The organism is Streptomyces sp. MUM 2J, from assembly GCF_022414535.1.
Taxonomy (GTDB): Bacteria; Actinomycetota; Actinomycetes; order Streptomycetales; family Streptomycetaceae; genus Streptomyces.
This window is the reverse complement of the sequence record NZ_JADWYM010000002.1, coordinates 283,746-334,303: the sequence shown is the minus strand read 5'-3', so window position 1 is coordinate 334,303 and position 50,558 is coordinate 283,746. Positions and strand designations below refer to the sequence as shown.

The window sequence follows — 50,558 nt, the reverse complement described above, 5'->3', positions numbered from 1 at the left end:
GATCCCGGAGTCCCGGCAGGCCCGGGCCACGCGGACAGCGATTTCGCCACGGTTGGCGATGAGCACCCTGCGCATGTCAGGACGCCTGCCGGGCCGGTGCCGGGACCTCGCTCCGCCGTGCCGCCGCGTGCTCGGGCCCGGCGTGGCCGAAGCGTTCGGCGCCCGTCTGCAGCGGGCCCAGGGAGCCGTCGAAGAAGACCAACGGCTCCTGGCCGTGCTGGGGCACGCCCAGTTCCACCACCTCACCGACGAGGATGTCGTGGTCGCCGGCACCGTGGATGTCGACGGTGGTGCAGGTGAGGAAGGCGAGTGCCTCGCTGAGCACCGGCAGGCCGTCGGCGGTGAAGTGGTGCGGGAGACCGTCGAACACGTCGGGCCGCCGCTCGGCGAAGTGCCGGGCCAGCGGCTGCTGCCGCGCGGACAGGAAGTTCACGGTGAAGCCGCCGCTCTCCTGGAGCAGGGAGTGCAGCCGTGACTGCTTGTGCAGGCAGAACAGCACGAGCGGGGGCTCCAGCGAGACCGAGGTGAAGGAGTTGACGGTCGTGCCGTCGGCGCGGCCGTCCGGCCCGGTGGTGATCACCGTGACCCCGGTCGTGAACAGGCCGCACACGCGGCGCAGGCTCAGTGGCTCGATGGGCTGGCGCTCATGGGTGCGGGTCAGCGACCGCGCTGCTGCGGACATTGCGGATCCCTTTCCTGGGAATTCAAGGGAGATCGGCGGAAGGCGCGGAATTCCGAACTCGGGGCATTCGGAGAATGCGCGGGTCAGAGGAGTTTGCGCACCTTGGCCCCGGCCTTGACGATTCCGAGCAGGAACTCCCGGCCGACGCTGTTCATCTCGGGCGGGGCCTCGACCGACGCCCAGTACAGGAAACGGGCCATGGTCGGCGTGGACGGGTAGATGAACCGCTTCTGCTCGTCCTTCCAGCCGAAGACCGGATTCACCACCGGCGAGTCCTGGAGCAGCCTGAAGACGATGTCGGCGGCCTCGTCGCCGGTGAGGGCACCCGCCTCGTACTTCTCGCACGTCTCCGCGGTGGCCTCCAGCAGACGCTTGAAGGAGTCGCTCTGCGGCCACCACAGGCCCGGGTGGGAGACGTTCTCCAGCTCGTCGAAGTGCTCGGGGCGGCCGTCGCGGACGTGCTTGAGGCGGGCCCGGGTCAGGCGCATGGTGCCCGGCGTGATGAAGGAGCCCCACACCCGGAAGACCGCGTTCCACAGGCGGAAGTGGGAGAAGGAGATGAAGGAGCTGTTGACCAGCTCGTCGTTGTACTGGAGCAGGCCCTGCTCCAGGCGCTCGACGTACTCGAAGCGCTCGGCCGAGAAGTCGCCGTCCTTCACGGCGGCCACCAGGCGGGAGGTGAGCGCGTCGACGACCTCCATGGTGTTGGACAGGCCGCGGGAGAACAGCGGGTCCAGGAAGCCGGCCGCGTGGGACATCAGGCACCAGCGGTCGCCGATGGTCTTCTTGGAGGAGTACTGGAGCCGGTCGGTGGAGATCCACTCGCGCACCCGGGTGGCTCCGTCGAACTGCCTTTTGACCGCCGGGTACTTGTCGAGGAAGAGCTGGAACTCCTGCTCCGGGGTCAGGTCCGTGGGCTTGGGATAGGTGCGCTCGTCCATGGTCAGGCCGACGCTGCACAGCGGGTTGCGCGACTTGGGGTGGTTGTCGAACGGGATGATCCAGAACCAGCCGCGCTCGATGAGGTGGTGCATGGTGCCGGTGTGCCAGTCGGCCGGCGGGCGCAGTTCCTTGGCGTGCCCGCTGACGTCGTCGAACCGCTTGACCCCGACGTAGTGCGTGAACATCGACCGGGAGTGGTGCTTGAAGCGGGCCGGCTTGTCGCGCAGGTCGAACTTGTCGGCCAGCGGCGAGCGGAAGCCGGAGGCGTCCACCAGGTACTTGCCCCGGTACAGCTCGGGCTGGGCGTTCGGGGCGGCGCTGCGGCCGAGGACGGTCACCCCGTCGTCATCGAAATCGACCTCGCTCGCACGCCAGTTCTGCCGCGGGGTGCAGCCGTACTTGATCGCGACGTGGAACATGAAGGAGTCGCTGTCCTGGCGGAACATGTGGCTGTTCTGGTGGAAGATCTTCGGCAGGGCCAGCTGGGTTGCCTGCCGCGGGTCGGGCTCCTTGCCGACCTCGTGCTTCATGAAGCCGAAGTGCGCCTTGGTGCCGAACGTGGGGCCGATGTCCCGGGTGGAGGCCTCCACGCTGGCCAGGCTCTTCAGCTCCGGGATGTCGTGGCGCTCGGCGAGGATGTGGATCCACTCCACGAGCTGCGGGGTCATGGACTCGCCGATGGCGAAGCGCGGATGGGCCGCGGCGTCGACCAGCAGGACCTTCGCGCCGTGCTTGGCCAGGATGGCACCGGTGACGGAACCGGCCAGGCCGGAGCCCAGGATGATGACGTCGAAGGTCATCTCCTCGGGTATGTGCGCCGTTTCGGGCGCTCCTTCGGTCTTCTTCGCGACCATGTGCTGTCTCCTTCGTCAGGGGCGGTGCACAGCAGGGAATTCAGGTCGAAAAAAGGCCCCTCATTCGCCCCCGGGTGGCTTCTGTTCGAAGCGAGGGGGCGGAATGAGGAGCCTTGGAAAAGGGCGCGACGCAGCCGCTGGATTAAGCGTGACAGGCTTTGGCCTGAGGGTCAACCCCGGGCCGGCACGGACGACTTGGCGTCCTCGGGGATGTCGGTCGTGGAAAACGATTCCGGTTCGAGGAGTTTCCACAGCAGGGTGCGGAGTTCCTCCTCTCCGCCGGGACCGAGCAGTTGCGCCACGTCGTACGCGAGTTCCGTCACGGCCGCGGTGACCAGGACGAGCTTCTGCCGGCCGGGCTCGGTCACTTCGAGGGCGTAGCGGCGCCGGTCGTGCGGGTCCCGGCCGCGGCGGACCAGGTCCTGCTTGACCAGTTCGTCCACCAGCTGCGAGGCGGCGGGCCCGGTGATGGCGAGGAACTCCGCGAGCCGCTGCTGGGACCAGGGGCCGAAGGCGGCGAGGGCCGACAGCGGGCCGTAGTGGCGCACGCGCAGTCCGGTGCCGGCGAGCTTGTCGTCGCCCTGCCGGCGGAGCCGGTGGTGGGCCTGGGCCACCAGGTACTCGGTGCCCTGCACGAGGGTCTGCGCCTGCTCGGGCAGCAGCCGGGCGAGCAGTTCGTCGAGCCGGGCCGTCTCCGCGGGGGTGAGGGCCGCGGTGAGCTGTGCGTCCCGGTCGGCGACCGCCCTGCGCCGCTCCTCCAGGGCGCGGCGGCCCCGGTCGGTCAGCGAGAGCACGTACTGGCGGCGGTTGTCGGGGTTGCGGGTGCGCTGCACCTCGCCGCGGGCCTCCAGGCGGTCGATCACCGCGACCATGATGGTGCGGTTGATGCCGAGGCGTTCGGCGAGGTCGAGCTGGGACTCCCAGTCGCGGCCGGTGAGCGCGTCGAGGACGAGGAAGTCGCGGGAGTCGGTGCCGTCGGTGCCGTGGTCGGCCTGCGAGAACTGGGCGTACACACGGCGCAGGAGGTAGCCGATGAAGTCCGTGAGTGACGCCGGGAGCGCACCGGCGACCTCGGCCGTCTCCTCGGTCCGCGTCACGGGTCCCTGGACTTCCTCGCGTTCACGCCGCACTGCAGCACCTCCTGCCCGAGTATAGGCGCGGCGCCGGTACGGCCCGGGCCGGCGCCGGACGCACCCGTGCCGGACGCACCCGTGCCGGCACGTCCGCCGGTGTCGATCCCGACGTGGATCGGCGCGGCGGCGGGCCGCCCGCGGATCCGGTACCCCCGCGACCACCGGAAGAGCCGGCGGCCCCGCCGCGGGGGAAGGAAGCGGGGCCGCCGGAGCCTTCACAGCGCGGCGGGGGACTGCTCCGCGGCGGGCCGCTGCTGCGGGGCGGTACCGGGGAGGGTCAGGACGGCCGTCAGCAGGCCCAGCAGGTACAGTGCGCCGCCGAGCAGGAAACCGTAGGAGTATCCGGTGGTCAGCGCGTCGGGCAGCTTGCTGCCGGGCAGCTCGTGCTCGGTGACGACCGTCGCGGTCGCGGCGAGGGTGGCCAGGCCGATCGCGCCGCCGATCTGCTGGGCGGTGTTGACCAGGCCGGAGGCGGCACCGGTGGCCTGCGGGGCGACGCCGCGGACGCTGATGACGGTGACGGCCACGAAGACCATGCCGAGGCCGAGGCCGACGACGAGCTGGGCGGGCAGCAGGGCGACCATCGGGTTCTGGCCCGGGGCCAGGAGGCTGAACCAGACCATGCCCGCGGTGCCGATGACCAGGCCGAGGGCGATGACGGTGCGCTCGGGGAGACGGGCGAGCAGCTGCGGGCCGAGGCCGCCGGCCGCGATGCCCATGCCGAGCGCGAAGGGCAGGTAGGCCACACCTGTGACCATCGGCTGGTAGCCCTTGACGACCTGCATGTACAGGGTCAGGAAGTAGAAGGTGGCGAGCATGCCGGCCCCGACCAGAAGCATGATCAGGTTGGCGCCGACACGGCTCTTGTCGGCCAGGACCCCGCGGGGGATCATCGGCGCGCTGCTGGAGCGCTGGATGGCGACGAAGACGGCGAGCAGCACGAGCGCGACGGCCAGGCCGATCAGGGTGACGGCGTCGTCGAGGCCCTTGTCCCCGGCCCGGTTGATGCCGTAGACGAGCGCGCCGAAGCCGAAGGTGGCGGTGAACGCGCCGGGCACGTCGACCTTGCCGCGCTCGCGCTCGCCCTCGATCAGGACGGTGGTGCCGAGCAGGACGGCCAGGGCGATCGGGATGTTGACGAACATCACCCAGCGCCAGCTCAGGTACTCGGTGAGCGCGCCGCCGAGCAGCAGGCCGACGACCGAGCCGAGGCCGCCCATCGCGCCGTACACGCCGAGCGCCTTGTTGCGGGCCTGTCCGGCGGGGAAGGTGGTGGCCAGCAGCGACAGAGCGGTGGGGGCGGCGATGGCCGCGCCCGCACCCTGGATCATCCGGGCCGCGATGAGCAGTTCCCCGCTCTGGGCGAGACCGCCGAGCAGGGATGCGCCGGTGAACAGGATCAGGCCGGTGCGGAAGACCCGGCGACGGCCGAAGAGGTCGCCGGCCCGGCCGCCGGCCAGCAGCAGGCCGCCGAAGGTCAGGGCGTAGGCGGTGACGATCCAGCCGAGGCTGGACTCGCTCAGGCCCAGCGCGCCCTGCATGCTCGGCAGGGCGACGGCGACGATGGTGTTGTCGAGGACGAGCATCAGCTGTGCTGCGGCGATGACCAGCAGCGCGAGGCCGAGCTTGCCGTCCTGCTGCGGCGGCGCCGCGGCCTGGGGGACGGCCTGGGTGCTGTCTTGCAGCGACATGAGCTCTCTCCGATGTCTCAGGGATGGGGGGTGCGGAGCGGAACGGCGCGGGCAGGCGCGGGGGACGCGGCGCGCAGCTGCCCGGGCGGGTGCGGGCGGGCGCCTGCGGGAGGCCGGTCCCCTGGTCCGGCGGGGCGTGGCGGACGGCCGGGTGCGGGCCGTCCCGGGTCAGCGGGCGGTGGAGCCGGCCCTGCTGCCCCAGATGTCCAGGTCCTCGTAGGCGGCGCGCCACTCGGTCTCGTAGGCGTTGCGCAGCTGCTCGGGCATCTTGCCCAGGACCGCGGTGAGCTTGGCGGCGGCCATGTCGTCGAGCAGCCAGGGCAGGTAGCGACTGGAGTCCTCGCCGACGCGGGTGCGCTGCTCGGCGCTGAACGCCGCCCACTGCTCCTGGGTCATCGTCAGGTCCATGAGGGCGAGCGCCTCGCGCTCCTCGTGGTCGAGGTGGTGGCTGAGGCTGGTGTACAGGGTGTCGGTGAGGCCGCTCAGGCGCTCCAGACCGGAGTCGCGGTCGGCGAGGGCGGCGTCGATGTCGGCGAGCAGGGGGTCGATGAGGGCGTGCTCGGCCTCCATCGCGTCCAGCAGGGCCAGCTCGTCGGGCTTGCCCACCAGAGCCTGCTGCATCACCGGCCAGACCGTGACGTCCTCGCTGGTGTGGTGGATGGTGAGGAACTTCTTGAACAGCTCCCAGCCGACCGCGGTGCTCAGCACGTGACGGGGGTCCTCGTCGACCCGGGCGGTGATCCGTGCGATCCGCTCCAGCTCGCGGCGCAGCGCGTCGTGGATCGCGAACATCATCGTCATGTCCAGGTTCTTGAACTTCTCGACGTTCCAGACGTTCTGGCTCATCGTTCTCTCTCCCTCGTGCCTCGGTGCTCCGTCGTGCTCTGCGTCTGCCTGCCCTGCGAGAGTATCGTCAACTCACTTATCTATCAACCTGCCAACTAGCAATTTGCCAATCATCAGCCGGTGAATCAAATGGTCTCCGGCCATCCGCCGTACCGACCCGGCCATGAAAATGCAGGTCAGAGAGGTGTGCCGGAGGACATCGCGGGTTCCTCGGGTTCGTTTCCGGCCGTTTCGGCGACACGGCCGGGATCGGTCTGCCCCTTGCGGATGAGGGCGAGCGCCGGCGTGGTCGCCGCCGTGGTGACCAGCGCCATCAGCACGAGGATCGTGAACAGCTGCGGGCCGATGACCCCCAGCCCGAGACCGATGTCCAGAACCACCAGCTCGGTCAGGCCGCGGCAGTTCATCAGCGCGCCGAGCGTCATCGCGTCACGCCGGCCCTGGCCCGACAACCGGGCCGCCAGCGAGCCGCCGCCCCACTTGCCGAGGACCGCCACCGCCAGCACCGCACCCGCCCACAGCCACTGCCGCGGGTCCGCGGCCAGCAGCGAGACATCGGTCTTCAGACCGGTGCCGACGAAGAAGAGCGGCAGCAGCACCGGCAGCGCGAACGCGCGCAGCCGGGTCGCGGTGACCTCGATCGCCCGGTTCCCGCGCGGCGCGACGACACCGAACACGAACGCGCCGAACAGCGCGTGCACCCCGATCCCGTCGGTGGCGCAGGCGGCCAGGCACACGCCGCTGAACAGCACGACGAGGACGACCCCCTCGGCGTTGCGGCGCTCGGCGCGCGCGGCCCAGCGGGCCAGTAGCGGACGCACCACGAGCACCATGACCGCGGCGAAGCCGACGGCGTACAGCGCGGTGGTGACCGCCCCCAGCGGCGAGCTGCTGCCGGTCACCGCCACCACGGCCGCCAGCAGGCACCAGGCGGTCACGTCGTCCACGGCCGCGCTGGCCATCGCCAGCGCCCCCACCCGAGAGCGGTACAGGCCCCGGTCGGTGAGGATGCGGGCCAGCACCGGAAAGGCGGTGATGCTCATCGACACCGCGATGAACAGCACGAACGACAGCCGGTCGGCCCCGGCCGGGGCGAACGTGCCGTACATGCCGAGGGCGAGCAGGGTGCCCAGCGCCAGCGGCAGGGCGATGCTCGCCTGGGAGACCGCGACGGCGGTACGGCTGTGGCCGCGCAGCGAGCCGAGGTCGAGCTCCAGCCCGACGAGGAACATGAAGGCGAGCAGTCCGACGTCGCCGAGGACACCGAGGTACGGCAGGACGGACGGCGGGAAGAGCCAGCCCTGCGCGCCGGGCCACAGCAGGCCCAGCAGCGAGGGGCCGAGCAGGATGCCGACGGCGATCTCACCGACCACCGGCGGCTGGCCGAGCCGTCTGACGAGCTGCGCGCCGGCCCGGCACGCGAGGATCACCACGGGCAGGGCGACCAGCAGGTCGGGTAACGGATCGGGGGCAGCGGCCATCACGTACTCCAGACAGGGGGAGGGGCGGGAAAGCGCGCGGGTACCTGGATCGAACGGGATGCGGTGCCTCGCCCGCCGCTGCGCCGATGCCCCGTCAGGAGCCGTACGGCACGGCGGCCTTGGCCGCCCGCAGGGCGCGGGCCCACCACAGCAGCTGGTCGAGCATGAGCTTGGCGGCGGCTGCCGCGCCCCCGGGGTCGGCGGGGAACCGGCCCTCGTCGTCGTAGTGGTCGAGGATCCGGGGGAAGGTGACGATGTCCTTCATCCCCACACAGTGGAACTCGGCGAAGATCTGCCGCAGGTGCTCGATCGCGCGTACCCCGCCGGCCGTGCCGAGCCCGTAGCCGACGAAGCCGACCGGCTTGGCCTCCCACTCCCGCTGGAAGCTGTCGATGAGCGTCTTCAGCGGTCCGGGGACGCTGCGGTTGTACTCGGGGACGACCACCACGTACGCCTCGGCCCGCGTCAGCCGCGGACGCAGGGCGGCGGCCAGCGGGTCGTCGGCGTCGAGGCTCGCGGGCAGCAGGTGGCCGGCGACGTCGACGGTGTCCAGGACGAGGTCGTCGCGGCGCCCGGCCACACCGGCGAACCAGCCGGCGACGTCCGGGGCGAGGCGGCCGTCGCGCGCCGAACCGACCAGGAGCGTGACCCGCACCGGCCGTGCGTCGCCGGCCGGACGCGCCGCGGGGCCCGCGGGGGCGGTCATCGCCGGCCCGCCCGGTGCGACGCGGGCACCGGCGTCAGCGCGATGAACTCGTTGGCCTCCACCCGGCTCAGGATGCGGCGCGTCAGGGCGGGCATCTTCGTCGTACCGTCGTCGGTGAAGACGACCGGGTCGGTGACCCTGATGCGGCGCCCGCGGGTGGTGATCTCGCACCCGCCCGCCGCCAGCACGTTCTTGACCCAGTCCGAGCCCGGGCCGTACGGCAGCGTGATGACGATGTCGTCGCCGCGCCGGAACAGCTTCACCGGCGTGCTGAACTCCCGGCCCGACTTGCGCCCGCGGTGGTGCACCTTCCCGAACCCGGGGAGCCTGCTGAAGAGCGGTCCCACGAAACGGTTGGCGAACTTGCGGTTGAAGCGCGCCACTTTCCTGTCGATCGGCATGTCTTCCCTCCTCTGCTCTGCCTGGCGTTGTGCCTGTGCTGCCCGTGCCGTCCGAACCGCCGGCGCCGCGCGGGCTCCCGCCCCTCCCCCACCGCCGACAGCGGGGGTGGGGGAGGGGCGGGAGCCCGGGTCCCGTGCGCCGGGACGGGTGCCCCGTCCCGGCGCACGGCGGTGCGGGCAGCGCGGTCAGGCGGAGGGCTTGCCCGCGCCCGGGCCGCCGGCCGGGGTGATCGGGCCGGCCGGCTTGCCGCCGGACTGCAGGAACTTCTGGAGGGCGAAGTTGTCGACGATGCCCCAGCGCTCGGCGATCTTGTCGCCCTCGAAGCGGAACCAGATGATCGCCTGGTGCTGGACCTGCAGGCCGGTCGGCGCGATGCCGATGAACGGGCCGGTGTGCTTGCCGTGCATCACCCAGCGGATGGCCGCCTTGTCGCCCATCGAGATGAAGTCGAGGATCTCGTACTTGATGCCGGTGAACGCGGACTGCTGGATCTTGATGGTGTGCTTGAAGGCCTCCGGACCGCGCAGCGAGTCGTCGTGGCTGCCGTTGTTGCGGAAGTCGGCGGTGAGGTAGCGGTCGGCGGCCGACAGGTCGCCCAGGTCAAGGCCCTCGTGGAAGACCTTCTCGATCAGTTCCTTCTGCTGCTCGGCAGTGAGCGTGGTGGCCATCGGTGCGTTCTCCTTCGCTTAGATTGCGGGGGTGTTGCCGCGGGTGTCGAGGGTCTGCCGGTCGACGTGGGTGACGCCCTTCGGTACGGCGCCCGTGGTCCACACGATCCGCAGCTGCAGCCGCTCGAAGCGCCAGCCGCCCGGGGTGCGGCGGGCGATGCCCGTGAAACGGCCGCCGAGCTGGAAGTACTCGGAGGCGTCGGGCGGCAGGGGCGAGCCGTGGTGCACGTGCGAGGCGATCAGGCTCCAGCTCACCTCGGCACGGTCGCCGTCGAGGTCGATCGAGCTGTCGGAGCCGTGGTGGTGCGTGCGGCCCCAGCGCTTCATGATCTCGGCGGTGAAGGCGGCGACACCGGCGATGCCCCGGTGGCTGCCCACCGGGAAGGTCATCTCGATGCCGTCGGTGAACAGCGAGCCGGACCAGGCCCGGTCGAAGACCCCCTCGTCGAGGCTGGCCAGATAGCGGTCGACGAGCTGTTTCAGCTCGGCGAGGTCGCCGAGTCGGGCGACCTCGGCCGCCAGGGCGTCACGGTCCGCGGCCTCGTGCCGGGTCATGACACCCGGCGCGCTTCGGTCTGCGCGTCGGTCGCGTAGATGACGACGTCGTCGGGGCCGTGCACGACGGCTTTGCCCTCGCCGGCGATGGTCTCGCCGTCGCGCTGCGCGCTGATGTCGATCTGTATGTAGGCGGCGTGGTGGCCGTTGGGGCTGATCTGCGTGATGTCGACGTTGAAGTCCTCGCGCAGGGAGAACTCCAGGGAGTCGTCACCGGTGACGGTCCAGGAGCCGGTACCGGTGCTCTTCTTGGTGACGACCGTGAGCGACCCGTCCGGCTCGAAGGTGACCGTGTAGTCGTCCACCTCGCCGTCGTGCGTCACGGTACCCGTCCAGCGACCGACGGGCGTCCAGGTAGAAACAGGCATCGACCACACTTCCTTCAGTCGGGCGACAGGAAACAAGAAATCCGCACCCGGTCATGAGCCGACCTGGATACGGATTCGGAATAGCGCCGCCCGGGAGAACCACCGGCCGAAGGGCGGGTGCGTCAGGGCATGAGGGCGCCGGAAAAAGTGTGACACCCCGGCGCGCGACCCGTCAACTGTCCTTTTAATAAAGCAAGTTGATGCATCACTGGCTGATGAATCACGGGCTTGCGCACAGCGGCGGGAAGGGGAACGGGGAATGACGCACGGCAAGCGGCCCCCGCGGCCGAGGGGGGCCGCGGGGGCTGTCGCCTCCGGATCCCCGCACGGATCCGGGTCGTGCTCCGTGATGGTCTGTCGTGTTCCGTGATGGTCAACGGCTGCGGTCAGCCCGTTGCCGGCGGCCGGGCGGTGCGCGTCACCCGGACTCGCCGTCGCGAGCGAGCGCGAGCAGTTCGTCGAGGTCGTACTCGGCCCGCTGCGGCCCGCCGTAGCGGGTGATCTTCCCGCGACTGGCCCACTTGCGGATCGTGGCCTGGCTCACGCCCATCGCGAGGGCGGCCAGTTCCGTCGGCACGGTACGCCGCCCCCCTCCCGCCGGGCCCGGCCCGGTCACGCCGCGTCCCTCCTCGCCCGGTCGGCCAGCAGCAGCCAGCGCCGCGGCGGCAGCGCGTGACCCGCGTCGCAGGAGACATGGCTCGGCACCCGGTCGCCGTCGGCCGGCAGCACGCCGTGCAGGTTCCCGGCGCAGTCGGGCTCCACGCACGCGCCGAGGGGGAACCTGCGCACCGGCCCGGGCCCGAAGAGCGCGCCGAGCTCGGAGCGCAGTTCGACGAGTTCCTCGTCGAAGTCGACCCCCGCGGGATGCCCCGCCAGCCACGGCAGCTGCCGCCGCAGGAACGGGACGAGGGCCCCCACCCCGCGCTCCACCGGACGGTGCCCCGCCTCGTCGCGCTCGTCCACGACGAGCCGCGCCCACAGCCCCAGTACCTCCGACAGCCGGGAGCGCAGTGCCACGGCCCGTTCGTCGAGCACGATGCCCGCGGCACCACGGCTGCCGCTGACCCGTTCGCGCAGTTGCGGCGGAGCGGGCGCGAGTGCCAGATCGCTTTCCTCGTACAGGTCGAGCAGGGTGCGCAGTTCGCCGTCGATCCTCGCCACGCACTTGGCGCAGATCCGACCGCACAGCCGTGCGCAGTCCCTGCTCCCGTGCTCGTCGCCGAGCAGTCGATGCCCGTGCATATCCATCCCCCTGAATCCCTGGGTGCGCCTGAGACTGCGTCCATCCTCAGGTGCGGCCGGAAGGGGCTTCAACGCCGTCCGGGGCATATTTCCGACAAGCATCTGCAGCTGTGTCAGTGGAGCGTCAACGGGGCGTCAAGTGGCTGGATCGGCACGCTCCCGGGGTGGGACCGCTGTGACGGAAGGGGCCGCCGGGGCGGCTGCCCTGCGGTCCGGCGGCCGGATCCGACCGCGGGCCGAAGCGGGGGCGGGCCGAAGCGGCGGGGCGGACGGCGCGGAAGCACCTTGCTGACCGGTCGACTGGTTTGATAGACCTAGTAGAAGATACCATTCGACCAGTTTTTTTAGACGCAAGGGCCGCTCCGCGGGCGGGCCACGGCTCTGGGAGACATCGGATGAGGACCATTCTGATCGTCGACGACGACGACGGCATGGCCGAGGCTCTCGTGCAGACCCTGGCCGTGCACGGCTACACCCCGCTGCGCGCCAGGACCGGAGCCGAGGCACTGGACCTGTTCGGCGAGGCCTCACTCGTCGTGCTCGACCTCACCCTGCCCGACCTGGCGGGGCACGAGGTGTGCCGGCGCATCCGCGAGCGGTCCTGCGTGCCCATCCTCGCCATGAGCGACCGGGCCGAGGAACTCGACCGGGTGATGGCCTTCCACATGGGCGCCGACGCCTTCGCCTTCAAGCCCGTGGGCGGCTACGAACTGGTGGCCCGGATGCAGGCGCTGTTCCGGCGGGCGGGCGACTGCCCCCGGCACACCGCGGACGAACAGGCGCCGGCGGAGCCGGCCGAGACGCATGCCAGCCCCGACCCACCCGCCCGGCCGACCGGCCCCGACCTGCTCCGCGCCGGCCCGCTCCGTCTCGACCTGCGCACCCGCCGGGTGCTGCTGCGCGACGAGGAGGTGGCCGTCACCCGCAGGGAGTTCGACCTGCTGGCACTGCTCATCGAGGAACCCGGCACGGTGCGGCGGCGGCAGGACATCATGGCGCGGGTCTGGGACGAGAACTGGTTCGGCTCCACACGCACGCTGGACGTACACGTGGGCTCCCTGCGCACGAAGCTGGGCAGCCGGGAGTGGATCGAGACGGTGCGCGGAATCGGCTACCGCCTGACGGTCCCCGCGGGACCGCCCACGCCCGGGGCCGCCCACGTCCCCGCGTCCACGGGCCGCTGAGCCCACCCGCCGGCGCGGGTGGGCGGCGGAGTTCGGGGCCGCCGGGCGGGGAGAGCCGGGGGAGGCCGTCGCGGGGGGCCGGGGACCGCCGCGGAGGCCCGGGGGGAGGCACCGCGGAGGCCCGGGGGACACCGCGGAGAACCGCCCCGTCGGCGGAGGACCGGGAGCCATCGCGGAGGAGGGGCGGCAGTCCTCTCCGCAACGCCCCCTGGCGGACCACGGAGACCCTCCACGGCTGAGCACGGCTTCGCGGCGGCCGCCGCCCAGGCCCCCGGGGCACGGTGGCCGGCCCCGTACGCATGACCGGGTCGGGCAGGTGACGAGGGCGCGCCGCCGTCGGCGGTCGTGCGTACCGCGGTGTCCCCTCCCAGCGGTAGGCCTTCTCGCGGCGCCGCCCCCGCCCTGCCCCGGGGCGGAACTCCCCTACAAGCGTCCGCTCCCCGCGTCCAGCAGGGAGACACGGCAGCTGCCGGCCACCGCGTCCTGCTGATGGAACGTCACCATGGCCTCTCCGCGCCCCGGTTCACCTCCGGGCGGGGCGGGCGTGACCATCACCAGGCACGGCGAGTCCAGCTCGATGTACCGGTGGAAGGCGGCGTCGCAGCCGACGAGCAGCCCGCGCGGCAGCCCGAGCGAGGCCAGGGCCGCCTGCCGGGCGGCCTCCAGGACGACCATGCCCGGCACGTGGTCCACCGGGTGGTCGAACAGCACGGGGTGTGTGGCGTCGACGCGCAGCAGATAGGCATGGCTCTGTTCGTCCGCGGCCTCCCCGTCCCGGACGCCCAGCACCACGTCGAACTCCTGCATGCGGCCGACCAGGTGCGGCGCGACCGCCCGGGACGGCACGCAGGCGGGGTCGTCGGCCGCCCGCCCGCCGCGCAGCCTGTGGTACACCGCCGGCGCGACGCAGTCGGTCGACCCGCTTCCGCGGGCGATGAGCGTGCCGTCGCGGTGCGCGGTGAAGTCGCATCCGAAGGAGGTCACATGGCCGGCGCGGCAGCGGATGTCCCGCATGCTCGCGTCGATCACCACGTCCGCCGGGGTCCCGGCGAGCCGCATCCCCTCCTCCGTGGTCTCGAAGGTCATGGTGCGCGTCAGGAACTGATGCCCCATCGGGATGCCCAGAGCCTGGTGGCCGAGCAGGAGCGCGGCCTGACGAATCGATTCCGCGAACAGCATCGGATCGTGCCAGCTCCCGGCGACCGGTCCGTAGTAGCTGTGGCAGCGCGCCCACTGGGCGCCGATGCGATACGCGTCCCTCCCCCGGGGCCGCACCCCCGTGAGGAGAACCTCGGACACGGCAGCGCGGTGGACCAGCCAGCGCGGCACCGTCCGTTCGAAGAGTTGGGCCTCCTCCCTCTCCTGCGTTAAAAAATCCAGCCGCTCGGCTTGCACAAGTGGACTCATCATTGCGCCTCCGGTGACACGAAAGGAACGCAGCCTTCCGCGAAAGGACCAGGACAGTGCGAGAGATGGGCCGCCGTCGCGCATGGGCACCACCGGGGCGATAGCGTACTAGCTGACTGGTTTTTTTTCTCTACCTCTTCATGGCAGTCTGATGACTGAGAGGAGTCGAGACACGCGGCCGGCACCCCGGCCGGATCTCGGCGCCGAGACGCACAGGGAGGTACCACGTGGCCAGGGCCAGGCAGGAACGGGCGGAGATCACCCGGCAGGCGATCCTCGACGGGGCGGCCGCCGCCTTCGACGCGACCGGCTACGGCAGCACGAGCCTGAGCGACGTCGCCCAGCACGCCGGCGTCACCAAAGGAGCGCTCTACTTCCATTTCTCGTCCAAGGAGGCCCTGGCCCAGGCCCTGGTGGAGGAGCAGCGGCAGTACGCCGAACTGCTGGCCGACGTACCGAAGCCCGGCGTACAAACGCTCATCGACATGGGCCACCGGATGGCCCACGGGCTGCTCAACGACGTACGCCTGCGGGCGGGGGTGCGGCTCGTGGTGGAGTTCGGCTCGTTCGGCTCGCCCGACCCGGCTCCCTACAGTGCCTGGATCAACGCCATCCGGGACTGCCTGGTCCACGCCCAGGCCCGCGGCGACGTCCAGGCCGGCATCAACGTCACGGACCTGGCGAACGTCCTGTCCAGCGCGTTCACCGGACTTCAGCTCACCTCGCACGTCCTGACGGCACGCAAGGACCTGGACGACCGCGTCACCGACCTGTGGCGGTTCCTGCTGCCCGGCGTCGTCCCGCCCCGGCGCGTCTCCCGCTTCGAACCGGCGGGCTCCCCGGAGTGCCGCGCGGAACTGGGCCTGCCGCCGCTCTTCGACGGGCAGGCCAAGAACGCCTGACCGGCCCGCGGGCCGCACGTCCCGGACCCGCACCGCGCCCGCGGCCGGTGAGCCGGCACGGCAGGCTGCCGTCCCGGCCGGGCGCCGGCCGCCGCCCGGGCCTCACCGGCGTCGGCGGGCCGACGTGCCCCGGGGGAGGGTCGCCCGGCCGGAAGGTGTGCCGGGCGTGACGGTGTGACGGCGTGCCGTTCAGGTGCCGCCATGGCCGGGCGGCGTGGTACGCACGCCCCGCAGGCCCTCCCGGGACGCCAGGCCCGTGAGGGTGAGTTCCCACAGGTCGGCCAGCCAGGTGTCGCACTGTGCGGCCGGCGCGCCCAGCCAGGTCAGGGTCTCCAGCCCGGTGACGGCCGCCGTCACCGGCGTGCGTGCGGATGCCTGCGACACGGAGCCGTCCAGTTCGCCGACCCGGCGGGCCTGATCGAGGAGTCCGCCGAGCCGCCCGAGCCACTGCCGGTAGAAGTCCGGCGGGTCGTCATCGTGTCCCTGCGGCCCGGCGTCGTCGCGCTCCCGCGCGATGCGAACCGAGGCCCGCACGTACACGTCCTCGCGCAGCAACCGCCCCAGCACGTAGGTCAGGTCGACGATGATCTGGAGAAAGGGGCCGCCGGCTGCCTCCAGCCGCAGCGCCGCCCGCTCCATGGTCTCCCGGGCCCGCTCCAGCACGGCCACGGCGATCTCGTCCTTGGTGGAGAAGTGGAAGAACAGCGCCCCCTTGGTCACCCCGGCGTGCCGGCTGATGTCGGCGAGCGTCGCCCCCGTATAGCCGTGCCGCGCGAACGCGTCGGCAGCCGCGGCCACCAGCCGTTCCACGGTCTGCTCCGACCGCTTCTGCCTGCCCGCCATCAGACCGCCCCTCGCGGCACCGCCGTGCGGCGCCGTCCGTCCACACGTCCCTGCTCCCTTGATACGCCCCGGCACGACAGTGGAGTGCAAGCTCCACGTCAGACACGCGACAAGCCTCGGCAATCTTCACCGGCCCGTTTCCGGCGGACCGGCACGGCACGGCAGCGCGGGGCCCGGCGCACGCCTCGCGCGCCGGACCCGCGACGGTTCAGCGCACGGATCGGTACTCGCCGCGCGGATCGGTACCCGCCGCGCGGATCGGTGCGCAGCCCGGAGCGGGACGGTGGTCGGCCGGACGGGGCCAGGGGGTGGATCAGCGCTGAACCACGCGCGGCTCCGGGCGCGGTTCAGGTGTGCTGGGGAGGGGGATCAGACGTGGATCGGCTGGGACGCTCTGCCGGACGCGTCGTCGATCTCCCCGTGCGCTTTGGTCAGCAGTTGCATGGCCAGCTCGTTGAGGGCCCGGGCACCTGCGATCTCCTCGCCGACACGGGGCTGGTTGGAGTCGGTGTGATGGCGGGTGGCGCGCCCGTGGGCCCGCACCTCCGTGCCGTCGGGCAGACGGACCAGCGCCACGGCGCGCGTGTGCTGGTCGTCCTCCATGAATTCCATCTCCACGTGCCATCCCACTGCGGTGTGCATCATGACGATCACCTCCGGAACACCTGCTTCCAGGGTGCTCCTCCCGGCCCGCCCCCGCATCCACGGGTGCCCGTACCGGACAGCCTCGCCCCGGTCGTGGCCCCGCCACCGCAGCACACGGCGTACACGGGCACCACCAGCCGGGAGGGCCGTCGGCCGGGCGGCGTACCCGAGGGGCGGCCCCGAGGCCCGCACGCCGAGACCGTCCAGGACGGTGCAGACCGCGGTGGTCGGCCCGGTGGCGAAGGCCGCGCCGATCGCGGCCCGGTCCGGTCGCCGCCCGCGCGTCCCCCACAGCGCGGCGCCGGTCAGCCCGGCGCCGCGACCGCCCGATGGTGGCTTGCCCGCTGCGGCGGTCCCGCGCCGGCTGCCGTGCGGCGAAAGGCCGGTGAGAGTGCCCGTCCCCACGGAACCCTCACCGGCCGTCAGCGGCGGAGACGGTACGTCAGACCCGTACCAGCTCCCGGTCCTCCTCCGCGCCGGAGCGCGTGCGCAGTCCCTCGCCCTCGACGTCGACGTTGGGCAGGGCGCGGTCCAGCCACTTCGGCAGCCACCAGGCCCGCCTTCCGAGCAGGGCCAGGACCGCCGGGACGATGGCCATGCGGACGATGAACGCGTCGAAGAAGACGGCGACCGCGAGGCCGAAGCCGATCATCTTGACCATCGACTCGGACGAGCCGATGAAGCCCGCGAAGACCGCCATCATGATCACGGCCGCGGCCGTGACGACTCTCGCGCCGTGCTGGAAGCCGGTCACCACGGCCTGGCCGGGCTTCTCGCCGTGGACGAACGCCTCGCGCATCCGCGTCACGAGGAACACCTCGTAGTCCATCGCCAGGCCGAAGACCACGCCGACCATGAAGATCGGCATCATCGACATGACCGGACCGGTCTCCTCCACGCCCATCAGATCGGCGAGCCACCCCCACTGGAAGACCGCGACGACCGCGCCCAGCGCCGCCATGACGCTCAGCAGGAAGCCCAGCGCGGCCTTCAGCGGGACCAGGATCGACCGGAACACCACGATCAGCAGCAGGAACGCCAGGCCGACGACCAGGACCAGGTACGGGACCAGCGCGTCGTTCAGCTTCTGCGAGACGTCGATGTTCATCGCCGTCGAACCGGTGACCAGGACCTGCGCGTCCGTCCTCGCCCCGATCCCGGCGCCCGCGTCGCGGATGCCGTGCACCAGGTCCTCGGTCGTCGTGGAGGACGGCTTGGATCCTGGGATCACGGTGATCGTCGCGGTGTCGCCGGCCTTGTTGAACGCCGCGGGCGTGACCGTGGTGACGTCCTTCAGGCCCTTGATCTCCTCGGAGACGTCGGCGACGGCGGCCTTGGGGTCGTCGGCGCGCTGCGCGTCGACGACCACCAGCAGCGGGCCGTTGAAGCCGGGGCCGAAGCCCTCCGACAGCAGGTCGTAGGCGCGGCGCTGGGTGGTCGACGTCGGCTGGGAGCCGTCGTCGGGCAGGCCCAGCTCCAGCGAGGCGGCCGGGACCGCCGCCGCGCCGAGGCCGACCACGCCCAGCAGCAGGACGGCGACCGGCCGGCGCACCACGAAGCTCGCCCAGCGCGTGCCCGTGTTGGGCTTGCCCGCAGCCGTGGGAGCCTTCCTCCCACCGCCGCCGAGCAGCTTGTTCTTCTGCCCGGCCGGCTTCACCTTCCGCCCGGCGAAGCCCAGCAGCGCGGGAATCATCGTCAGGGCGATGAGGACCGCGATGGCCACGGTGCCGGCCGCGGCGACGCCCATCTTCGTCAGCATCGGGATGTTGACGACGGACAGGCCGACCAGCGCGATGACGACGGTGAGACCGGCGAAGACGACGGCGGAGCCGGCGGTGCCGACGGCGCGGCCCACGGCCTCCTCGCGGTCACGGCCCTCGGCGAGTTCGGCGCGGTAGCGCGAGACGATGAACAAGGCGTAGTCGATGCCCACGGCCAGGCCGATCATCGTCGCCAGGGTGGAGGTGGTCGAGCCGAGGTCGAGCGGGTCGGCCAGCGCGGTGATCGCGGAGACACCGATGCCGACACCGATCAGCGCGGTCAGCAGCGGCAGGCCGGCGGCGAGCAGCGAACCGAAGGTGATGACGAGGACGACGGCCGCGATGGCGATGCCGATGACCTCGGTGGCACCGGTCTCGGGAACGGCGCTGAGCGCGTCACCGCCGACCTCCACCGTCAGCCCGGCGTCGCGCGCGTGCTGCGCGGACTCCTTCAGGGCGTCCTTGGTCGCGTCCTCCAACTCCATGCCGGAGACCTTGTACTTCACCGAGGCGTACGCGATCGTGCCGTCCTTGCTGACGGCCTTGCCCGCGTAGGGGTCGGCGACCGAGGCGACCTCGGAGCCGTCGGAGAGCTCCTCGACCGTCTTCTCGACGGTCGCCTTGTTGTCCGGGTCGGTCATCTTCTCGCCGCCGGGCGCCTTGAAGACGACGCGGGCGGTGGCGCCGTCGGCGCTCATGCCGGGGAACCGCTGCTCCAGCAGGTCGAAGGCCTTCTGGGCCTCGGTGCCGGGAACGGAGAAGGAGGAGTTGCCGGCGGCGGGGGCGCTGGCCGCGCCGACCCCGGCGAGGGTCAGCAGCGCGACCCAGATCAGGGCGACGAAGTGCCGTCGCCTGAAGGCCAGCCGGCCGAGTCTGTAGAGGAACGTGGCCACGAGGGCGTACTCCCGGTCAGGTCGTGGGGGTGTTCAGGGCAGGGGTGATCGGCCCGACGACGTGAGCGGTGGCGTCAGGTGGAGGGCTCGCTCGGGGACAGGTCGGAGCGTGACGCGTCGGTGGCGGCGACGTGCCGCCGTCGACGTGTCAGGGGTGACGTGTCAGGAGGTGGAGGCGCCGAGGGCGGGGAGGACCACGGCGTCGATGTACGACAGCAGGAACGCCTGGGTGGGCGGCTGCTCGTCGATCAGGGTGCGGGCGGCGAAGGCGCCGACCATCATGTGCACGATGTACGCCATCGCCGGGTTGTCCGGGCGCACCTCGCCCCGGTCGACGGCGCGTTGCAGCATGCTGCGGAACTCCGCCGTCTCCGGTTCGATCAGGTGCTCCCGGAAGGCCTGCAGCAGGTCCGGGTTGCTGTGGACCGCCATGGCCAGGGCCCGTAGCAGGGCGGAGTTCTGCGCCATCTCGCAGTCGTCCGACCGCAGGGTGAGCGCCTGCAGATCCCCGCGGAGGGACCCGGTGTCGACCGCGCCGGCCGCGCCGCCCGGCTTGTTGTGCCGCACCGCCTTCGCGACCAGCTCGGCCTTGCCGCCCCACTGGCGGTAGAGCGTCGCCTTGCTGGACCGGGTGCGGGCGGCCACGGCGTCCATGGTGAGGGCGTCGTAGCCGACTTCCCGGAGCAGGTCGAGCACGGCCTCGTACAGCTCGGCCTGGCGCTCGGGTGTGATCCGGCTGCGACGCGCGGTCGTGACCTCGGTCATGCCACTCACCCTTTCCGCTCCGGTGGTGCCGCTTCGAACGACACGGTTTCGTACTCCACTGGGTACTCCACGAATGTACCGCAGCGTCTTTTCGAAACGAAACGGTTTCGTACGTGTCTTGGGTCACGACTGTCGGATCCGCATAAACGAGCCGCGCGCCGGAGGCGGCGGCCGCACCGCCCCCGGTCCGGCGCACCGCGGCCCGCGCCAGGGCGCCGGCAACGGCACCGAGGACCCGTCGGGACCGGGAGCAGCCGGCCGGACCCGGCGCCGGGCGGGTGCGTTCGCGGGCGGGGGGGAATCCCGGCGGTCACGAGTTGCTGCCGCCCCTCCCCCGGAAAAGCATGGGGAGGTGAGCTATCTGCGCCTGCCCCACCTCCACGGTGATCTGCTGTGCTTCGTGGCCGAGGACGACCTCTGGCTGGCCCCCCTCGACGGTCCGGACCGCGCCTGGCGGCTCACCGTCGACCGGACGAAGACCGGGCACCCGCGTTTCTCGCCCGACGGCCGCAGCATCGCGTACACCTCGTGGCGCAGTCTGGCGCCCGAGATCCACCTGGTCGGAACGGACGGCGGGGAGAGCCTGCGGCTGACGCACTGGGGCAGCGCCGACACCCAGGTGCGCGGCTGGACCCCGGACGGCGACATCCTCGCCGTCGCCTCGCACGGCGAGCCCTTCCCGCACTTCACCTGGGCCTACAAGGTCGCCACCGAGGACGACCCGGGCCGCAAGCTCCCCTGGGGCCCCGTCTCCGACATCCAGGTGGCCGACCTCGACGGCGAGCGCAGGACCCTGCTGCTCACCGGCACCCCACCGCACGAGCCGGCCGCCTGGAAGCGGTACCGGGGCGGCGCCACGGGACGCCTGTGGCTGCACGGCGAGCGGCTGCTGCCGGACCTCGGCGGCCATCTCCACTCCCCCATGTTCGTCGGCGGCCGGATCGCCTTCCTCTCCGACCACGAGGGCGTCGGCAACCTCTACTCCTGCGCCCATGACGGCTCCGACCTGCGCCGCCACACCGACCACGACGCCTTCTACGCCCGGCACGCCGCCAGCGACGGCACCCGCGTGGTGTACCAGTGCGCGGGCGACCTGTGGCTGGTGGACGACCTGTCACCGGACGCGCTGCCACGCCGCCTGGACGTGCGGCTGTCCGGGCCGCGCGCCGGGCGCCGCCGCTACCAGGTCCCGGCGTCCCAGCACGTGGACGGTCTCTCCGTCGACGAGACGGGCCGGGCCAGTGCCGTCGTCGTCCGCGGCAGCCTGTACTGGCTCACCCATCGCGACGGTCCCGCCCGCACCCTCACCGACACCCCCGGGGTGCGGGTGCGGCTGCCGGAGATGCTGGGCTCGACCGGGCAGGTCGCCTACGTCACCGACGCCGACGGCGAGGACGCGGTCGAGATCGCCTACCTGCCCCGTGCCACCGGCGACCGCGCGCCGCGCCGCCTGGCCTCCGGCGAACTGGGCCGCGTGCTGGAGATGGTGTCCGACCCCACGGGCGAACGGGTCGCCGTCGCCGCGCACGACGGGCGGCTGCTGCTCCTGGACGTCACCGAGGACTCCAACGGCGAGGTCACCGAGCTGGTCCGGTCCGGCAACGGTCCCGTGCGCGACCTGGCCTTCGCCCCGGACTGCTGCTGGCTGACCTGGTCGCACCCGGGCGTCGGGCGGTCGCTGCGGCAGATCAGGCTGGCCCGGATGAAGGACCGCCTGATCGTCGACGTGACCAACGGCCGTTTCGAGGACGAGAACCCGGTCTTCACCCGCGACGGCCGCTACCTCGCCTTCCTGTCCTGGCGCGGCTTCGACCCCGTCTACGACGTCCACACCGGCGACCTGTCCTTCCCGCTGGGCTGCCGCCCCTACCTCGTCCCCCTGTCCTCCGCCACGCCCTCCCCGTTCGCACTGAACCCCGAGGGCAGGCCGGCCGCCGGAGGCCTGGACCCGGTGGAGGACGAGGGGACCGGCGACGGAAGCGCGGTGACGGTGGAGGTGGCGGGCCTGGAGAGCAGGGTGACGCCCTTCCCGGTCGCGGCCTCCAAGTACTCGGGGCTGCGCCCGGTGGCGGGCGGCGGACTGGTCTGGCTGCGCTGGCCCATCTCCGGCGCGCTGGGCGAGACGTTCGCCAACCCCGGCGACCCCAGCGAACGGCCGACGCTGGAGCACTTCAACCCGACCCGGGCGAAGAAGTCCGAACTCGTCGGCCACCTGGACTGGTTCGCCGTCAGCGGCGACGGCAGCCGTCTGGTCGTCATGGACGAGGGCGATCTGCGGGCCGTGCCCGCCACCGAGTCCGGCGAGGGCGACACCACCACCTGGATCGACCTGCGCCGCATCCTCCACGAGGCCGATCCGCCCGCCGAGTGGCGCCAGTCCTACGAGGAGGCCGGCCGGCTCGTCCGCGCCTACTTCTGGGACCCGGGGATGAGCGGCGTCGACTGGGACGCCGTGCTCGCGCAGTACCGGCCGCTGCTCGAACGGGTCGCCTCTCCCGACGAGTTCGCCGACCTGCTGCGCGAGGTGCTCGGCGAGTTGGGCACCTCCCACGCCTACGTCTCCGCCGCCCGCCGCAACGAGGGCCCGGCGCACTACCAGCGTCTGCAGGGCCTCCTCGGCGCCAACTTCGCCCGCCGGGAGGCCGGGTGGACGGTGAAGCGGATCCTGCCGGGCGACTCCTCCGACTCCAGGGCCCGCTCACCGCTGGCCGGCACGGGCATCCGCGAGGGCGCCGTCCTCACCCACGTCGACGGGCGCCCGGTGGACCGGGCCACCGGACCGTACCCACTGCTGGCGGGGTCGGGGGGCACCACGGTGGAGCTGACGTTCACCCCGGCGGAAGGGGTCGCCGGCCGTGCCCGCCGCGTCGCGGTCGTCCCCCTCGCCGACGAACGCCCGCTGCGCTACCAGGACTGGGTCGCCAAACGCCGCGGCGTCGTACGGCAGTTGAGCGACGGCCGGTGCGGCTACCTCCACATCCCCGACATGGGCGGCTCCGGCTGGGCGCAGTTCAACCGGGACCTGCGCATGGAGGTGTCCCGGCCCGCGCTCATCGTGGACGTCCGCGGCAACGCCGGCGGCCACATCAGCGAGCTGGTCGTCGAGAAACTCACCCGCACGATCATCGGCTGGGACCTGACGAGGAACGCCCAGCCCGTTTCGTACGCCTCCAACGCACCGCGCGGTCCGGTCGTGGCCCTGTGCGACGAGTCGACGTCCTCCGACGGCGACATGATCATCGCGGCGTTCAAGCTGCTGGGACTGGGGCCCGTGGTCGGGCAGCGGACCTGGGGCGGCGTCGTCGGCATGACCGGCCGCCACCGTCTCGGCGACGGCTCGGTGATCACCGTGCCGATGAACGCGGCATGGTTCGACGCCTACGGCTGGTCGGTGGAGAACCTGGGCGTCAGCCCCGACGTCGAGGCACTGCGCACCCCCCTCGACTGGGCCGAGGGCCGCCACGCCCAGCTCGGCGACGCCGTCCGACTCGCCCTGGAACTGCTGGAGTCCAACCCGCCGGCCACACCGCCGGACTACCGGGACGTACCCGACAGGTCCCGCCCGAAGCTGCCACCACGCAGCAGTTGAGACTCACGGCGGTCCGCGGGGTGGTGATGGAACGCCCCGGGGACGCGGGCGGCCGGGCGGCGCGGACGCCCCCGGCGGCTCCGGCGACGGCACCACGCGCGGCACACGGCGTGGGGCGCCCCCGAGGAGAAGGGGGCGCCCCACGGCGTGCGGAACAGGCCGAGCGCAGCGGCTACGCGTCGTAGTCCTGGTCGAACTGCTCCTGCATCTCCCGGTCCGCGTCCTCCGTCTCGTGGCGGCCACGCTCGGGCTGCTGGCGCTGCGGGCTGCGTCGGCCGGACTTCTCACGGCTCTCGCCGAGCTTGTCCTTGGCCTGCTGCTGCCACTGCTCGGCCTGGTCCTGGAACTTGTCCTTCATGCCCATGTGGGTTCACTCCTGTGTGGGTGAGGGGGACGGCCTCCGACCGGCCGGATTCCGGCGGCGGTGGGGCCTCGACCAGACTCACACGGGGGGTGACGCACCGCATGTCGATCACTCACGCTCCGTAGCAGCCCCCGCGGCCGGGGTCCGCTCCCGCTCGTCGGCAGCTCCGCCCGCGCCCACCAGCCCGGTCCGCATGCCCTCCAACCGGTCCGCGAAGCGCCGCATCTCACGCTGCCCGACGGTGCCGATGAGCCCCGGCAGGTACCCGCGCACGCCCTGCATCCCGCGCAGCCACCACTGGCCGTAGACATGGCTGGACCGCCGCTCGATCCCGGCGACGATCCGGTCGACCGCGGGTCCCAGCGGGTACGTCTTGTTCGACGGCCACGGCAGTCGCTGCCGGAGTTCCCGCATGACGTCGTCCTGGTCGGCCCCACGCACCATGTCGGTGTCGGTCCACGACAGGTAGCCGACGCCGACCCGCACGCCCCTGTGACCGACCTCGGCGCGCAGACTGTGCGCGTACGCCTCCACGCCCGACTTGGACGCGCAGTACGCGGTCATCATCGGCGCCGGCGTGATCGCGGCGAGGGAGGCGATCTGCAGCAGGTAACCGCGGCTCTCCATCAGCACCGGCAGGAACGCGCGGGCCGTCACCGCCGACCCGACGAGGTTGACCTCGATCACCCGTCGCCAGGCCCGCGGGTCGGAGTCGACGAAGGGCCCACCGCTGGCGACACCGGCGTTGGCGACGACGACGTCGACCTTCCCGAACCGCTCCTTGACCTCCTGCGCCACCCGCGTCATCGCCTCGTGGTCGGTGACGTCCGCGTGCCAGTGGCCGCTCTCGCCGTGCAGCCGCTCGGCGACCTGCTTGAGGGCGTCCGGCTCCAGGCCGACCAGGGCGACCGTCGCGCCGCGCGCGGAGAGCTTGCGGGCGAGCAGCTCGCCGACGCCCCGCGCCGCGCCGGTGACGACCGCGACCTGTCCCTCCAGGCTGACCCTGCTCATTAGAGGACCATCCCTTCTGCAGCCCTCACGGGTAGGGTTGTGACCTCTCGGTCCCGGCGGGTGCACGGCCTGTCTTGCGTGCCGTTCGACGGCCTGCATGAGTGACGCCAGCCCTGCCGGGCCGAGGCCGTCTGATCGGCTTCAGGGACACGCCCCGCAGAGGGCCGATTAGTGAGCTCCCGGCAGACGACCTCACCACCGGGCAGGTGCTCCTGGAACGGCAGTGGAGTACGACGCACGTGTTCATCGGATGGGACTGGGCGACCGAAACCCATGACGTGACCGTCATGGACCCCTTCGGCAAGCGCATCGACCGGTGGGAACTGGCCCGCACCGAGGAAGGGTTCGCCAAGACCCTGGCCCGCTTGCGCAGGCACGGCGACCCGGCCGACCTGCCCGTTGCCATCGAAACCACCCGGGGCCTGGCCGTCGACCGGCTTCTGGCCGCCGGCCACCCGGTCGTACCGGTGCACCCCAATGCCTTCCACGCCATGCGGGCGCGCTGGGGCGCCTCGAAGGCCAAGACGGACGCCGGCGACAGCATGAAGCTCGCCGACTGCCTGCGCACCGACGGCCACCTGCTGTCCCGCCTGGAGCCGACCGAGCAGGCCACTCCCGGTCTGCAGGCGCTGACCCGGCAGCGGGCAGACCACATCGAGGCCCGCATCGCCGCCGTCAACCAGCTCGCCGCGTTGCTGGACGGGCACTGGCCCGGCGGCAAGGCGGTCTTCGCCGACCCGGACAGCGACATCGCTCTCGCGTTCCTGGAGCGTCATCCCACCCCGGCCTCCGCCGCGAAGCTCACCGCCGGACGGCTTCAGGCCTGGTGCAAGCGCCGCGGCTACCCCGGCAAGAAGCCCGGCAGCGTCCTCATAGAGCGCCTGCGCGCCGCCCCGAAGGCCGCCTCCCGCCTCAGTGACGCCGTCGTCGAGCAGCTGGTACGTGTCCAGGTCCAGCTCGTGCAGGGCATACGCGCGACCATCCGCACCCTGGACAAGACCATCGCCGAAGCCACCCGAACCCACCCCTACGCACCGCTGTGCGCCACCATGCCCCGCATCGGCACGGTCAGCCTCGGACAGGTCATCGGCGAGATCGGCCCGATCCTGGAACGCGCCCAGACCTGCGAACAGCTCATCGCCGAAGCCGGTGTCGTCCCCGTCACCCGTGCCTCGGGCAAGTCCCGCACGGTCTCCTTCCGCTTCGCGACCAACCGTCGCGCACGCGTCGCGCTGACCACCTTCGCGGACAACAGCCGCCACGGAAGCGACTGGGCCGCCAGGACCTACAACGACGCCCGGGCCCGCAAGAAGCGGCACCCACACGCCGTCCGCATCCTGGCCCGCGCCTGGCTCCGCGTGATGTGGGCCTGCTGGCGCGACGGCACCTGCTACGACCCCGCCATCCACCAAGCCAACAGCAAGATCAACACACCCGCCGACGAGCCTCTGGCGGCCTAGAGGTCGACTCAGGAAACTCATGCGCCCTCCTCGATCGGTGCGCCGGCGACCTGCGCGCCGGCCGCTTCCTGTCGTCCGCCCGCGTCCCGGGCGTGCGTGTCCTGCGCTGCGTCCCGCACGCCCGCGTGACCGGTGTCCGCGGGGCCGGTGTCCGCGGGGCCGGTGTCCGCGGGGCCGGTGTGCGCATGCCCGGCGGTGTCCCGGACGTCCGTGGCACGCGCGGCCACCAGGTGGGTCGCGACCAGCTCGCGGATCGCCTCGCCGACCGCGTCCGGCGCCTCCACCGGCGTCATGTGACCGAGCCCGGGCAGCTCGGTCAGCCCGGTGCACCGGGGCAGCTCGGCGGCCAGAGCCCGGGCGTGCACGGGCGGCGTGAGCCGGTCCGCGGTGCCGACGACGACCGCCACCGGCACCCGCAACTCCCTCACCCCGTGGTCGAGATCGAGCCGCGCCAGCACCTGCGACCAGGCGTGGCGGACCGTGCGCGGGCAGGCGTGCACGATCCGCGCGCACGCCTCCACCATGAGCGGGGCCGAACCCGGGCCCATCGTCCCGTACTTGAGGACGCGCCGGGCGAGTGGCGTGACGGGTCCGAGGGGGGCGCGGGAACCGAGGACGCGCCGGGTCAGCCAGGTCCGCGTCCGCCCGGCCCGGATCGGTACGACGGTGGACTGCGCGACCAGACGCGAACTGCCGGTGCTGCACAGCAGAACCGCCGCCGCGTGCTCGCGGAACGTCCGGCGCGCCGAGGCTGCCATCACCGTCATGCCGCCCATGGAATGGCCGGCGATCACCGCCTTCTCGCCGGGCGCGAGCGTGGCCGAGAGCACGGCCTCCAGGTCGTCGGCGAGGGCCCGGGTGCTGCACGCGGGGCTCGCCGGGCTGCGTCCGTGGCCGCGCTGGTCGTAGGCGATGACCCGGTGGTCGGCCGCCAGCAGGCGAATCTGCGCCGCCCAGAACGCGGTCGAGCAGGTCCACCCGTGCGCGAGGACGACCGCGGGAGCGGCCGGGTCGTCGACGGGGCCGTGCATCTCGACGTGCAGCCGCGCGCCGTCGGCGGAGACGACGGTCAGCTCGCGCGCGGGCGCGGGCGGGGCATAGGGCCCGGAGGTCACGTGGGCGAGACGGCTCATCCGGCGGCCCCCCGGGTGCGGCCGGAGGCCTGCCGCGCCGGGGCCCCGACAGCCCCCCGCGCCGGAGCCTGCTGGGCGCGGGCCTTCCGCCGGGAGCCGCTTCCGCTCGCCCCGGGCGACTCCCCGTCGGAGCCGGCCCCTTCGGCCGCCCTTCCACCGAGGGTCGTCTTCCCGGGCGTGCGGCCGTCGGAGGGGCGCAGCACCTGGTACTCCGAGAGTTCGACGCGGCGCGTGGCCCGCCGGAACTCGCTGGTCGTCCCCGGCCAGACGGTGGTGTTGCGTCCGCTCGCGTCGAGGTACCAGCTGGTGCAGCCACCCGTGTTCCACACCGTCCGCTTCATGCGCTCCTGCACCCGGCGGTTCCAGGCGTGCACGGCGCTCGGGCGCGCGTCGAGCGCGGCACGGCCGCCGAGGACGTCCAGCTGGCGCATGTAGTCGGCGAGGTAGTTCAGCTGGGACTCGATCATGAGGATCATCGAGGAGTTCCCGAGGCCGGTGTTGGGCCCGATGATGGTCATCCAGTTCGGGAAGCCGGCGGCGGAGGCGCCGCGCAGGGCCGCCATGCCGCCGGTCCAGGTCTCGGCGAGCGTCCGGCCGTCGGCGCCCACGACCCGCTCGGCGATCGGCATGTCCGTGACGTGGAAACCGGTACCGAAGATGATCACGTCGACCTCGGTCTCCGTGCCGTCGGCGGCGACGACGGTGGACCCGCGGACCTCGCTGAGCCCGCTCGCGACGACGTCCACGTTGGGCTGCGCGAGCGCCGGGTAGTAGGTGCTCGACAGGAGGATCCGCTTGCAGCCGATGCGGTAGTCCGGGGTGAGTTTTGCGCGCAGCACGGGGTCCTTGATGGCGTGCGCCATGTTGCGCTCGGCGATCCGCTCGACGAAGCCGAGCTCGTTGGGGTGCTTGGTGAAGGCCTGCACCTGGAGCTCGCGCAGGCCCCACAGCGCTCCGCGGCGCAGCTGGGTGGTGAACGGCAGCTGCCGGTGCAGCCCGCGCTCGAACCCGCCGATGGCGCGGTCGACGCGGGGCATGACCCAGGCGGGGGTGCGCTGGAAGAGGGTCAGCCTGCCGACCTCCGGCTGGATGGACGGCACGATCTGGATCGCGGACGCGCCCGTGCCGATCATCGCGACGCGCTTGCCGGCGAGGTCGTGGTCGTGGTCCCAGCGGGCGGAGTGGAAGACCTTGCCGGGGAAGGAGTCGAGGCCGGGGATGTCGGGGATCTTGGGGTCGGAGAGCGGGCCGGTGGCGGAGACGACGACGTCCGCGGTGAGGTTGCCGCCGGTGGTCTCGATGACCCATCGCAGTTGCTCGCCGTCCCAGGTCATCCGCTTCACCTCGGAGTCGAAGCGGATGTGCGGGCGCAGCCCGAAGGTGTCGGTGACGCGCTCCAGGTAGGCGCGGATGTGTTCCTGCCCGGAGAAGGTGCGCGGCCAGTCGGGGTTGGGAGCGAAGGAGAAGGAGTACAGGTGGGAGGGTACGTCGCAGGCGCAACCGGGGTAGCTGTTGTCCCGCCAGGTGCCGCCGACGCTGCCCGCCCGCTCCAGGACGGCGAAGTCGGTGATGCCCTCCCGCCGTAGTCGCACGGCGGCTCCCAGCCCGCCGAATCCGGACCCGACCACCGCCACCCGTACGTGCTCGTGCTCAGCCATGCCGAAGCCCCTCCCACACCCGTACCCAAACCCTGCCAGTGAACACTGGCACAATGGGGAGGGTAGAGGAGCCTCGTACTCATGGGTAGGGGGCGGGGCGAGGAAAGTCACCCGCGGTACAACATAGGCTTCCGGTGTGGCAGAGAAGCGTGAATACCGCATGGAGGAGCTGGCGGAGCTGGCCGGCATCACGGTGCGCACCCTGCGCTTCTACCGCGAGCGCAAACTGATCCCGCCACCCCGCCGCCAGGGCCGCATCGCCTGGTACGACGACCACCACCTGGCCCGCCTGCGCACCATCGCGGCGCTACTCGAACGCGGCCACACCCTCAGCGGCATCGCGGAACTCGCCGAGGCCCTCGACCACGGCCGGGACGTCGCCGACCTGCTCGGCGTCGGTCCCCCCACCGAGGAGGAGCCGGTCCGCCTCACCCCCGAGGAACTCGCCGCACGCTTCGAGGGCGAGGTCACCCCCGAGAACCTGGCCGCCGCCATGGAACTCGGCTACCTCGGCACGGACGGCGACGAGATCGTCCACATCAGCCGCCGCCTGCTCGACGTCTCCTCCGCCCTGGTCCGCGAGGGCATCCCGCTCGCGGAGGTCCTCACGGCGGGCGCCCGCGTCCGCGAGCACGCCGACACCCTCGCCGAACTCTTCGCCGACCTGATCCTGCGCCACGGCCCGGAGGAGGACCTGCAGCGCCTGCGCCCACTGGCCCGCAGCGTCGTGGACGCGGAGTTGTCCCTCGCCCTGGACAGGCGGCTCGGCAAGCACCTCGGGGGCGGACCACAGCCGTCCTGAGCCCGGGCGCCGTGACGGCCCCTTCGCACACTCCGCCCACCGGCGGGCACCCGGCCCACCCGCCGACCGGCGGGCCACCCGGGCGAGGGCGTGACGCGGGCACCGGCCCCGGTGGCGGGCGGCGGGTCCGGGGGCCGTGCCCGGGGACCGGCGGGCCCGCGTGCCCGTGCCCGCCGACGGGACCGGAACCCAAGGGGCGAGCCCGGGCCTACGCCTCGTAGACGACCGTGACGGGCGCGTGGTCGGACCAGCGCTCGGCGTGCGTCGCCGCGCGCTCCACGTACCCCTTGACGGCCCTGCCGGCCAGCCCCGGCGTCCCACAGTGGTAGTCGATCCGCCAGCCCGTGTCGTTGTCGAAGGCCCGCCCCCGGTACGACCACCACGAGTACGGCCCCTCCGCGTCCGGGTGCAGCGCCCGCACGACGTCCACGTAGCCGCCGTCCGCCGGGTCCAGTACCCGGGTCAGCCAGGCGCGCTCCTCGGGCAGGAAGCCGGAGCTCCTGGCGTTGCCGCGCCAGTTCTTCAGGTCGGCCCGCTGGTGGGCGATGTTCCAGTCGCCGCACACCAGGACCTCCCGGCCGTCGGCGGAGGCCCGCTCACGCAGCTCCTTCAGATACGCCAGGAACTCCCCCATGAAGCGGACCTTCTCGTCCTGCCGCTCGGTGCCGACCTCGCCGGAGGGCAGATAGAGGGAGGCGACGGTCACACCCGGCAGGTCGGCCTCGACGTACCGGCCGCTGCCGTCGAACTCCGCGGAGCCGAAGCCGACCCGGACGCGGTCCGGCTCACGCCGGGTGTACAGGGAGACGCCGGCACGGCCCTTGGCCGCGGCGGGGGCGTACACCGTGTGCCAGCCCTCCGGGGCGCGGACATGCTCGGGCAGCTGGTGCTGCTCCGCGCGCACCTCCTGCAGGCACAGCACGTCGGCGTCCGTGCCGGCGAGCCACTCCACGAAGCCCTTCTTCGCGGCGGCCCGCAGCCCGTTGACGTTCACAGAGGTCACTGTCAGCACAACACTCTCCTCGACCTCACAGTCGGCCCCATCGGCAGGACGCGTCGTCCGGGGCCACGGTGAGCACCAGGGCACGATACCGGCACACTGGACGACGTCCCGATGTCCACCCGCGGCCCACCCACCGGCTGCATACTCCTACGATTGACCGCATGAATATTCGCCGGGTCGCCTTCGACCATCCCGACGCCGTCAAGCTCAACGACCAGGTCCAGGCCGAGTACCACGTCCGCTACGGCGACGGAGGGGACGCCACCTTCCTGGACCCCTCGGACTTCGCCCCACCGAACGGCGTCTACCTCATCGCCTACGACGAGTCCGACCGGCCCGTCGCCACCGGTGGCTGGCGCAGCCAGGACGTCAACGACAAGGGCAACGAGGACGGCGACGCCGAGCTCAAGCGCATGTACGTCGTCGACGACATGCGCGGCCGGGGGATCGCCCGGCGCATCCTGGCCGCACTGGAGGACGACGCCCGCACGGCGGGCCGCATCCGCATGGTGCTGGAGACCGGCACCAAGCAGCCCGAGGCCATCGCCCTGTACCTCTCCAGCGGCTACGCACCGTGCACCAAGTTCGGCTACTACCGGTTCCACGAGGCGAGCCGCTGCTACGCGAAGGCCCTGTGACACCGCCGGACTCCACGCCCCCAGCCTCCGGCGTCGAGCCCGCCCCACCGCCTCCGCCGCACCCGGCGCCAGCCGGGGCAGGAGCGGGCTCGACCAACCGGCGCGCGCAGGCCCGTCGACCGCCGACGAGGCGCCGACGAACCCGCTGGGACCAGGCCGCCGGGACGGGCCGCCGCGAGCGGCGTCAGTGCCAGTCGCCGATCCGCACGTCGTGCGGATGCGGTGCACCGGCCCCCGTCTCCACCATGGATTTCAGGCTCATCAGGAACACGGCCCACTTGGTGCTGCAGTGGTTCATGAACTCCACCGGCTCGCGCCAGCCCTCGTGCGCGAACAGGACGATCGTCCACTCCCCGTCCCGGGACAGGTCGAAGGCGACCGTCGTCCCGATCCACTCCGCCGGGCCTGCGACGACCTCCCAGAGCACCCGCGTGTTCGGCTGCAGATCAAGGACCTTCATGTCGAAGCCGCCGACGTCACCGAAGCGGAACCTCAGGACGCCGTCCCCGCTGCCGCTCGTGTCGGTCGTCCACCAGCCGGCCAGGCCCTCGACCGTCGTGAGCGCCTCGTAGACCTTCTCCGGCGGCGCCGCGATTCCCACCCGGTGCAGGATGTCCACCATCTCGCTCTCCCTTCACTTCTCCGCGTTCTCGGCTCGCTGGATCGCCTCGGCGAGTCTCTTGATGCGCTGCAGGCGGGCGTCCCACATCGCGCCGACGGAGTTCAGCTGGGCGACGGCACGGGCCAGCTGCGCCTCGTCCACGCGGTACCGCCTCTCCCGCCCCGCCGGAGCGGACCGCACGAGACCGGACCGGTCGAGCACCGCGAGATGCTTGGCCACGGCCTGCCGGGTCACCGGCAGGTTCGCGCTGAGGGTCGTCGCGGTCCCCTGCCCTTCGGCCAGCAGAAGGTCGATCACGCGGCGCCTGGTCGGGTCCCCTATCGCGGACCAGAGGCCGTCGTCGATCGCGGTGCTCATCGCGCGGCCGCCAGTCGGCCCGCGACCGCGGCCAGGCGGGGCAGGAAGAAGTCCCAGCCCTGCCGATGGTCGCTGTAGTGCGCCTCGAGCACGGCGGCCTCCCAGCCCCGCTCGCGGTAACCGCTCTCGCGGAAGCGCACGGTGGTCCCGTTCCCCGTCGGGACGAGCTCGAAGGTCACCAGCAGCGAGTTGCCCGGCCCCGCCGTCTCCGCCTCGTCGTACGTCCAGCGGAACGAGAACGTCCGCGGCGGGTCGGCCTCGACCACCGTGAACGGCGAGGACTGACGCCGACCGCTGCCCTCGTCCGTCCACGTGAGGCTGCCCGTCGCTCCGGCGGCCGGTTCGAGGTCGGCCTCGGCGCTCCACCAGTCCCGGATGTGCTCGGGGCTGGTCAGCACCTCGAACACCACCTCGGGCGAGGCCTCGACGTGCAGTTCGCGCTCGATGCTCCCGTACTCCATACCCGCCTCCACATTCGCAACCATCGGTTGCACACAAGACTAGGCCACCCCCACCGGTCACGCAACCAAACGTTGCACCGTGGGGACCCGGAAGGGGGGCGACAGCACGCCGCCCCCGGCCGCGCGCCCCGCGCAGCGGCTCGATCCGGCGCGGCGTCGCATCGGTGATCACTCACCGGGCAGACACATCCGGCGGACCGGTCAACCGACCGCCCCCTCCAAGAGCCGCGCACCGGGCCCCTGCCGAAGGCCACTGCGCGGAGACCGACCGGGGCGACCCGCCAAGGCGCGGGCACCCAAGCCCTGCCCCTTCTCCCGAGGCAGAGCCCGGCCGAAGCGGGAGGCGGGACCGTCGCGGCGCAGCCGCCTCTCCAGCGGCTCACCCGGACGGCTCCTCCGGCTTCCTGGGCGGCGCGGTTCTCCCGATGCCACCGACACCGCGGAAGACGATCACGCGGTCGGGTGCATCGACTCGGCCGAGGTCCTCGGCACCGAAGCCGGACCGGCCGACGCGCCGCGGGTACTCCGTGAACGCGGCCGCAACCGGCTCCCACGGAGCCTGACGGTTCGTGAACACCTCATACGAGGTGGCGCCGAGCCTCTCCCCTCATCCGGCGTTCACGACGGGGAGCCCCTCGACGGCACGTGGTTCGGCAGACCAGGACGACCGGCGTGCCGGCCGAGATCCCCCACTGCGCCGCCCCGCCCTTTTGCGGTATGCGGGAACGGCTTCACGGAAGTGCACCGGCCCGTCACCGAGTTCGGTGATACCCGAGCAGATCCTGCGACACAGCAGGATCGCCGTGACCATGGAGGTGCACGCACACATCCGCCCGAGGCGACTCGGCGGGCACCGCGCAAGCGGGGCGAAGCGTCTCGGGAAGCAAGTTCCGACGCAGTTGCCGTACTTCAACTGCTGTACGACACGTCAAAGCCCCGGTCGAGACAACCCGACCGGGGCTTTGAGCTGCGTGGACCTGAGGGGATTTGAACCCCTGGCCCCCTCGATGCGAACGAGGTGCGCTACCGGACTGCGCCACAGGCCCTTGCAACGAGTGAAACTCTAGCATCCCGATCGGCGTGCTTGAAAATCCGTTCCCGCTCGGGTCTGCGGGCGAGGATGCCAAGGTCATTCCGCTCCTGCGCGCCCTCCGGCTCACGGGCCCGGGAGGCTCGGGACACACGAGTGGGAGCGGGTCACTCGTTGGCCGCACGGGGGCGCTGCCCGTCCTCGTACTGGTCGAAGAGGGGCGTGCGTCCACGCTCGCGTGCCCGGCGCGCGGAGGCGGCGCGGCGCGCATCAGTACGGGCGTGCGCCGTCGACTTGCTGTCCGCGCCGGGCGCCGGCTCCTCCCCTTCCTGCTCGGGCACGGCGGGCGGCTGCACCTCGTGCTCCGGCGCCACGGTGCTGGAACGCGCCGAGCTCCACGCGTCCGGCGCCCCCAGGTCCACCTCCGCCGTCGCGCGCGGCGCGACCGGGGCGGTCACGTACGTCGGCAACGGCACCGGCACCGGGTCCCAGCTCTCCCCGTGGCCCGGCCTGCGCTGCCGCTCCCGCTGCTGGTCGACCCACTCGGCGTGGTCCGTCTGCTCGACGAGCGCGCGGCGGTCCGCGGCGAGCACCGACATCCCGGGGTCGATCTCCGGCTCGGCCCCGTCGTCCGGGTCCTCGGCCTCGGCACGGTCGTCCGCGCCGACGGACGTACGCCGGCGTGGCTGACGCTCCCGCAGCCGCTGCGCCGCGGCCTCGGCCCGGCGGCGGTCCATCTGGTACGCGAAGCGACGGCGCTCCTGGCGGCGCAGGTAGGCGATGTAGGCGCTGAGGAGTACCGCGGGCGCGGCCGGCGCCCAGAGGAGCCCGAGCCCTCCGACGGCCGCGATGATCGCGCCGAGCGTGAAGGCGAGGAAGAGCATCACGGTGGTGCGCCTGCGGCGCGCGAGTACTTTCGAGCGCTGGGCGCGCGCCGCTGCCGCCTGCGCGGAGGGCGTACGCCGGGCGTTCGGCACACGCTTGCGCTCCGGCTCGGCATCGGGATGGGCCGCCGGTCCCACGGGGTGGTCGCGCTCCGGCTCGGCACGCTCCTGCGCCTGCGCGCGGGCCGCGGATGCCTCCTGGGCGGACGCCGGAGGCACGGCGAAGGACCGGACGTCCACCGAGTCGGTGACGGCGTCCGGTGCGCCGGCGTCGCCCTCCCCCTCGTCGGTGGAGCGCGCCTGCAGGTCCTTGGCGTACCGGCGCTCCATGCCCGCCCGTCCGGACAGCAACCGGATGGCCGTGCTGAAGCGTTCCGTCGGACGGGCCTCGTTCAGCTCGTCCTGCCTACGGAGCCACATCGGCACCAAGTAGGCGGCCCAGGCCCCGACGATGACTGCGTAGATGAGGCCGCTGCTGCTCACGCCTCACACGGTAGAGGGGTTTGCGCGAGCCCATCCGCCAATTGGGCCGGTGTGTCGCACGATCTGCCTGATATTTCGAGCTTTTTTTGTGACCGATGCGATCACTAGCCCGTCGGAGGTGCGAATTCCACACCCCGGGACGGTCGTCCGGCGATCAAATTCGAACATTTATTCAATTTCTATGCCTGCCCCGGATTCCCCGGCGTGTTCTGCGGATCCCGGGGCGCACCGTGCGGATTGCGCGGCGCGCTCTGCGCCCGCATGCGCTTCCAGCGGTTCATCAACCCCTCGGGAACCTCTTCCGCGGTGAGCGCGAACACGAGGTGGTCCCGCCAGGCGCCGTCGATGTGCAGATAGCGAGGGCGCAGGCCCTCGTCGCGGAATCCGAGTTTCTCCACGACCCGGCGGCTGGGCCGGTTCTCCGGGCGAATGCAGACCTCGATGCGGTGCAGGCCGACGGTGCGGAAGCAGTGGTCCATGACGAGCGCCACCGCCGTCGGCATCACCCCGCGGCCGGCCACGCTCTCGTCCACCCAGTAGCCGATGTGCCCGGAGCACATGGAACCCCAGGTGATGCCGGCGACGGTCAGCTGCCCGACCAGCCGTCCCTCGAACTCGATGACGAAGGGCAGCATCCGTCCTGCGTGCGCCTCGTGCCGCAGATGGCGCACCATCTGGCGGTAGGTCGGCCGGTGCGTGATGGGGCCGCTCGGCGTGGGTGGCGGGATCGTCGCCTCCCAGGGCCTGAGCCAGTCACGGTTGCGCCGGTTGACCTCACGCCAGGCCCGCTGGTCGCGCATCCTTATCGGCCGCAGGACGACGTCGCCCTCGGCGAGCACCACGGGCCAGGAAGGGCTGTTCAGCTCGCACCCCCACCATGTCTGGAGCGGTCCTCGCCGTGCCCGCGCTCCCCGGCCGGCCGCGGGTGGTCCCCGCCTCGGATCTGGTCCACGACGTGCACCAGCAGCGGCTCCAGCACGGCCAGGCCGTCCCGCACCCCACCGGTCGAACCCGGCAGGTTGACGATCAGGGTTCCACCGGCCACCCCCGCCAGGCCACGGGAGAGCACGGCCGTGGGTACCTTCTCCCGGCCGAAGGCCCGGATCGCCTCCGCGATGCCCGGCACCTCGAAGTCGAGCAGTGCCCGGGTGGCCTCCGGGGTGCGGTCGGTGGGCGAGACGCCGGTGCCGCCGGTGGTGACGATCACGTCGTATCCGGCCTCGACCCCCGCCCGCAGCGCGGCCAGGACCGGATCCCCGTCCGGGACGACCCTCGGGCCGTCCACGGCGAACCCGGAACCCTCCAGCCCCGCCGCGACGAGCGGTCCGCCCCTGTCCTCGTACACGCCTGCGGCAGCCCGGTTGGAGGCGGTCACGACCAAGGCGCTGTACGGAGCGGTCAGCGCCCCGCCCATCGGGACGTCCCGTGTCACGTCCGGCTCCAGTCGCCCGACTTGCCGCCCGTCTTCTCCTCCACCCGCACGTCCGTGATGACCGCTCCCTTGTCGACCGCCTTGACCATGTCGATCACGGTGAGCGCGGCGACGGAGACCGCTGTGAGGGCCTCCATCTCGACGCCCGTACGGTCCGTCGTCCTCACCGTGGCCAGGATCTCCACGGCGTCGTCCGCGACCGACAGGTCCAGTTTCACACCGGACACCGACAGCGGATGGCACAGCGGGATCAGGTCCGGCGTGCGCTTGGCTCCCATGATGCCCGCGATCCGTGCCGTGGCCAGGGCATCGCCCTTGGGAAGGCCTTCGCCGCGCAGTAGCTCCACCACACGGGGCGAGACGAGGACGCGCCCGCTGGCACGGGCCGTGCGGGCGGTCACGTCCTTCTCCGATACGTCGACCATGCGGGCCGCGCCCGCCTCGTCGATGTGCGTCAGTCGGTCCTGCGTACTCATGCTCGTGTGGCGCTCCCGGTCCGGGCCCGGTGCGGTGCGGCGCGCGGGCCTGTTGTGCGCGACACGGTACCGCCAAGCCGGCCGCGCGAGCGGCCCGGGACCCGCCGTCCCGGCATACGGGCACGCGCGCGTGCGCTCAGCCGAGCAGGACCACCTCGACGTCGCTACCGGGCTCGACGGACTCCACGTCCTCGGGGACGACGATCAACGCGTCGGCGTGCGCCAGCGCGGCCACCAGATGCGAGCCGGAGCCGCCGACCGGACTGACCGTGCCCCCGGCGTGAGCGCCTCGCAGGAACTGCCTGCGCCCCTTCGGCGAGCTCAGCGCCGTGTCCGCGGCCAGCGTGGCCGTGATGCGCGGGCGATGCACGTCCTGAAGTCCCATCAGGGTGCGGATCGCGGGGCGGACGAACAGCTCGAAGGAGACGTACGAGGACACCGGGTTGCCCGGCAGCGCGAGCAGCGGTGTGTGATCGGGGCCGATGGAGCCGAAGCCCTGGGGCTTGCCCGGCTGCATGGCCAGCTTGCGGAACTCGATGCCGCTGCCCGGTTCGTCCGCGTCACCGACGTGGGACAGCGCCTCCTTGACGACGTCGTACGCCCCCACGCTCACCCCGCCGGTGGTGACCAGCAGATCCGCGCGGATGAGCTGGTCCTCGACGGTGGAACGCAAGGTCTCGGCGTCGTCGGCGACGGCCCCCACCCGGTAGGCGATGGCACCGGCGTCACGGGCCGCCGCGGTCAGCGCGAAACTGTTGGAGTCGTAGATCTGGCCGCTGCCGAGCTCCTCACCCGGCTGCACGAGTTCGCTGCCGGTGGACAGCACCACCACGCGCGGGCGCGGGCGCACGTGCACCGAGCCCCGGCCGATCGCCGCGAGCAGCGCGATCTGTGGCGGGCCGAGCACTGTTCCGGCCGCGAGGGCCCGCTCCCCCGCCTTCACGTCACTGCCCTTCGCCCGCACGTGCGCGCGGGCCTCGGCCGGCCGGTACACGCGCACCTGCCCGGCGGCGCCCTCCGGAGCCAGGCTGCGCGCGCGCATCCCGCTCACCGGGCCCTCGCCGAGCCCCCCGTCGGTCCACTCGACGGGGACGACCGCCTCGGCCCCGGACGGCAGCGGGGCGCCGGTCATGATGCGGGCGGCCTGACCGGGGCCGACCCGGAGCAGGTCGGACTGGCCCGCCGCGACGTCCCCGACGACCTCCAGGACCGCCGGGAACTGCTCGCTCACACCCGCGACGTCCGCGACCCGCACCGCGTACCCGTCCATGGAGCTGTTGTCGAACGGTGGCAGCGAGACCGGGACCGTGACGTCGTCGACCAGGACGCAGCCCTGGGCGTCGAGCAGTTGCAGCTCGATGGGGTCGAGGGGGCGGACGGTGGCGAGGATGTCCTCCAGATGCTCGTCCACCGACCACAAGGGGTCCTGGCCGGTGGTGCGGGGCGCGGCGCTGCTCAAGGTGGCTACATCTCCTCGGTGACGTAACTGCGAAGCCAGGTCCGGAAGTCCGGGCCCAGATCCTCACGTTCGCACGCGAGTCTGATGATGGCACGCAGATAGTCACCGCGGTCGCCGGTGTCGTAGCGGCGTCCCTTGAAGACGACGCCGTGCACCGGGCCGCCGACCTTCTCGTCCTGCGCGAGCTGCTGGAGGGCGTCGGTGAGCTGGATCTCGCCGCCGCGGCCCGGCTCGGTGGTGCGGAGTATGTCGAAGATGTGCGGGTCGAGGACGTAACGGCCGATGATCGCGTAGTTCGAGGGGGCGTCGGCGGGGTCCGGCTTCTCGACGAGGCCACTGACCTTGACGACGTCGCCGTCCTCGGTCTCCTCCACGGCCGCGCAGCCGTAGAGGTGGATCTGCTCGGGGGCGACCTCCATGAGCGCGACGACACTGCCGCCGGACTGCTCCTGGACCTCGATCATCCGCTGCAGCAGCGGGTCCCGGGGGTCGATGAGGTCGTCGCCCAGCAGAACGGCGAAGGGCTCCTGTCCCACGTGCGGCGCCGCACACAGCACGGCGTGGCCGAGCCCCCTGGGGTCACCCTGCCGGACATAGTGCATGGTCGCGAGGTCGCTGGACTCCTGGACCTTGGCCAGCCGCTCCGTGTCGCCCTTCTTCTCCAGGGCCGACTCGAGCTCGTAGTTGCGGTCGAAGTGGTCTTCCAGCGGGCGCTTGTTGCGCCCCGTGATCATGAGGACGTCGTCGAGACCGGCGGACACGGCCTCTTCGACCACATACTGGATCGCCGGCTTGTCCACGACCGGCAGCATCTCCTTGGGCGTCGCCTTGGTGGCGGGCAGGAATCGCGTGCCGAGGCCTGCCGCGGGGATGACAGCCTTGCTGATCCTGGGGTGGGACTGGGTCATGGCGTCACCCTATCCGGTGCCCTTGGCGGGGAATTGCGTCTCTCCGCAACCAAAACTGCTCATATGAGCGCACGGAAAACGGTACGGGAGCCACGAGTGAACGACAGCGGACCTGCGGCTGACTCTGACAAGCGGATGTTGCGGCGGGAATTCCTCTCGGTGAGGAACCGGTTGAACGCCGACGATCTGCGGGAAGCGGCCGGCGCCCTGGCCCGGCGCGCGCTGGAGCTGCCCGAGCTGGCTCGGGCGCGCACGGTGGCGGCGTACGTCTCGGTGGGGAGCGAACCGGGAACGCTCGCGCTCCTGGACGCGCTGCGCACGCGGGGCGCGCGCGTCCTGCTGCCGGCGCTGCTGCCCGACAACGACCTGGACTGGGGCGAGTACTCCGGCGCGGGCTCCCTCGCGCGCGTCCGGCACGGGGGGCGGATGGCGCTCTTCGAACCCGCCGGCGAACGTCTGGGCCCCGAGGCCGTGACCACGGCGGACGTCGTCCTGCTGCCGGGGGTTGCGGTCGACGCGCGCGGCATGCGCCTGGGGCGCGGCGGCGGCTCGTACGACCGCGTACTGGCCCGTCTGGAACGCGCGGGCGCACACCCCGCGCTGGTGGTACTGCTGTACGACACCGAGGTCGTGACGCGTCTCCCCGAGGAGGCGCACGACCGACCGGTGCACGCGGTGGTGACCCCTTCGGGAGTGCGCCGCTTCGGGAGCTGAGGCGGGCTGCCGCGCGGTCCCGGCGCGCGAAAGGGGCCTGCACACGCGCGTGCAGGCCCCTGACTCACCGTCGGCTCACGGTTTCAGGACGAGGGCGTCGCTGGTGCTGCCGTCGACCGCCTGCCGGGAGAACGACCAGGGAAGCAGTTCGCCCTTGGCCCACTTTCCGGTCTGGTCGGTGTAGTGGGCGCTGTAGGCGTGCCCGGAGGCGCCGCTGAGGTTGATCCACTTCGACTTGTCCATGTTGTCGAGGTTGACCACCATCCGCATCGACGGCACCCATACGACACCGTAGCCGCCGGCGGCGTTCCAGCCGGCCGCGTCGACCGCGGCCTCCCCTCCGCCGAGGTTCCACGGACCGCGGTTGAGCACGTACTGCAGGACGCCGGGACCCTCGGTGCCCAGGGTCTGGTTCTTCAGGAACAGCCGGTGCAGCCGGCCCCAGCTCCAGGTATCGATGTCCTTGCCGAGCCTGGCCGTGAGTTCCCAGCGAGCGTCGATCATGGCGCGCTTGAACAGCTCGTCCCGGTTGTGCGCCGCGGGGTGCGTGCCCGACCCGGGCGCCGTCCACCAGTCGTTCTTCTCGTCGTCCATGAGGTTGCGCACCACCTCGAACCAGCGGTCGCCGCCGTCCGGCTGCGCCTGGTCGGCGTCGCGCTGACCGCACTCGCGCACCTTCTCGGTGTCGTCGACGGGGCCGGTGGTGTCGGCCGGGTCCACCCACAGGCACTGGCCCTCGACCCTCAGCTCCTTGGGCAGCTTGTTGCCGAAGGCGAGCCTGAGGATGTTGCGCCAGACGGAGTTGAAGTAGGCGGCGGCGGCCGAGTCGGCGTCCTGGGTGTAGTCCCAGCCCTCCAGCAGCTTCTGCGCCTGGCGGACGTCCTTGTCACCGATGTCGATCTTCAGCAGCGACGGCACCAGCAGCTTGGCGATCTCGCTGCTGTTGTCGAGCTGCATCTGCCGCATGTCGTCGGTCGAGATCTTGCCGTCGCCCTTGATCTTCTGCTCGATCAGGTCGTTGATCCGCTGGCTGCGGGCGCCGTAGCCCCAGTCGGTGGTGAGCGTGTAGGGGTAGTCCTTGCCGATCACGGCCTGGTTGGCGGTGACGATGTAGCCGCGCTCGGGGTTGTACTCGTGGGGCAGCTCGTCGAAGTCCAGGTAGCCGGTCCAGCGGTACTCGGAGTCCCAGCCCGGCGCGGGCACCGAGCCGTCGTCGCCCTTCGCTCGCGTGGGGATCTTTCCGGGCAGCTGGTAGCCGATGTTGTTCCTGGTGTCGGCGTAGATGAGGTTCTGCGAGGGCACCTCGAACAGCTTGGCCGCGGCGCGGAAGCCCTCCCAGTCGGCCGCCTTGTCCATGGCGAACACGGCGTCCATGGAGGTGCCCGGGTCCAGGGCGGTCCAGCGCAGCGCGATGCCGTAGCCGTCGCCGCGGTCGGGGGCCGAGGTGTCGACCGTCGCCTTCTTGCCGACCTGCACCAGTTCGTCGCTGCGGTCGGACAGCAACGGCATCCCGTCCTCGGTCTGGCGGATGACGATCTTCTTCGAGTCGCCGCCGGCGACCTCGATGGTCTCCTCACGGGTCGTGAAGGGGACGACCTTGCCGTCATGGAGGTAGCCGTCGCCGGCGAGCTTCTCCAGGTAGAGGTCGGTGACGTCGACACCGGAGTTGGTCATGCCCCAGGCGATGTCCTTGTTGTGACCGATGACGACGCCGGGCATGCCGGCGAAGGTGTAGCCGGCGACGTCGAACTGGCAGGTGCTGGACACGCTGCGGCAGTGCAGGCCCATCTGGTACCACACGGACGGCAGGGAGGGCGACAGGTGCGGGTCGTTGGCCAGGAGGGGCTTGCCGGTGATGGTGTGCTCCCCGGCGACGACCCAGGAGTTGGAGCCGATGCCGTTGCCGTTCACGCCGACGGCCGAGGGGATGTCGTCCAGGACCTTGTAGAGGCCCGCCAGCTGGCTCTGCAGAGCCGGGGAGGCGGTGCCCGAGGAGGTGCCCGCCGCGCCGCTCGTCGACGCGCCCGAGCCGCTGGAGGCGCCCTGCTGCTCGAACGTCTTGGCGAGCTCGTCGTACGCGCCCTCCCGGACGATCGGCCGGTTGCGGTCGTAGGGGTACTGCGGGTAGAGGTCGGCGATCTGCTTCGGGCCGAGGCGGCTGGTCATCAGGGCGCGGTCGATCTCGTCCTGCATGTTGCCGCGCAGGTCCCAGGCCATCGCCTTCAGCCAGGCGACCGAGTCGACCGGGGTCCACTTCCCCGGCTTGTAGTCGTTGGCGAAGCCGAGGGCGGCGTACTCCAGCGAGAGGTCCTTGCCGTCCTTGCCGTCGAGATAGGCGTTGACGCCCTTGGCGTAGGCCTGGAGGTACTTCTTCGTGGCGGGCGACAGCTCGGTGGCGTACTCCTGCTTCGCGACCCGGTCCCAGCCGAGCGTGCGCAGGAACGCGTCGTTGTCGACCTGACTCGCGCCGAACATCTCCGACAGACGCCCGGACGTCAGGTGGCGGCGCACGTCCATCTCGTAGAACCGGTCCTGCGCCTGGACGTACCCCTGCGCCATGAACAGGTCCTCGTCGGAGGAGGCGTAGATCTGCGGGATGCCGTATCCGTCACGCTTGACGTCCACGGGGCCGGACAGCCCCGGGAGCGTGATCGATCCCTTCGTCTGCGGGAACGAGGCGCGGACGGTGCTGACGGACCAGTACCCCCCGTAGCCGGCACCTCCGATGACGGCCAGCACCAGGACAAGCACGATAAAACGGGCTTTGCGCCCCTTCTTCCTGCCGGACTTGCCGGGCTTGTCACCCGTTGTGGCGGTGGTGTTGGGGGGCATCGCTGTCCTTGCTGTCCTAACGCGAGCGGCAGGCGGTCCTGGAGTGCTGGAGCAACCATAGGCGCAGGGCCCGGTGGCACTTGACGCGGAGTCTGGAACCAGTACGGGCGAGCGTTCGAGCACGCTCGGGAGAACGTCAAGAAATCGTCAAGAGTTAGGTAAGGTAACGAAGTAGTCGTGCACGGGCACGCATCGCCTCGTGTCCGATATGTATGTGTCCGCGCGCGAAGCTCGTGCGCCAGGGAAGGGATCCGCCGCTGACCGTCCACCAGCTCAACCAGCTCCTGCTCGTCTGCTCGCTCGTCCTGCTCGTCGCCGTGGCGGCAGTCCGGATCTCGTCGCGCAGCGGGCTCCCCAGCCTGCTCGTGTACCTGGGCATCGGCGTCCTCATGGGTCAGGACGGCGTCGGCAACATCCACTTCGACAACGCCGAACTGACCCAGGTCATCGGATATGCCGCCCTGGTCGTCATCCTCGCCGAGGGCGGACTCGGCACGAAGTGGAAGGAGATCAGACCGGTCCTGCCGGCCGCCACCGCCCTGGCCCTGGCCGGCGTCGCGGTGAGCGTCGGCGTCACGGCCGCGAGCGCGCACTACCTGACCGGACTGGAGTGGCGGCAGGCCCTCATCATCGGCGCGGTGGTGTCCTCCACGGACGCGGCGGCCGTCTTCTCGGTGCTCCGGAAGATCCCGCTCCCCGCGCGCGTGACGGGCACCCTGGAAGCCGAGTCCGGCTTCAACGACGCCCCGGTCGTCATCATGGTCGTCGCGTTCTCCGCGGCGGGGCCGGTCGAGCACTGGTACGTCCTGCTCGGCGAGATAGCCCTGGAGCTGGCCATCGGCGCCGCGGTCGGCCTCTCGGTCGGCTGGCTGGGCGCGTGGACCCTGCGGCACGTCGCGCTGCCCGCGTCCGGCTTGTATCCGATCGCCGTCATGGCGATCGCGGTCACCGCGTACGCGGCGGGCGCACTGGCGCACGGCAGCGGCTTCCTCGGCGTCTACCTCGCCTCGATGGTGCTGGGCAACGCGAAGCTGCCGCACTGGCCCGCCACCCGCGGGTTCGCCGACGGACTCGGCTGGATCGCCCAGATCGGCATGTTCGTCCTGCTCGGCCTGCTGGTCACACCACACGAGCTGGGCGGCGACGTGGCGCCCGCGCTCGTCATCGGGCTGGTGCTCACCGTGATCGCGCGCCCCCTGAGCGTCGTCTCCTGCCTCGTGCCCTTCCGGGTGCCCTGGCAGGAGCAGGCCCTGATGTCGTGGGCCGGGCTGCGCGGGGCCGTGCCCATCATCCTGGCGACCATTCCGATGGTGAACGGCGTCGACGGCAGCCGGCGCATCTTCAACATCGTCTTCGTCCTGGTCGTCGTCTACACCCTGGTCCAGGGGCCCACACTGCCCTGGCTGGCCCGCAAGCTGCGGCTGGGGCAGGGACCGGAGGCCGCCGACCTCGGCATCGAATCGGCTCCGCTGGAACGGCTCCGCGGCCACCTGCTGTCGGTCTCCATCCCCGGGGGGTCGAAGATGCACGGCGTCGAGATCAACGAACTGCGGCTGCCGGCCGGGGCGGCGGTCACGCTCGTCGTGCGCGACGGCGCGTCGTTCGTGCCGATGCCGACGACGGCGCTGCGGCGCGGGGACGAACTGCTCGTCGTGGCGACGGACCCCGTGCGCGACGCGACCGAAAGACGCCTGCGTGCCGTGGGCAAGGGCGGCAAGCTGGCCGGATGGCTCGGCGCGGGCAACGGGGGCGCGGAACACTGAGCCGAGCGCCCACAGCGCGCGCCTCCCGCGCGGGCGGTGGGACGGCACGCCCGGCGGGCGCCGGGAAGACCGCGCGGTTCCCGGGCGGATTACGGCGCGCGGGCGGCTCGCGGCGCGGGAGCCCCGGGGCGGTTACGGGGCGGGCTCGTTCAGGCACGCTCCGTTCCACCGCCATTCCCAGGCGAACGTCTCCATGGTGCTCGTTTTCACAGGTGCGCCATCTGCTTCCCCCTGTACGATGAAGGCCGCACCCTGATCGAACCAACTCTGCCTGACGCAGAGCTGGCGCGACCGTATGGCGGCCGGGTCGCCCCCGCAGTGGGCGCCGGCATCTACCGCAGTCCGCGCAAGAGGACAGCTCTCGGCGCCCGCGCCCCCTTACAAGGGGGCCGCGCTACCAGGCGGCAGAAAGGCACAGGCCGTGGCATCCACGGTCACCACCGAGCCGCAGAACACGACGGCCGCCGCGCGCCCGGGATACGGGCAGCTGCTGCGCACACGCGGCGCATGGACGTTCCTGCTCCCCGGCTTCGCGGCCCGTCAGCCGTTCGCGATGCTGACCATCTCCATCGTGCTGCTGGTCCAGCACACCACCGGCTCCTACGGAGCGGCCGGCGCCGCCGCGGCCGTCACCGGTGTCTCCATGGCGCTGTTCGCTCCCTACAGCGGCCGTCTCGCGGACCGCTACGGGCAGCGCATCGTGCTGGTTCCCGGAGTGATCGTGCACGCGCTGTCGGGGCTCACGCTGACGGCGCTCGCTCTCTCCCACGCGCCCCTGTGGGCGCTGTTCACGGCGGCCGTGCCGACCGGCGCCTCGGTGCCGCAGGTCGGCCCCATGGTGCGCGCCCGGTGGGGAGTGAAGCTGAAGGGCTCGCGCCTGATGACCACCGCGGCGGCCTTCGAGTCCGTCACGGACGAGCTGACCTTCGTCGTCGGCCCGCTGCTCGCCACCGCGCTCTGCACGGCCGTGAACCCCGCGGCGGGCCTGGTCACGGAAGCCGCGCTGACCCTGGTCGGCGGTCTGCTGTTCGCCGCGCAGAAGAACACCCAGCCCGCGGTGCGCGCCGGCGCTCACGCGCGCGTGGCGCACGCCTCCGCGCTGCGCGTGCCCGGCGTGCGCGTGCTGATCGTGACGTTCCTGGGCATCGGATCGGTCTTCGGCGGCATGCAGGTCTCCCTCGCCGCGTTCACCGAGTCGATCGGCGAGCCCGGGCTGAACGGCGTCCTGTACGGCGTCTTCGCGGCGGGCAACATGCTCTCCGGCATCGCGTGCGGCGCGATCGCCTGGCGGTCCACTCCGCAGCAGCGCCTCCTCATGGGGTACGCGGCGCTGGCGTTGACCGCCTCCGCGCTGTGGACGGCGCACTCTGCACTCGTGCTCGCCGGCCTCGGCCTACTGGTCGGCATGTGCATCGCGCCCGCGCTCATCACCGGCTACACGCTGGTGGAGGCCCTCGTCCCGGCCGGGGCGCGCACCGAGGCGTTCACGTGGCTGACCGGTGCGGTGGCGCTCGGCCAGGCCGCGGCCGTCACGGTCGCCGGGCAGTTGGAGGACCGCTTCTGGGGCGGGGCCGGATTCCTGGTGCCGATGGGCGGCACCCTGCTCGCCCTGACCACCCTGCTGGCGCTGCGCTCGCGACTGGCGGCACGGCCCGCCGGGCTCACCGTCGCACGTGGCGTCGGTCACCGCGTGCCGGTCACGGTGGACTGATCCCGCGGAATACGTCACTATGGAGCGTCGTTAGCACTCATCGAGTGAGAGTGCCAGGAGGAAGACAGTGCCCACCTACCAGTACCAGTGCACCGAGTGCGGCGAGGGCCTCGAGGCGGTGCAGAAGTTCACCGACGACGCCCTGACCGAGTGCCCCAGCTGCAGTGGCCGCCTGAAGAAGGTGTTCTCCGCGGTGGGCATTGTCTTCAAGGGATCCGGCTTCTACCGCAACGACAGTCGCGGCGCGTCGTCCAGCAGCGCCCCCTCGTCGTCGAAGCCGTCGACGTCTTCCTCGGGCTCGTCGTCGTCGGACTCGTCCTCGTCGTCGGGCTCGTCCTCGTCGGCCTCCTCGACCTCCTCGTCGTCGGGCTCGGGCGCCTCCACCGGCACCACCGCCGCCTGAGGCGCATCGCCCGGAACTCCGCCCCGGACGGCACGGCCTTCCACGTCTTCGGAGGCCGGCACCGAGTCCTGCGTGGTGCCGACTACTGTGCACCTCATGGCGAACGCAGAGATCGGTGTAATCGGCGGTTCCGGGTTCTACTCGTTCCTCGAGGACGTGACCGAGGTCCAGGTGGACACCCCCTACGGGCCGCCCAGCGACTCCCTCTTCCTCGGTGAGATCGCCGGACGGCGGGTCGCGTTCCTGCCCCGGCACGGCCGCGGCCACCATCTCCCGCCGCATCGGATCAACTACCGGGCCAACCTCTGGGCGCTGCGCTCGATCGGCGTGCGCCAGGTCCTCGGCCCGTCCGCGGTCGGCGGCCTGCGCCCCGAGTACGGGCCGGGCACACTGCTCGTCCCCGACCAGATGGTCGACCGGACGAAGTCCCGGGCGGGAACGTACTTCGACGGGCTGCCGCTGCCCGACGGCACGCTGCCGAACGTGGTGCACGTGTCCCTGGCGGATCCCTACTGCCCCACCGGGCGGACGGCTGCGTTGAAGGCGGCTCGCGGCCGGGACTGGGAACCGGTGGACGGCGGAACGCTCGTGGTCGTCGAGGGACCGCGTTTCTCGACCCGTGCCGAATCGTTGTGGCACCAGGCACAGGGGTGGTCGGTGGTGGGGATGACCGGCCACCCGGAGGCGGCGCTCGCCCGCGAGCTGGAACTCTGCTACGCGTCCATGACCCTGGTCACGGACCTGGATGCGGGAGCCGAGACCGGCGAGGGAGTCTCGCACGACGAGGTGCTGCGGGTGTTCGCGGCCAACGTCGACCGGCTGCGCGGCGTGCTGTTCGACGCGGTGGCCGCGCTGCCCTCGACCGAGCAGCGGGACTGCCTGTGCACGCACGCTCTCGGTGGAATGGATCCCGGTTTCGAACTGCCGTAGGCCGGACCGTGACAGAAGGGACGGCAGGGGCTGCGACGATACGGAACTCCCCGTTCGAGTGAGCCGTTTGTCCACAACCCGCCGGTAGCCCACGGGCTCCGGCGAGCGAACGCGCAAGGCCTCATCGTGGCCTGGTCAGACGGTCTCCCGTCGCAGGTGGTGATCCCGCATGTCCCTTCCCCTCTCTCCGTCCCCGCCCCCGCCCTCTCCCTTTCCGCAACCGCCCGGCACGGATGCCCCACCCACGTGCGAAGTGCCGCACTTCGCTCCCGTGCGCGTGGGCGGTGTGCGCCACCGGCTGCACCGGTTCCTGCGCCGTCGGCGACTCGCCGCGGCGGTCGGGCTGGCCCTCACGGCCGCCGTGCTCGTGGCGGCGGGTCCACGTGCCGACCGCGCTCGCGGCCGTCCGGAGGGGGGCACACCGGTTCATGCGCCCGCGGCCGCCGAAGCCGGCGCGCGTGAGCGGCGCACCACCGAGGCGCGGGTGTCGGCGCCGGTGCGCATCGCCGACGCCGACACGGTACGGCTGCTGAAGCCGGGCGACCGCGTCGACGTCATCGCCGCCGCGCAGACGGCATCCGGCGGCGGTGGCGCCCGGGTGATGGCGCGGGCGGCGCTGGTGACCGCGCTGCCGGAGTCCGGCGACGGCGCTGCCGGCGCCGGAGCGCTGGTGGTTCTCTCGGTGCCGCGTGCCACGGCAGCGCGCTTGGTCGCCGCGGGTGCGACGGCCCGGTTGGCGGTGACGCTGTGCTGAGCCGAGCCGTCCGCAGGTTGCGGATCCTGCTGTCAAGTCCCTCTTTGGAGCTATCGAATTGGACAGAGGTCCCTCGCCCTGGCGTAGGTTGCGGAGCGTTTCGTTCCACGACAGGTACATACGAGAAAGGGCCCCGAGGTGAGGGAGAAGAAGGGACCGAGCGTCTTGCAGGGCTTCAAAGCCTTTCTGATGCGCGGCAACGTCGTCGATCTGGCGGTAGCGGTGGTCATCGGCGCCGCCTTCACGAACATCGTCAACTCGGTGGTGAAGGGGATCATCAATCCGCTGGTCGGCACGATCGGCACGCAGAACCTCGACAACTACAGCACGTGCCTGAAGGCGCCGTGCACGAAAGCGGCCGACGGCACGGTCGCGAGCGGCATCCAGATCATGTGGGGCTCGGTGCTCGGCGCCACGCTCAGCTTCGTGATCACCGCGGCGGTGGTGTACTTCCTGATGGTGCTGCCGATGTCGAAGTACCTGGCGCGGCAGGCGAACCGGGAAGCTGCGCGCGAGGGTACGAAGGAAGTCGTCGAGGTGACCGAGCTCGAGGTGCTCAAGGAGATCCGGGACGTCGTGGTCGCCCAGCGCAGCGCCGGCGACGGCAGGTAACCACGGCCGTACGTGCGGCATTGCGGGCAGCGGCCCGCTGGGCCCGGGAGGCTCAGAGGTGGTGGGGCGGCTTCTCGTCCAGGAAGCGCTTCAGGTCACCGGCGGTGTCGCCGCCCGGCCGCTCGCCCCAGCCGCGGTCCGTGTCGTCCGACGACTGCTGGTCGAGCGGGTCCTCGAAGATCAGCGCGGCCTTCGGGTCGCGGGGCTCGGGCGTGGGTGCGGTGGTCATGCCTCCAGGGTACGGCTCCGGGAACGGCGCCCCTCGGGAGTGCGCGCGCCCCTCGCCCGAGCGGCCCGGCCGACGGGCTGCTCGGACGGCCCGGTCACACGGCGTACAGGCCGTGACCGGTGAAGATGCTCCGGGCCCGGGCGATCTGCTCGGGCGTCGGGCTGGGCGTGTCGTGGAGCAGGAAGGGCCGCCCGAGCGCGTTCCACTTGGACTCGCCCAGCTTGTGGAAAGGCAGGACGTCGACACGCGTGACGTTGCCGAGGCCGGCGGCGAAGGCGGCGACGCCCTCGACGTTCGCCGCCTCGTCGGTGAGTCCGGGCACGAGGACGAAGCGGACGTGGACCTCCTTGCCCAGGTCGGCGAGGCGGCGGGCGAAGTCGAGGGTCGGGTGCAGCGGGCGCCCGGTGACCTTGCGGTAGGTGCCCCGGTTCCAGGACTTGATGTCGAGCAGGACGAGGTCCGTGTCGCGCAGCAGCGCGTCGGTGGCGCGTGCGCCGAGGAACCCCGAGGTGTCAAGGGCGGTGTGCAGGCCCAGTTCGTGCTTGAAACGGTGCAGCAGCTCACCGGTGAAGACGGGCTGCAGCAGGGGTTCTCCCCCGCTGATGGTGGCGCCGCCCCCGGCGGCCGCTATGAAGCGCGTGTACTTGCGGGCCTCGGCGACGATCTCTTCAGCCGTGGTGCGCTTGCCGTCGCGCATCCGCCATGTGTCGGGGTTGTGGCAGTAGAGACAGCTCAGCGGACAGCCGGACAGGAAGGTCACGAACCGCGTGCCGGGGCCGTCGACCCCGGTCGACAGGTCCCAGGAGTGGACCGAGCCGACCGCGGGCCGGCGGGTCGCCGCGGCAGCGGGCGTGGCGGCGGACCCGGGGGA

At 71.9% G+C, this 50,558-nt stretch carries 49 protein-coding genes and 1 tRNA gene (1 of these 50 only partly in view); 13 read left to right on the top strand and 37 right to left on the bottom strand.

All coding sequences use genetic code 11. The annotated features are described in order from the left end of the window. The 14 genes from I3F54_RS03455 to I3F54_RS03390 form a co-directional block, all read right to left on the bottom strand. Positions 1–75: biotin carboxylase N-terminal domain-containing protein (locus I3F54_RS03455; protein ID WP_275675664.1), on the bottom strand; the 75-nt coding region annotated here is incomplete at its 3' end. Position 76: 1 nt separating this feature from the next. After that, positions 77–682 (bottom strand): flavin reductase family protein, encoded by a 606-nt coding sequence (locus I3F54_RS03450; protein WP_240117050.1) that lies wholly within the window; start codon positions 680–682, stop codon positions 77–79. A gap of 83 nt (positions 683–765) precedes the next feature. Beyond that, positions 766–2,478, bottom strand: coding sequence for an NAD(P)/FAD-dependent oxidoreductase (locus I3F54_RS03445; protein WP_240117049.1), 1,713 nt, complete (start codon positions 2,476–2,478; stop codon positions 766–768). Between the two features lie 170 nt (positions 2,479–2,648). Next, positions 2,649–3,575 (bottom strand): MarR family winged helix-turn-helix transcriptional regulator, encoded by a 927-nt coding sequence (locus I3F54_RS03440; RefSeq protein ID WP_240117048.1) that lies wholly within the window; start codon positions 3,573–3,575, stop codon positions 2,649–2,651. A gap of 251 nt (positions 3,576–3,826) precedes the next feature. Then, positions 3,827–5,302 carry an MFS transporter gene (locus I3F54_RS03435; RefSeq protein WP_240117047.1) on the bottom strand — a complete coding sequence of 492 codons (1,476 nt, stop codon included), beginning with the start codon at positions 5,300–5,302 and terminating at the stop codon, positions 3,827–3,829. 168 nt (positions 5,303–5,470) lie between these two features. Next, positions 5,471–6,148 carry a hemerythrin domain-containing protein gene (locus I3F54_RS03430; RefSeq protein WP_240117046.1) on the bottom strand — a complete coding sequence of 226 codons (678 nt, stop codon included), beginning with the start codon at positions 6,146–6,148 and terminating at the stop codon, positions 5,471–5,473. Positions 6,149–6,324: 176 nt separating this feature from the next. Then, positions 6,325–7,629, bottom strand: a complete 1,305-nt coding sequence (locus I3F54_RS03425) for a cation:proton antiporter (RefSeq protein WP_240117045.1) — start codon at positions 7,627–7,629, stop codon at positions 6,325–6,327. A 94-nt stretch (positions 7,630–7,723) separates the two neighbouring features. After that, complete coding sequence (locus I3F54_RS03420) at positions 7,724–8,335, bottom strand: NADPH-dependent FMN reductase (protein WP_240117044.1); 612 nt, start codon at positions 8,333–8,335, stop codon at positions 7,724–7,726. After that, on the bottom strand, positions 8,332–8,736 hold the full coding sequence (locus I3F54_RS03415) for a nitroreductase family deazaflavin-dependent oxidoreductase (RefSeq protein WP_240117043.1): 405 nt from the start codon (positions 8,734–8,736) through the stop codon (positions 8,332–8,334). The genes I3F54_RS03420 and I3F54_RS03415 overlap by 4 nt, the downstream gene beginning before the upstream one ends. A gap of 186 nt (positions 8,737–8,922) precedes the next feature. Beyond that, positions 8,923–9,405, bottom strand: coding sequence for an ester cyclase (locus I3F54_RS03410; protein ID WP_240117042.1), 483 nt, complete (start codon positions 9,403–9,405; stop codon positions 8,923–8,925). Positions 9,406–9,423: 18 nt separating this feature from the next. Then, positions 9,424–9,960: a nuclear transport factor 2 family protein gene (locus tag I3F54_RS03405; RefSeq protein WP_240117041.1), complete on the bottom strand. Its 537-nt coding sequence runs from the start codon at positions 9,958–9,960 to the stop codon at positions 9,424–9,426. Beyond that, on the bottom strand, positions 9,957–10,328 hold the full coding sequence (locus I3F54_RS03400) for a dehydrogenase (RefSeq protein ID WP_240117040.1): 372 nt from the start codon (positions 10,326–10,328) through the stop codon (positions 9,957–9,959). The genes I3F54_RS03405 and I3F54_RS03400 overlap by 4 nt, the downstream gene beginning before the upstream one ends. A 418-nt stretch (positions 10,329–10,746) precedes the next feature. Next, the gene (locus tag I3F54_RS03395; protein WP_240117039.1) at positions 10,747–10,905 is read right to left on the bottom strand and encodes a helix-turn-helix domain-containing protein; all 159 of its coding nucleotides are present in this window, start codon (positions 10,903–10,905) and stop codon (positions 10,747–10,749) included. A 35-nt stretch (positions 10,906–10,940) separates the two neighbouring features. Then, a complete protein-coding gene (locus tag I3F54_RS03390) occupies positions 10,941–11,576 on the bottom strand; it encodes an OvmZ protein (RefSeq protein WP_240117038.1) in 636 nt (211 codons plus the stop codon). Between the two features lie 389 nt (positions 11,577–11,965). Here I3F54_RS03390 and I3F54_RS03385 point away from each other — a divergent pair, with 389 nt between their 5' ends. After that, positions 11,966–12,754: a response regulator transcription factor gene (locus I3F54_RS03385; RefSeq protein ID WP_240117037.1), complete on the top strand. Its 789-nt coding sequence runs from the start codon at positions 11,966–11,968 to the stop codon at positions 12,752–12,754. Positions 12,755–13,177: 423 nt separating this feature from the next. On the opposite strand, the gene I3F54_RS03380 is transcribed toward I3F54_RS03385, so the two are convergent. Beyond that, complete coding sequence (locus tag I3F54_RS03380; RefSeq protein ID WP_240117036.1) at positions 13,178–14,164, bottom strand: ScbA/BarX family gamma-butyrolactone biosynthesis protein; 987 nt, start codon at positions 14,162–14,164, stop codon at positions 13,178–13,180. A 224-nt stretch (positions 14,165–14,388) separates the two neighbouring features. Here I3F54_RS03380 and I3F54_RS03375 point away from each other — a divergent pair, with 224 nt between their 5' ends. After that, positions 14,389–15,063, top strand: coding sequence for a ScbR family autoregulator-binding transcription factor (locus I3F54_RS03375; protein WP_240117035.1), 675 nt, complete (start codon positions 14,389–14,391; stop codon positions 15,061–15,063). Between the two features lie 189 nt (positions 15,064–15,252). On the opposite strand, the gene I3F54_RS03370 is transcribed toward I3F54_RS03375, so the two are convergent. The 4 genes from I3F54_RS03370 to I3F54_RS03355 form a co-directional block, all read right to left on the bottom strand. Continuing rightward, positions 15,253–15,906, bottom strand: coding sequence for a ScbR family autoregulator-binding transcription factor (locus I3F54_RS03370; RefSeq protein WP_240117034.1), 654 nt, complete (start codon positions 15,904–15,906; stop codon positions 15,253–15,255). 369 nt (positions 15,907–16,275) lie between these two features. Continuing rightward, a complete protein-coding gene (locus I3F54_RS03365; protein WP_240117066.1) occupies positions 16,276–16,551 on the bottom strand; it encodes a DUF1876 domain-containing protein in 276 nt (91 codons plus the stop codon). A gap of 442 nt (positions 16,552–16,993) precedes the next feature. Next, complete coding sequence (locus I3F54_RS03360; protein ID WP_240117033.1) at positions 16,994–19,204, bottom strand: MMPL family transporter; 2,211 nt, start codon at positions 19,202–19,204, stop codon at positions 16,994–16,996. Positions 19,205–19,366: 162 nt separating this feature from the next. Continuing rightward, the gene (locus I3F54_RS03355) at positions 19,367–19,969 is read right to left on the bottom strand and encodes a TetR/AcrR family transcriptional regulator (protein ID WP_240117032.1); all 603 of its coding nucleotides are present in this window, start codon (positions 19,967–19,969) and stop codon (positions 19,367–19,369) included. Positions 19,970–20,321: 352 nt separating this feature from the next. Between I3F54_RS03355 and I3F54_RS03350 the strand changes: the two genes are divergently transcribed. Beyond that, a complete protein-coding gene (locus tag I3F54_RS03350; RefSeq protein ID WP_240117031.1) occupies positions 20,322–23,558 on the top strand; it encodes a S41 family peptidase in 3,237 nt (1,078 codons plus the stop codon). A 172-nt stretch (positions 23,559–23,730) separates the two neighbouring features. Here the strand turns inward: I3F54_RS03350 and I3F54_RS03345 are convergent, their stop codons facing one another. Together I3F54_RS03345 and I3F54_RS03340 are read right to left on the bottom strand one after the other, a co-directional pair. Then, positions 23,731–23,922: a hypothetical protein gene (locus tag I3F54_RS03345; RefSeq protein WP_240117030.1), complete on the bottom strand. Its 192-nt coding sequence runs from the start codon at positions 23,920–23,922 to the stop codon at positions 23,731–23,733. A 108-nt stretch (positions 23,923–24,030) separates the two neighbouring features. Then, positions 24,031–24,933 (bottom strand): SDR family oxidoreductase, encoded by a 903-nt coding sequence (locus tag I3F54_RS03340; protein ID WP_240117029.1) that lies wholly within the window; start codon positions 24,931–24,933, stop codon positions 24,031–24,033. A 239-nt stretch (positions 24,934–25,172) separates the two neighbouring features. On the opposite strand from I3F54_RS03340, the gene I3F54_RS03335 reads away from it, so the two are divergent. Further along, complete coding sequence (locus I3F54_RS03335) at positions 25,173–26,393, top strand: IS110 family transposase (protein WP_240117028.1); 1,221 nt, start codon at positions 25,173–25,175, stop codon at positions 26,391–26,393. 17 nt (positions 26,394–26,410) lie between these two features. Here the strand turns inward: I3F54_RS03335 and I3F54_RS03330 are convergent, their stop codons facing one another. Together I3F54_RS03330 and I3F54_RS03325 are read right to left on the bottom strand one after the other, a co-directional pair. Next, complete coding sequence (locus I3F54_RS03330; protein WP_240117027.1) at positions 26,411–27,526, bottom strand: alpha/beta fold hydrolase; 1,116 nt, start codon at positions 27,524–27,526, stop codon at positions 26,411–26,413. Then, positions 27,523–29,184, bottom strand: coding sequence for an NAD(P)/FAD-dependent oxidoreductase (locus I3F54_RS03325; protein WP_240117026.1), 1,662 nt, complete (start codon positions 29,182–29,184; stop codon positions 27,523–27,525). Before I3F54_RS03325 ends, I3F54_RS03330 begins: the two co-directional genes overlap by 4 nt. A gap of 136 nt (positions 29,185–29,320) precedes the next feature. Between I3F54_RS03325 and I3F54_RS03320 the strand changes: the two genes are divergently transcribed. Then, positions 29,321–29,986, top strand: a complete 666-nt coding sequence (locus I3F54_RS03320; protein WP_240117025.1) for a MerR family transcriptional regulator — start codon at positions 29,321–29,323, stop codon at positions 29,984–29,986. A 208-nt stretch (positions 29,987–30,194) separates the two neighbouring features. Here the strand turns inward: I3F54_RS03320 and I3F54_RS03315 are convergent, their stop codons facing one another. Continuing rightward, positions 30,195–30,998: an exodeoxyribonuclease III gene (locus tag I3F54_RS03315; protein ID WP_240117024.1), complete on the bottom strand. Its 804-nt coding sequence runs from the start codon at positions 30,996–30,998 to the stop codon at positions 30,195–30,197. A gap of 152 nt (positions 30,999–31,150) precedes the next feature. On the opposite strand from I3F54_RS03315, the gene I3F54_RS03310 reads away from it, so the two are divergent. After that, complete coding sequence (locus I3F54_RS03310; protein ID WP_240117023.1) at positions 31,151–31,627, top strand: GNAT family N-acetyltransferase; 477 nt, start codon at positions 31,151–31,153, stop codon at positions 31,625–31,627. Positions 31,628–31,811: 184 nt separating this feature from the next. Here I3F54_RS03310 and I3F54_RS03305 read toward each other — a convergent pair whose 3' ends face one another. The 10 genes from I3F54_RS03305 to galU form a co-directional block, all read right to left on the bottom strand. Further along, complete coding sequence (locus I3F54_RS03305) at positions 31,812–32,249, bottom strand: SRPBCC domain-containing protein (RefSeq protein WP_240117022.1); 438 nt, start codon at positions 32,247–32,249, stop codon at positions 31,812–31,814. A 12-nt stretch (positions 32,250–32,261) separates the two neighbouring features. After that, a complete protein-coding gene (locus I3F54_RS03300) occupies positions 32,262–32,606 on the bottom strand; it encodes a metalloregulator ArsR/SmtB family transcription factor (protein WP_240117021.1) in 345 nt (114 codons plus the stop codon). Next, positions 32,603–33,067, bottom strand: a complete 465-nt coding sequence (locus I3F54_RS03295; protein ID WP_240117020.1) for an SRPBCC domain-containing protein — start codon at positions 33,065–33,067, stop codon at positions 32,603–32,605. The genes I3F54_RS03300 and I3F54_RS03295 overlap by 4 nt, the downstream gene beginning before the upstream one ends. 972 nt (positions 33,068–34,039) lie before the next feature. Then, positions 34,040–34,113, bottom strand: a tRNA-Ala gene (locus I3F54_RS03290). Between the two features lie 151 nt (positions 34,114–34,264). Continuing rightward, the gene (gene glpR, locus I3F54_RS03285; RefSeq protein ID WP_240117019.1) at positions 34,265–35,464 is read right to left on the bottom strand and encodes a gephyrin-like molybdotransferase receptor GlpR; all 1,200 of its coding nucleotides are present in this window, start codon (positions 35,462–35,464) and stop codon (positions 34,265–34,267) included. Between the two features lie 179 nt (positions 35,465–35,643). Further along, positions 35,644–36,303 carry a GNAT family N-acetyltransferase gene (locus I3F54_RS03280; protein WP_240117065.1) on the bottom strand — a complete coding sequence of 220 codons (660 nt, stop codon included), beginning with the start codon at positions 36,301–36,303 and terminating at the stop codon, positions 35,644–35,646. A 20-nt stretch (positions 36,304–36,323) separates the two neighbouring features. Further along, complete coding sequence (locus I3F54_RS03275) at positions 36,324–36,896, bottom strand: molybdenum cofactor biosynthesis protein B (RefSeq protein ID WP_240117018.1); 573 nt, start codon at positions 36,894–36,896, stop codon at positions 36,324–36,326. Then, complete coding sequence (gene moaC, locus I3F54_RS03270) at positions 36,893–37,372, bottom strand: cyclic pyranopterin monophosphate synthase MoaC (RefSeq protein ID WP_205386463.1); 480 nt, start codon at positions 37,370–37,372, stop codon at positions 36,893–36,895. Before moaC ends, I3F54_RS03275 begins: the two co-directional genes overlap by 4 nt. Positions 37,373–37,508: 136 nt before the next feature. After that, positions 37,509–38,831 (bottom strand): gephyrin-like molybdotransferase Glp, encoded by a 1,323-nt coding sequence (glp, locus tag I3F54_RS03265; RefSeq protein WP_240117017.1) that lies wholly within the window; start codon positions 38,829–38,831, stop codon positions 37,509–37,511. Positions 38,832–38,836: 5 nt separating this feature from the next. Next, positions 38,837–39,739, bottom strand: a complete 903-nt coding sequence (galU, locus tag I3F54_RS03260) for a UTP--glucose-1-phosphate uridylyltransferase GalU (protein ID WP_240117016.1) — start codon at positions 39,737–39,739, stop codon at positions 38,837–38,839. Between the two features lie 135 nt (positions 39,740–39,874). Between galU and I3F54_RS03255 the strand changes: the two genes are divergently transcribed. After that, positions 39,875–40,453, top strand: coding sequence for a 5-formyltetrahydrofolate cyclo-ligase (locus tag I3F54_RS03255; RefSeq protein ID WP_240117015.1), 579 nt, complete (start codon positions 39,875–39,877; stop codon positions 40,451–40,453). 75 nt (positions 40,454–40,528) lie between these two features. Here the strand turns inward: I3F54_RS03255 and I3F54_RS03250 are convergent, their stop codons facing one another. After that, positions 40,529–43,285: a penicillin acylase family protein gene (locus I3F54_RS03250; RefSeq protein WP_240117014.1), complete on the bottom strand. Its 2,757-nt coding sequence runs from the start codon at positions 43,283–43,285 to the stop codon at positions 40,529–40,531. A gap of 212 nt (positions 43,286–43,497) precedes the next feature. On the opposite strand from I3F54_RS03250, the gene I3F54_RS03245 reads away from it, so the two are divergent. From I3F54_RS03245 to mscL, 6 genes are all read left to right on the top strand, one after another. Beyond that, positions 43,498–45,048 carry a potassium/proton antiporter gene (locus tag I3F54_RS03245; RefSeq protein WP_240117013.1) on the top strand — a complete coding sequence of 517 codons (1,551 nt, stop codon included), beginning with the start codon at positions 43,498–43,500 and terminating at the stop codon, positions 45,046–45,048. A 421-nt stretch (positions 45,049–45,469) separates the two neighbouring features. Continuing rightward, positions 45,470–46,759 carry an MFS transporter gene (locus tag I3F54_RS03240; protein ID WP_240117012.1) on the top strand — a complete coding sequence of 430 codons (1,290 nt, stop codon included), beginning with the start codon at positions 45,470–45,472 and terminating at the stop codon, positions 46,757–46,759. A 67-nt stretch (positions 46,760–46,826) separates the two neighbouring features. Continuing rightward, the gene (locus I3F54_RS03235) at positions 46,827–47,162 is read left to right on the top strand and encodes an FmdB family zinc ribbon protein (protein WP_240117011.1); all 336 of its coding nucleotides are present in this window, start codon (positions 46,827–46,829) and stop codon (positions 47,160–47,162) included. Between the two features lie 96 nt (positions 47,163–47,258). Next, positions 47,259–48,092, top strand: a complete 834-nt coding sequence (locus I3F54_RS03230) for an S-methyl-5'-thioadenosine phosphorylase (RefSeq protein WP_240117010.1) — start codon at positions 47,259–47,261, stop codon at positions 48,090–48,092. 169 nt (positions 48,093–48,261) lie between these two features. Beyond that, positions 48,262–48,846 (top strand): hypothetical protein, encoded by a 585-nt coding sequence (locus I3F54_RS03225; protein ID WP_240117009.1) that lies wholly within the window; start codon positions 48,262–48,264, stop codon positions 48,844–48,846. A 138-nt stretch (positions 48,847–48,984) separates the two neighbouring features. Next, positions 48,985–49,458 carry a large conductance mechanosensitive channel protein MscL gene (gene mscL / locus I3F54_RS03220; protein ID WP_240117008.1) on the top strand — a complete coding sequence of 158 codons (474 nt, stop codon included), beginning with the start codon at positions 48,985–48,987 and terminating at the stop codon, positions 49,456–49,458. Positions 49,459–49,510: 52 nt separating this feature from the next. Here mscL and I3F54_RS03215 read toward each other — a convergent pair whose 3' ends face one another. Then, positions 49,511–49,687 carry a hypothetical protein gene (locus tag I3F54_RS03215; protein WP_240117007.1) on the bottom strand — a complete coding sequence of 59 codons (177 nt, stop codon included), beginning with the start codon at positions 49,685–49,687 and terminating at the stop codon, positions 49,511–49,513. A 94-nt stretch (positions 49,688–49,781) separates the two neighbouring features. After that, positions 49,782–50,558, bottom strand: partial view of a pyruvate formate-lyase-activating protein gene (gene pflA, locus I3F54_RS03210; RefSeq protein ID WP_240117006.1) — the 3' portion only. The gene runs 54 nt beyond the window's last position; only the last 777 of its 831 coding nucleotides appear in the window; its start codon lies beyond the right edge, outside the window; the stop codon is at positions 49,782–49,784.

Bases quoted from the DNA above. Each gene is read 5' to 3' on its own strand.
- I3F54_RS03450 (WP_240117050.1), bottom strand. From the start codon at position 682: ATGTCCGCAGCAGCGCGGTCGCTGACCCGCACCCATGAGCGCCAGCCC.
- I3F54_RS03445 (WP_240117049.1), bottom strand. From the start codon at position 2,478: ATGGTCGCGAAGAAGACCGAAGGAGCGCCCGAAACGGCGCACATACCC.
- I3F54_RS03435 (WP_240117047.1), bottom strand. From the start codon at position 5,302: ATGTCGCTGCAAGACAGCACCCAGGCCGTCCCCCAGGCCGCGGCGCCG.
- I3F54_RS03430 (WP_240117046.1), bottom strand. From the start codon at position 6,148: ATGAGCCAGAACGTCTGGAACGTCGAGAAGTTCAAGAACCTGGACATG.
- I3F54_RS03425 (WP_240117045.1), bottom strand. From the start codon at position 7,629: ATGGCCGCTGCCCCCGATCCGTTACCCGACCTGCTGGTCGCCCTGCCC.
- I3F54_RS03420 (WP_240117044.1), bottom strand. From the start codon at position 8,335: ATGACCGCCCCCGCGGGCCCCGCGGCGCGTCCGGCCGGCGACGCACGG.
- I3F54_RS03415 (WP_240117043.1), bottom strand. From the start codon at position 8,736: ATGCCGATCGACAGGAAAGTGGCGCGCTTCAACCGCAAGTTCGCCAAC.
- I3F54_RS03410 (WP_240117042.1), bottom strand. From the start codon at position 9,405: ATGGCCACCACGCTCACTGCCGAGCAGCAGAAGGAACTGATCGAGAAG.
- I3F54_RS03405 (WP_240117041.1), bottom strand. From the start codon at position 9,960: ATGACCCGGCACGAGGCCGCGGACCGTGACGCCCTGGCGGCCGAGGTC.
- I3F54_RS03400 (WP_240117040.1), bottom strand. From the start codon at position 10,328: ATGCCTGTTTCTACCTGGACGCCCGTCGGTCGCTGGACGGGTACCGTG.
- I3F54_RS03390 (WP_240117038.1), bottom strand. From the start codon at position 11,576: ATGGATATGCACGGGCATCGACTGCTCGGCGACGAGCACGGGAGCAGG.
- I3F54_RS03385 (WP_240117037.1), top strand. From the start codon at position 11,966: ATGAGGACCATTCTGATCGTCGACGACGACGACGGCATGGCCGAGGCT.
- I3F54_RS03380 (WP_240117036.1), bottom strand. From the start codon at position 14,164: ATGATGAGTCCACTTGTGCAAGCCGAGCGGCTGGATTTTTTAACGCAG.
- I3F54_RS03370 (WP_240117034.1), bottom strand. From the start codon at position 15,906: ATGGCGGGCAGGCAGAAGCGGTCGGAGCAGACCGTGGAACGGCTGGTG.
- I3F54_RS03365 (WP_240117066.1), bottom strand. From the start codon at position 16,551: ATGATGCACACCGCAGTGGGATGGCACGTGGAGATGGAATTCATGGAG.
- I3F54_RS03355 (WP_240117032.1), bottom strand. From the start codon at position 19,969: ATGACCGAGGTCACGACCGCGCGTCGCAGCCGGATCACACCCGAGCGC.
- I3F54_RS03345 (WP_240117030.1), bottom strand. From the start codon at position 23,922: ATGGGCATGAAGGACAAGTTCCAGGACCAGGCCGAGCAGTGGCAGCAG.
- I3F54_RS03340 (WP_240117029.1), bottom strand. From the start codon at position 24,933: ATGAGCAGGGTCAGCCTGGAGGGACAGGTCGCGGTCGTCACCGGCGCG.
- I3F54_RS03330 (WP_240117027.1), bottom strand. From the start codon at position 27,526: ATGAGCCGTCTCGCCCACGTGACCTCCGGGCCCTATGCCCCGCCCGCG.
- I3F54_RS03325 (WP_240117026.1), bottom strand. From the start codon at position 29,184: ATGGCTGAGCACGAGCACGTACGGGTGGCGGTGGTCGGGTCCGGATTC.
- I3F54_RS03310 (WP_240117023.1), top strand. From the start codon at position 31,151: ATGAATATTCGCCGGGTCGCCTTCGACCATCCCGACGCCGTCAAGCTC.
- I3F54_RS03305 (WP_240117022.1), bottom strand. From the start codon at position 32,249: ATGGTGGACATCCTGCACCGGGTGGGAATCGCGGCGCCGCCGGAGAAG.
- I3F54_RS03300 (WP_240117021.1), bottom strand. From the start codon at position 32,606: ATGAGCACCGCGATCGACGACGGCCTCTGGTCCGCGATAGGGGACCCG.
- I3F54_RS03295 (WP_240117020.1), bottom strand. From the start codon at position 33,067: ATGGAGTACGGGAGCATCGAGCGCGAACTGCACGTCGAGGCCTCGCCC.
- moaC (WP_205386463.1), bottom strand. From the start codon at position 37,372: ATGAGTACGCAGGACCGACTGACGCACATCGACGAGGCGGGCGCGGCC.
- galU (WP_240117016.1), bottom strand. From the start codon at position 39,739: ATGACCCAGTCCCACCCCAGGATCAGCAAGGCTGTCATCCCCGCGGCA.
- I3F54_RS03255 (WP_240117015.1), top strand. From the start codon at position 39,875: ATGTTGCGGCGGGAATTCCTCTCGGTGAGGAACCGGTTGAACGCCGAC.
- I3F54_RS03250 (WP_240117014.1), bottom strand. From the start codon at position 43,285: ATGCCCCCCAACACCACCGCCACAACGGGTGACAAGCCCGGCAAGTCC.
- I3F54_RS03245 (WP_240117013.1), top strand. From the start codon at position 43,498: ATGTGTCCGCGCGCGAAGCTCGTGCGCCAGGGAAGGGATCCGCCGCTG.
- I3F54_RS03230 (WP_240117010.1), top strand. From the start codon at position 47,259: ATGGCGAACGCAGAGATCGGTGTAATCGGCGGTTCCGGGTTCTACTCG.
- I3F54_RS03225 (WP_240117009.1), top strand. From the start codon at position 48,262: ATGTCCCTTCCCCTCTCTCCGTCCCCGCCCCCGCCCTCTCCCTTTCCG.
- I3F54_RS03215 (WP_240117007.1), bottom strand. From the start codon at position 49,687: ATGACCACCGCACCCACGCCCGAGCCCCGCGACCCGAAGGCCGCGCTG.